At 53.5% G+C, this 43,567-nt stretch carries 38 protein-coding genes and 1 pseudogene; 18 read left to right on the top strand and 21 right to left on the bottom strand.

The features are described from left to right. On the bottom strand, positions 1 to 906 hold a 906-nt coding region (locus CUC53_RS08005; protein ID WP_167386717.1), incomplete at its 3' end, for a TolC family protein. A 486-nt stretch (positions 907 to 1,392) separates the two neighbouring features. Here CUC53_RS08005 and CUC53_RS08000 point away from each other — a divergent pair. Further along, positions 1,393 to 2,757 carry an SEL1-like repeat protein gene (locus CUC53_RS08000; protein WP_100293667.1) on the top strand — a complete coding sequence of 455 codons (1,365 nt, stop codon included), beginning with the start codon at positions 1,393 to 1,395 and terminating at the stop codon, positions 2,755 to 2,757. 188 nt (positions 2,758 to 2,945) lie between these two features. Here CUC53_RS08000 and CUC53_RS07995 read toward each other — a convergent pair whose 3' ends face one another. The 9 genes from CUC53_RS07995 to tsaE form a co-directional block, all read right to left on the bottom strand. Continuing rightward, positions 2,946 to 3,272 carry a hypothetical protein gene (locus tag CUC53_RS07995; protein ID WP_167386716.1) on the bottom strand — a complete coding sequence of 109 codons (327 nt, stop codon included), beginning with the start codon at positions 3,270 to 3,272 and terminating at the stop codon, positions 2,946 to 2,948. 523 nt (positions 3,273 to 3,795) lie between these two features. Beyond that, a complete protein-coding gene (gene hflC / locus CUC53_RS07990) occupies positions 3,796 to 4,680 on the bottom strand; it encodes a protease modulator HflC (protein WP_100293665.1) in 885 nt (294 codons plus the stop codon). A 3-nt stretch (positions 4,681 to 4,683) separates the two neighbouring features. Further along, the gene (gene hflK, locus CUC53_RS07985; RefSeq protein WP_100293664.1) at positions 4,684 to 5,832 is read right to left on the bottom strand and encodes an FtsH protease activity modulator HflK; all 1,149 of its coding nucleotides are present in this window, start codon (positions 5,830 to 5,832) and stop codon (positions 4,684 to 4,686) included. 48 nt (positions 5,833 to 5,880) lie between these two features. Then, positions 5,881 to 7,167 carry a ribosome rescue GTPase HflX gene (gene hflX, locus CUC53_RS07980; RefSeq protein WP_100293663.1) on the bottom strand — a complete coding sequence of 429 codons (1,287 nt, stop codon included), beginning with the start codon at positions 7,165 to 7,167 and terminating at the stop codon, positions 5,881 to 5,883. A 66-nt stretch (positions 7,168 to 7,233) separates the two neighbouring features. Beyond that, positions 7,234 to 7,497: an RNA chaperone Hfq gene (hfq, locus tag CUC53_RS07975; RefSeq protein ID WP_100293662.1), complete on the bottom strand. Its 264-nt coding sequence runs from the start codon at positions 7,495 to 7,497 to the stop codon at positions 7,234 to 7,236. 72 nt (positions 7,498 to 7,569) lie between these two features. Beyond that, entirely contained in the window at positions 7,570 to 8,487 is a 918-nt protein-coding gene (gene miaA, locus CUC53_RS07970; RefSeq protein ID WP_100293668.1) for a tRNA (adenosine(37)-N6)-dimethylallyltransferase MiaA, read from the bottom strand. An 11-nt stretch (positions 8,488 to 8,498) separates the two neighbouring features. Further along, the gene (mutL, locus tag CUC53_RS07965; protein ID WP_100293661.1) at positions 8,499 to 10,394 is read right to left on the bottom strand and encodes a DNA mismatch repair endonuclease MutL; all 1,896 of its coding nucleotides are present in this window, start codon (positions 10,392 to 10,394) and stop codon (positions 8,499 to 8,501) included. A 16-nt stretch (positions 10,395 to 10,410) separates the two neighbouring features. Continuing rightward, on the bottom strand, positions 10,411 to 11,796 hold the full coding sequence (locus CUC53_RS07960) for an N-acetylmuramoyl-L-alanine amidase (protein ID WP_420808051.1): 1,386 nt from the start codon (positions 11,794 to 11,796) through the stop codon (positions 10,411 to 10,413). A 104-nt stretch (positions 11,797 to 11,900) separates the two neighbouring features. Beyond that, complete coding sequence (gene tsaE, locus CUC53_RS07955) at positions 11,901 to 12,374, bottom strand: tRNA (adenosine(37)-N6)-threonylcarbamoyltransferase complex ATPase subunit type 1 TsaE (RefSeq protein ID WP_100293659.1); 474 nt, start codon at positions 12,372 to 12,374, stop codon at positions 11,901 to 11,903. A gap of 443 nt (positions 12,375 to 12,817) precedes the next feature. Between tsaE and queG the strand changes: the two genes are divergently transcribed. The 6 genes from queG to rfaH all read left to right on the top strand — a co-directional run bounded on the left by queG (position 12,818) and on the right by rfaH (position 18,225). Next, a complete protein-coding gene (gene queG / locus CUC53_RS07950; RefSeq protein WP_100293658.1) occupies positions 12,818 to 13,972 on the top strand; it encodes a tRNA epoxyqueuosine(34) reductase QueG in 1,155 nt (384 codons plus the stop codon). A 113-nt stretch (positions 13,973 to 14,085) separates the two neighbouring features. Next, complete coding sequence (ppgK, locus tag CUC53_RS07945) at positions 14,086 to 14,835, top strand: polyphosphate--glucose phosphotransferase (protein ID WP_100293657.1); 750 nt, start codon at positions 14,086 to 14,088, stop codon at positions 14,833 to 14,835. Between the two features lie 288 nt (positions 14,836 to 15,123). Beyond that, positions 15,124 to 16,167 (top strand): methionine ABC transporter ATP-binding protein MetN, encoded by a 1,044-nt coding sequence (metN, locus tag CUC53_RS07940; RefSeq protein WP_100293656.1) that lies wholly within the window; start codon positions 15,124 to 15,126, stop codon positions 16,165 to 16,167. Beyond that, positions 16,148 to 16,801 carry a methionine ABC transporter permease gene (locus CUC53_RS07935; RefSeq protein WP_100293655.1) on the top strand — a complete coding sequence of 218 codons (654 nt, stop codon included), beginning with the start codon at positions 16,148 to 16,150 and terminating at the stop codon, positions 16,799 to 16,801. Before metN ends, CUC53_RS07935 begins: the two co-directional genes overlap by 20 nt. 25 nt (positions 16,802 to 16,826) lie before the next feature. After that, a complete protein-coding gene (gene metQ, locus CUC53_RS07930; protein ID WP_100293654.1) occupies positions 16,827 to 17,630 on the top strand; it encodes a methionine ABC transporter substrate-binding lipoprotein MetQ in 804 nt (267 codons plus the stop codon). A 94-nt stretch (positions 17,631 to 17,724) separates the two neighbouring features. Further along, the gene (gene rfaH, locus CUC53_RS07925; protein ID WP_100293653.1) at positions 17,725 to 18,225 is read left to right on the top strand and encodes a transcription/translation regulatory transformer protein RfaH; all 501 of its coding nucleotides are present in this window, start codon (positions 17,725 to 17,727) and stop codon (positions 18,223 to 18,225) included. Between the two features lie 138 nt (positions 18,226 to 18,363). Here the strand turns inward: rfaH and CUC53_RS07920 are convergent, their stop codons facing one another. From CUC53_RS07920 to arcB, 4 genes are all read right to left on the bottom strand, one after another. Beyond that, positions 18,364 to 19,596 (bottom strand): EAL domain-containing response regulator, encoded by a 1,233-nt coding sequence (locus CUC53_RS07920; protein WP_100293652.1) that lies wholly within the window; start codon positions 19,594 to 19,596, stop codon positions 18,364 to 18,366. Next, complete coding sequence (locus tag CUC53_RS07915; protein WP_100293651.1) at positions 19,577 to 23,833, bottom strand: ATP-binding protein; 4,257 nt, start codon at positions 23,831 to 23,833, stop codon at positions 19,577 to 19,579. The genes CUC53_RS07920 and CUC53_RS07915 overlap by 20 nt, the downstream gene beginning before the upstream one ends. A gap of 550 nt (positions 23,834 to 24,383) precedes the next feature. Further along, positions 24,384 to 25,748 carry a dGTPase gene (gene dgt, locus CUC53_RS07910; RefSeq protein ID WP_100293650.1) on the bottom strand — a complete coding sequence of 455 codons (1,365 nt, stop codon included), beginning with the start codon at positions 25,746 to 25,748 and terminating at the stop codon, positions 24,384 to 24,386. Between the two features lie 41 nt (positions 25,749 to 25,789). Next, positions 25,790 to 28,102 (bottom strand): aerobic respiration two-component sensor histidine kinase ArcB, encoded by a 2,313-nt coding sequence (gene arcB / locus CUC53_RS07905; protein WP_100293649.1) that lies wholly within the window; start codon positions 28,100 to 28,102, stop codon positions 25,790 to 25,792. A gap of 205 nt (positions 28,103 to 28,307) precedes the next feature. Between arcB and CUC53_RS07900 the strand changes: the two genes are divergently transcribed. The 3 genes from CUC53_RS07900 to erpA all read left to right on the top strand — a co-directional run bounded on the left by CUC53_RS07900 (position 28,308) and on the right by erpA (position 30,575). Then, positions 28,308 to 29,288: a DUF2860 family protein gene (locus CUC53_RS07900; protein WP_100293648.1), complete on the top strand. Its 981-nt coding sequence runs from the start codon at positions 28,308 to 28,310 to the stop codon at positions 29,286 to 29,288. A 165-nt stretch (positions 29,289 to 29,453) separates the two neighbouring features. Next, on the top strand, positions 29,454 to 30,149 hold the full coding sequence (locus CUC53_RS07895) for a DUF6776 family protein (protein WP_100293647.1): 696 nt from the start codon (positions 29,454 to 29,456) through the stop codon (positions 30,147 to 30,149). A gap of 75 nt (positions 30,150 to 30,224) precedes the next feature. Continuing rightward, positions 30,225 to 30,575 (top strand): iron-sulfur cluster insertion protein ErpA, encoded by a 351-nt coding sequence (gene erpA, locus CUC53_RS07890; RefSeq protein ID WP_100293646.1) that lies wholly within the window; start codon positions 30,225 to 30,227, stop codon positions 30,573 to 30,575. Positions 30,576 to 30,837: 262 nt separating this feature from the next. Here the strand turns inward: erpA and pta are convergent, their stop codons facing one another. After that, the gene (gene pta, locus CUC53_RS07885) at positions 30,838 to 32,991 is read right to left on the bottom strand and encodes a phosphate acetyltransferase (protein WP_100293645.1); all 2,154 of its coding nucleotides are present in this window, start codon (positions 32,989 to 32,991) and stop codon (positions 30,838 to 30,840) included. Positions 32,992 to 33,058: 67 nt separating this feature from the next. Then, positions 33,059 to 34,261: an acetate kinase gene (locus CUC53_RS07880; protein ID WP_100293644.1), complete on the bottom strand. Its 1,203-nt coding sequence runs from the start codon at positions 34,259 to 34,261 to the stop codon at positions 33,059 to 33,061. A 300-nt stretch (positions 34,262 to 34,561) separates the two neighbouring features. On the opposite strand from CUC53_RS07880, the gene yfbV reads away from it, so the two are divergent. Continuing rightward, entirely contained in the window at positions 34,562 to 35,002 is a 441-nt protein-coding gene (yfbV, locus tag CUC53_RS07875; protein WP_100293643.1) for a terminus macrodomain insulation protein YfbV, read from the top strand. 48 nt (positions 35,003 to 35,050) lie between these two features. On the opposite strand, the gene CUC53_RS07870 is transcribed toward yfbV, so the two are convergent. From CUC53_RS07870 to CUC53_RS07860, 3 genes are all read right to left on the bottom strand, one after another. Then, positions 35,051 to 35,551 (bottom strand): YfbU family protein, encoded by a 501-nt coding sequence (locus CUC53_RS07870; protein WP_100293642.1) that lies wholly within the window; start codon positions 35,549 to 35,551, stop codon positions 35,051 to 35,053. 158 nt (positions 35,552 to 35,709) lie between these two features. Beyond that, positions 35,710 to 36,174 carry a thioredoxin-dependent thiol peroxidase gene (gene bcp, locus CUC53_RS07865; protein WP_100293641.1) on the bottom strand — a complete coding sequence of 155 codons (465 nt, stop codon included), beginning with the start codon at positions 36,172 to 36,174 and terminating at the stop codon, positions 35,710 to 35,712. A gap of 21 nt (positions 36,175 to 36,195) precedes the next feature. Further along, positions 36,196 to 36,729, bottom strand: a complete 534-nt coding sequence (locus CUC53_RS07860; protein ID WP_100293640.1) for a glycine cleavage system transcriptional repressor — start codon at positions 36,727 to 36,729, stop codon at positions 36,196 to 36,198. Positions 36,730 to 36,939: 210 nt separating this feature from the next. Here CUC53_RS07860 and dapA point away from each other — a divergent pair, with 210 nt between their 5' ends. From dapA to CUC53_RS07845, 3 genes are all read left to right on the top strand, one after another. After that, positions 36,940 to 37,827 (top strand): 4-hydroxy-tetrahydrodipicolinate synthase, encoded by an 888-nt coding sequence (dapA, locus tag CUC53_RS07855; protein WP_100293639.1) that lies wholly within the window; start codon positions 36,940 to 36,942, stop codon positions 37,825 to 37,827. Beyond that, positions 37,820 to 38,932: an outer membrane protein assembly factor BamC gene (bamC, locus tag CUC53_RS07850; protein ID WP_100293638.1), complete on the top strand. Its 1,113-nt coding sequence runs from the start codon at positions 37,820 to 37,822 to the stop codon at positions 38,930 to 38,932. The genes dapA and bamC overlap by 8 nt, the downstream gene beginning before the upstream one ends. A gap of 70 nt (positions 38,933 to 39,002) precedes the next feature. Further along, a complete protein-coding gene (locus CUC53_RS07845) occupies positions 39,003 to 40,106 on the top strand; it encodes a phosphoribosylaminoimidazolesuccinocarboxamide synthase (protein ID WP_167386715.1) in 1,104 nt (367 codons plus the stop codon). A gap of 122 nt (positions 40,107 to 40,228) precedes the next feature. Here CUC53_RS07845 and CUC53_RS07840 read toward each other — a convergent pair whose 3' ends face one another. After that, positions 40,229 to 40,783, bottom strand: coding sequence for a short chain dehydrogenase (locus tag CUC53_RS07840; RefSeq protein WP_420808050.1), 555 nt, complete (start codon positions 40,781 to 40,783; stop codon positions 40,229 to 40,231). A 1-nt stretch (position 40,784) separates the two neighbouring features. Between CUC53_RS07840 and CUC53_RS19205 the strand changes: the two are divergent. From CUC53_RS19205 to CUC53_RS07820, 4 genes and pseudogenes are all read left to right on the top strand, one after another. Continuing rightward, a pseudogene (locus CUC53_RS19205) lies at positions 40,785 to 40,952 on the top strand (LysR family transcriptional regulator); the annotation flags it as partial. 85 nt (positions 40,953 to 41,037) lie between these two features. Then, positions 41,038 to 41,655, top strand: coding sequence for a DUF2057 domain-containing protein (locus tag CUC53_RS07830; protein ID WP_100293635.1), 618 nt, complete (start codon positions 41,038 to 41,040; stop codon positions 41,653 to 41,655). A gap of 69 nt (positions 41,656 to 41,724) precedes the next feature. Continuing rightward, positions 41,725 to 42,177 (top strand): HIT domain-containing protein, encoded by a 453-nt coding sequence (locus CUC53_RS07825; RefSeq protein WP_100293634.1) that lies wholly within the window; start codon positions 41,725 to 41,727, stop codon positions 42,175 to 42,177. Positions 42,178 to 42,254: 77 nt separating this feature from the next. Continuing rightward, on the top strand, positions 42,255 to 42,959 hold the full coding sequence (locus CUC53_RS07820) for a DUF3334 family protein (protein WP_100293633.1): 705 nt from the start codon (positions 42,255 to 42,257) through the stop codon (positions 42,957 to 42,959). 244 nt (positions 42,960 to 43,203) lie between these two features. Here the strand turns inward: CUC53_RS07820 and CUC53_RS07815 are convergent. Continuing rightward, a partial coding sequence (locus tag CUC53_RS07815; protein WP_157798227.1) for an RHS repeat domain-containing protein occupies positions 43,204 to 43,567 on the bottom strand: 364 nt, incomplete at its 5' end.

The following is a 43,567-nucleotide window of genomic DNA, read 5'->3' as shown; positions in this document are numbered from 1 at the left end:
AAACATGAACAGCTCAGGGGCATACTTACCGCGTTCAGCCTGAATCAGCGCCTTCGCTTGCTCACGTTTTGCTAATAACATCTTGAGCCCCGGATGCACCGCCAGCGTGTCATCTATCAAGCCCTGCGGTTGTGGCATCTGTGGATTAATAAACAGCGGTGTTAACGCTACAGCTCCCTTCAGCTTCACCATCTGATCTAAGGCTAACTGGGTGATGTCGAGACGACGGCGAGAAGTTTGCGTATCAACCCGAGCCCGATCATAAGCAGCTTCAGCGGAAAGCCGCTCAACTTGAGCAATCTGCCCCTGTGCTTCCAGCTTGCGGGCATGATCAAGATGGCGCGCCAGCCCCTGTTCAATCTCTTGTTTGGTCTGAACCAGTTGCGTCGCAAGCACCACCCCAAAATAGGTCTGGGAGAGGCTTTCAAAACTCGCCTGCTGTTTCAAGGCCAGCAACTCCCGCGCCTCCTCAACCTGTGCTGCCCGGACCTGTTGCGCGGCATCAATTCGCCCCCCAACAAACAGCGGCCAGAGCATTCTTACAGAGCTGGTGACACGGTTCTGTTCGGTCAGCGAAGCGGCCAACCATTTCGAGTCGATGCCCATCGAGCCAAGCGTCTCTCCCACCACGGCAGAATGTTCCAGCTGGTTATCCAATCCCATTAGGTCGGGTTTGGCAATCCGCGCATAATCGGCAGACAAGGTGATATCGGGCAAATACATGGCCTTAGCAGCCTCACGCAGCAAGGTGGCACGATCTACGCTTGCTTGCTCAGCAGCCAAGCCATCATCTTGCTGCATGACTCGGGTCCATGCCTCACTAAAGCTGAGCGACTGCGCCTGAGCTGAGCTAATAAACACGCCTAGCAGACACGGTAAAAGCAATTTGATGTGCGTTGACGTCATACATCCCCGACCGATGTTGTAACAAATATGTTTGGATTTTTTACTCTATTCATAGGCGGCAAATCATACCCGATTTAAATCTGCCGTCATTGACCGCGCGCCACAGATCTTGGATTTACCCACCTGCAGGCCATCGCAGCGACCACCATACTGCACCGCGACAGCGCACCGACCGCCAGCACTGAACCTAACAAACGACACCAAAATTGGACACAATTAAACCCAACCAACAGGGGGTATCCACGTAGCGGGAGGGCAAAAAAACACCATGGCGTCCATCAACATGCCAACTAGGGGAGTCGATGTCAGAAAGCACCGACTGACAACCAAGGGGGAAAACATATAAGCTGCTGTCAGGATTGGCATGATGTCACTCTCTATGCACTAATGGTCACTCACTGTGGCACCTCTTGGATCTAGCCTAGCGTGACCATCGCACCACCGATGACGGCACCTATTTCACCTATCAACGTAAGCACACTTTTTATGAATGTTCGCATACTCAGTCTGATTCTGGCGACCAGCGGGTTAGTCGCTTGCTCCACCACACCGCCGACCGATACCGAGCTTGCCCAAGGCGCAGCACAAGGTAATGGCAACGCACAATATGAGCTGGCCAAACGGCTAGCCGCTAAACCTGATTACCCTAACGCCATGCATTGGATGCAGCAGGCGGCTCAATCTTCCGGCCCAGAGGCGGCGGGTCAGTCAGTACGCGCTAACGCCGCATGGCAGGTCGGGGAGTGGTATCGCAGCGGACTTGGCGAGCCCAAAAATCCGGCCCTTGCCGAGCAATGGTGGCAACGCGCAGCCCGCCTTGGCAACAGCCAAGCCAGCTACCAACTGGGCCTGAACTGTCAGCAACGCTACCAAGGCAAACTGGCCAGTGAGTGTCTCGACTGGTTTGAGCAAGGGGCAAGACGGGATCACGCCCCCTCCCAGTTAGTGCTGGGGCAGTGGTATGCCCGCCAACCCGGTGCCGAGGTAGATGCTATCAAGTGGCTGGAAAAAGCCGCCGAGTTAGGGAATGGAGATGCCCAATACCAACTTGGGTTGCGCTATGAGCAGGGCAAAGGGGTCGCCAAACGCCCAGACTTAGCCCAGCGTTGGTATGAAAAAGCCGCCGCCCAGCAGCAGCCAGATGCGCTGCTATGGCTTGCGCGCAAAGCAGCACCGGCAGATGAATTGGTGGCCTACCAACGGGCGGCTAACGCTGGCTCCGCCGGTGCACAGCTCTGGCTCGGCATGGCCTATCTGGCAGGGGAAAAGGTGACGGTTGACCCAGCCCTAGGTCGCTACTGGCTTGAACTAGCGGCGGGCCATGGCTCCCATGAGGCGGAATACCAACTGAGCTTGCAAGAGCGCGACTATGATACCCGGGTCCACTGGCTAACCTTGGCGGCACAAGGTGGGATCAGCAAAGCCTACTTCGAGTTGGGCCAACTGCAACAAGAGCAAGATGACTTGGAACAAGCCAGGGTCAACTACGGCAAAGCCGCTGCGCAGGGTCACCGCCAAGCGCAGTACGCTTACGGTGAGATGCTGCGGCTGGGGCTGGGGGGGAAAGAAGATTACGCCCTCGCCCTGCAGCAGTATCAACTAGCGGCCCACCGAGGCGATCGAATGGCGCAATATCGCATGGGCACCCTACGTGAAGGTGGCCTTGGTGCCCCCCGCAACCGAATCCACGCCTACGCGTGGCTATCATTGGCGGCCACCGAAGGCATGCCAGAAGCCGTGCAAGCCCGTAATGAGTTAGAAGAGGTGATGTCAACGCCTGAAATCAAGCAGGCGCAGCAACTATCAGAACATTGGTTTGGCAAAATCGAGGCCCCTAGCCAAAAAAGCTGAGCCCCTGTTCCCCCCAGCTGCAAGCTAGCCCAAGCAGGAGAGGCCTCTCGCTCCTGCTTGTGACTAGCCTTATCAGATGTGGCGCCGACCGCCATCCTCACCGCAGACATCACCACCCATAATAAAATAGGGAGGCGACATGCCTCCCTATTGACTGGCTGCGCCAGCATATCATCTGAGATCAGCGGTTAGCGCTGACTACCGCTACCGATACCAAATGGAATACGGTATTGGCTGCGCTGTGCCCCTAAGCTCACCGTCAGATTGCCCTGAGCACGGCTCGGGATTTTTACCTGCTGGGTCCCCAACAGATTAGCGTGTACCGATGCCAGCACATCACCTGATTCATCCCGCACTTCTAACATCGGCTGGCTGTTTCCCTCTACCGCGGCTGTCGCATGCCAGTTAACAAACAGCACACCTGGAGCGGCGTTAAAATCAGCCGGTATAGCAGCGTTGGCAACACCGGTGGTCATCAGGCCTGCAATGGCCAGCATTTTGATTAGCTTGTTCATGTTTTTCTCGCTCATTTGGTTATGTCATTGAAGGCCGGTGTGGCCATCCTCAATGCATCCATGCAAGAGGTCATTCAAATAGTATGTTGCTCTTTAGGTGGCACCAGACACGGATTAGTAGGTGGTGATGCGCCAGAATGACCTGTTGTTGCACTACTTGGCTCTCCTGCCTAAGCGTTGAGTAAATATTAACCGCCATTATCTTGGGTTGTTAGCGAGATAAACTGCCTTAGTGATTCAAAAAAATTGAATCACCTGTAAAGCTGGGGTTCATAAAGCTCCAGTGAAGGTCGCTGACGCGGACCGTAAACCATATCAACAAGGGGATTCGCTAAGAGCGAGTACGCAGGAGCTAGACATCGAGCGACCAGCCAAAAAGGGACAAACCCAAGAGCCAAGAGCCAAGAGGACATTCATCCATGATGGCATCAATCGATGCACAGTGCAGAGGCAGGTGTCGAGCCTATAGCAGCAACAAAAAAGGCCTGATTTCTCAGGCCCTTGCTCCATCACCAGTACGGTGCTACTGCTTGGTCCCTTGGGGGGACTTGAGGTAGCGGAAGAACTCGCTATCCGGTTTCAGTACCATCAAATCACCACCAGCGGCAAAGCTCTTGCGGTAGGCCTCCATACTACGCACGAAGCTGAAAAACTCAGGATCTTGCTTGTAGCTGTCGGCGTAGATTTTGGCGGCTTCCGCGTCACCCTCACCTCGAAGCTGACGCGCATTACTCTCCACATCGGCAATCATGACGGTGACTTTACGGTCAATGTCTGCTCGCAAAATCTCAGCCTGCTCACGCCCCTGCGAACGATGTTCACGGGCAACCGCAGTCCGTTCGGCACGCATCCGCTGATAGATAGAGCTGGAAACTTCAACCGGTAGGTTGATCTGTTTGATCCGCACATCGACTACCTTGATACCGAGCTCGGAGGAGCGCGCCATCTTCATCAAGGCATCTTCCATCACGGTACTGCGCTCGCCAGAGACGATATCTTTGATGGTGCGGTTACCGATCTCGGAGCGCAAACCGTTATTGATCTTGCGCTTGAGCAGATCCTCCGCCTGCATTTTATTACCGCCACCAGTTGCCAAGTAGTATTTGGAGAAATCCTCGATCTTCCACTTCACGTAGGAATCGATGATCAGATCCTTCTTCTCGGAGGTCACAAAACGATCCGCCTGCCCCTCAAGCGTTTGAATGCGGGAATCCAACTTACGCACTTGATCAATCATCGGCACTTTAAAGTGCAGACCAGGCTCGTAGAGCCGCGGTTCGCCGGAGTCGACTCGTTTCACCTTACCAAACTGCACCACAATCCCCTTCTGCCCTTCATCAATGATGAAAATGGAAGAAAAGCAGACCATGACTGCCACGGCGATTGCACCAATAGCTAGCTTTTTCATCTATTAGTTTCTCCCCGAGCTGAAACGATCACCACTGCGCAGTGGCGTTGGTGTGGAGTTAGCACCCTCATTGGTAGGGGCAGAGACCTCATTCACTGGGGCACTCGCCGGCCGAGCGGGCTGCACCGCATTCGCTTTACCTGATAACTTATCAAGCGGCAGATAGATCATGCTGTTGTTGCCAGCTGGCATGTCGACCACGACCTTGTTGGTTTGCTGATAGAGGTCTTCCATTGTTTCCAGATAGATACGCTCACGAGTCAATTCGGGCGCAGCTTGATACTGGGGCAACAGCTCATTAAAACGGGCCACTTCCCCCTTCGCTTTTAAGACGATCTGGGATTTGTAAGCCTCTGCTTCTTGCTCCAAGCGCTTGACCTGACCACGCGCTTTTGGCTCTACTTCACGGGCATAGGCTTCCGCTTCACGAATAAAGCGCTGCTCATCTTCTTGGGCTGATATGGCGTCATCAAAGGCGTCTTTCACCTCTTCAGGCGGACGTGCGGGCAAGAAGTTCACATCGACAATTTGCAAGCCCATTTGATAGGGCTCAATGATGCCATCGACGACTTGCCACGTCTCTTGACGCACTTTTTCCCGTCCAGTGGTCAACACATCATCCATCTTGGTGTGGCCAACAACATAGCGCAGGGCACTATCTGTCGCCTGACTCAGGCTCTCATCGGCATTGGTCACACTAAACAGATACTGCTCGGGATTGACTACGCGGTATTGCACGTCCATCTCAACCCGTACCACGTTTTCATCTTGAGTCAGCATGAAACCTGACGCAGGAAGAGAGCGCACGGACTCCACATCCACTGGAAGCACGCGGTCAATAAAGGTCGGTTTCCAACGCAAGCCGGGTTCGACGATATGGGAAAACTCCCCAAACCGCAGCACGACGCCTCGCTCAGCTTCGCGGATGGTATAAAAACCGCTCACGACCCATACCACCACGGCGATAATCAGGGCAATGGACAGGCCAAAACGGCCCACATCACCACCGGATTTGCCCTCCCCAAACAAGCCGCCAAACCGGCGACTCACCTTACGCAGCAGTTCATCCAAATCAGGGGGGCCCTGATTCTTACCGTTGTTCCCCCAAGGGTCACGGTCTTTGCCGTTGTTTCCAGGCTCATTCCAAGCCATCAGCGTCTCCATTAATACAAGCGGATGGATATCATCTCTATCTGACCATTAATGTCTGATAAAGCGTTGTAAACTCTCACCTTCCTGTTTCACGAGGCGATTCCAGTCGGCTGCCTGCAGGCGCACCTCCAGCACGAAATCTCCCTCCTCGCTAAACTCTTCCTGCTCAATTCCTTTCAGCCGATAAAGCGCACTGCGCAACTTTGCTGCTGAGGGAGGAAGTTGCAGAGTGTGGTGCACCATGGTCGTGGCCAATAACTCGGCCAGCGCTTGAAACAGGTATGCACACCCTTCGCCAGTCTGAGCCGACAACCAGACGCGCACAGGGCGCCCCTCATCATCCCGCTCTAACCCAGCTGGACGCTCCGCTAATTTATCGATCTTGTTACAGACCATCAGCTGAGGTCGATCATCGGCTTCAATTTCTGCCAACACCTGTTGCACTGACTCGATATTCTCTTGCATCTGCTCATCAGCACAGTCCACCACATGCAGTAGCAGATCCGCTTCGCGGGTCTCCTGCAAGGTTGCTTTGAAGGCGGCGACCAGATCATGGGGCAAGTGTCGAATAAATCCAACTGTATCTGCCAAAATTACATCACCAACATCTCGGATCTCTATTTTGCGCAATGTAGGATCAAGGGTCGCGAATAGCTGATCGGCAGCATACACGCTGGCAGCTGTAAGTTGGTTGAACAGGGTGGACTTTCCGGCATTGGTGTAGCCCACCAGTGACACGGTCGGCACCTCATTGCGATTACGGGCTCGGCGTCCCTGCTCGCGCTGCTTAGCGACCTTATCGAGTCGACGCAAGATGGCTTTGATCCGTTCGCGCAACAAACGACGGTCAGTCTCTAGTTGCGTCTCACCTGGCCCACGTAAACCGATCCCGCCCTTTTGCCGCTCTAGGTGGGTCCAACCTCGCACCAATCGTGTCGAAAGGTGGCGTAATTGGGCTAACTCAACTTGTAACTTACCTTCGTGAGTTCGTGCACGTTGAGCAAAAATATCGAGAATCAAGCCAGTCCTATCTACAACGCGACACTGGAATAAACGCTCTAGGTTACGTTCTTGGGCTGGCGTGAGAGCATGGTTGAAGATCACCACATCGGCTCCCAGCATCTGAACGTGGGATGCGATCTCTTCAGCCTTACCACTGCCGACAAAAAATTTGGCGCTGGGAGCATGACGGCTAGTGGTGAGCACACCTAACGAATTTACTCCAGCAGAGCTCACCAACATTTTGAGCTCTTCCAGATCCTCTCGTTCTCCTTCATCACTGAAGTTCACGTGCACCAGAACGGCCTGTTCACCAGCTTCGTAACGGTCAAACAAGCACTTGCTCCTTAACGGGTATCATATCAACAACTCTGAATTGGCGAGCGAACCCGCCTTGATTTATCACGATTCGGTATGACCCTCGTCATCAGCCCCACTGCCAGGCACCGGCTGGTGATGATTAACCGCACGGGCAGGAACCACAGTAGAAATGGCGTGCTTATATACCATCTGGCTCACGGTGTTTTTCAGCAAAATAACAAACTGATCAAAGGATTCGATCTGACCTTGAAGTTTGATGCCGTTCACCAAATAAATAGAAACAGGAATCCGCTCACGGCGCAGCGCATTCAAAAACGGGTCTTGGAGAGATTGCCCCTTAGCCATTTTTCTTTTCCTTATAGTTTGTTGTTTTTAAACACCGAATATTTATATAACAACCTGATTATACAGAGAGTGTCAAGCCGCACCAGCGCGAGCGAGTATCCGTTCAAGATTGTCTGCATCGCCAGATTCTAACCACGTCAGATCAGGCCAACTGCGCAACCACGTCATCTGTCGTTTTGCTAATTGACGAGTAGCCACAATGCCACGATAACGCATCTCATCATACCCGACCTCATCGTTTAGATAGTCCCACATCTGGCGGTAACCGACACAACGAATGGAGGGCAAGTCTGGGGTCAAATCCCCCCGCGCCATGAGCATGCGTACCTCTTGTTCAAAACCACCAAGTAACATCTTGTCAAAGCGCTGCTCAATACGCTGATGCAGCACACTGCGCTCGCTAGGAGCAATTGCAAATTGCGCGACGTGATAAGGCAGCCCCGCCCCCTGAACTTGGGTCAACTCCGTCAATGTTTTACCACTGATGCGGTAGACCTCGAGCGCTCGGCTGAGCCGCTGCGGATCGTTAGGGTGAATACGCGCTCCCGCCACCGGATCAATCCGCACCAGCTCGGCATGCAGGGTCTGCCAACCCAGTCTTGCTGCTTCGTCTTCAAGTTTGGCACGAATAACAGGGTCGGCGGCCGGTAGCGGTGAGAGTCCTTCCAGCAGGGCTTTGAAATAGAGCATCGTACCGCCTACCAGCAGGGGAATACGCCCACGCCCACTGATATCGCTCATCTCTTGCAAAGCATCACGACAAAAATCAGCCGCCGAATAGCTCATGGCCGGATCAAGAATATCGATAAGACGATGGGGAGCCTGCGCCAACTCATCAGCGCTAGGTTTGGCGGTGCCGATATCCATGCCATGGTAAATCAGCGCGGAATCGACGCTGATAATGTCACATGGCAGCGCCTGACAGAGGGCAATGGCGAGATCCGTCTTGCCAGACGCCGTCGGCCCCATCAGAAAAATGGCGGTCGGCAAGTGAGCCACGTTTAGTCTCCTTCTACGTCAGCAGAGCATGCAAACTCCGCTAACACCTGTGCTAATGAGAGTGGGCGAACCATCTGTTTATTACTGAGCGGGTCACTCACCTCGCTCACCAGTTCGCTCAGCAAGCGACTGGCGGCGGCAAAATCGTACACTTTTTCATGACTTACCCCCTGATCCACCAACCACTGGCAAAGCACTTGTGCTTGCTGATCTGGGGCGATATGAAGACCGCTTTCGATAAGCTGCAACAGTTCAGGCAACAAGCTCACCAAGTCAGTCTGACGCAATAGAGCAGGCACCCGCGTCAAGATCATGGTGTCGCGCCCCCCACTTTTCAACTCCAGCCCCATCCGTTTGAGCAAACGCTCTTGCTCCGCGACTAGGGTTATCAACGGCTTAGGCAGCTTAAAAGAGACCGGCAATAACAGTGGCTGCGCCGCAAATCCTTGGCCCCACGCCCCCAACAACCAATGACGCAGTAACACCCGCTCTGCCTGCACTAACGACAGCAAGGCTAACGCCTGCTCGCGCTCAATGAGCAAATAGGTTTGCGCTACCAAGGTCAGTGGACGCCATCCTCCTGAGGCCGGTGCCACGGATGCCGCCGCCGGTATGGTCTTAGGAGCATCCATGGCGGCAACGGCGGGCTCATTGATGGGCAAGGTGGTGAGTAATTCCCCCATCCCACGAATCGCCGCTCGGCTAGGGGCTTCCGGTGGCAAGTAGTGGCTACCACGCCCTGCGTTGACCTGCTCTTGCACCTGTGGCGGTGCACGATACTGGTGCTCAGCGCCATACCACTCGGGGCGTGGGGCCTGACCGGGATAGTCGATAGTGGCGCCACTTGGCAGCTCAACCAGCGTCTCGGCCAGCGGGGCAGACTGCGGGCTGGGTGCTTGGCCCCCTTGACGCAATGCCGTAAACAACGCTTGAAAAATGAAGTCGTGAACGAGCCGAGCCTGATGAAACCGCACTTCGTGCTTGGCTGGGTGGACATTCACATCGACCTGACGAGGATCGAGCTCGATATAGAGTACATAAGCCGCAAACCGGTCGGCGGGTAGCAACTCGTCGTAGGCTTGGCGGATGGCGTGGTTGATAAGCTTATCGCGCATCATCCGACCGTTGACATAGGTGTATTGCAGGTCGTTCTGTGGCCGTGCCCCCTCCGGCGTCGCCAGCCAGCCCCACAGCCGCACGTCGCTGTGCTCGCTCTCTACCGCCAGCGCATGGTGCATAAAGGGAGTACCGCACACCGCCGCCAGCCGCCGTTCCTGCTCAGGTACTGTGGTGGCGCCCTTATATTGGCGTACCACCTTGCCGTTGTGGCGTAGGATCAGGGTCGCATCAAAGCGAGAGAGCGCGATGCGGCGCACCAACTCGTCGATATGGGCAAACTCGGTCTTTTCGCTGCGCATAAACTTGCGCCGCGCTGGGGTATTGAAGAAGAGATCCACTACCTCCACCGTAGTACCCACCGGATGGGCCGCCGGCTTGATGGTGACGTTCATCTCGCGCCCTTCCGCCTGCGCCTGCCACGCTTCTGCCTGTTCGGCGGTGCGGGAGGTAAAGGTCAACCGAGCAACCGAGCTGATGGAGGCGAGCGCCTCACCGCGAAAACCGAGGCTGTTGATCCCTTCCAGATCGTCCAGCGTGGCAACCTTGGAAGTAGCATGACGGGACAGCGCCAGCACCAGTTCGTCTTTAGCGACGCCACAGCCGTTGTCACGAATGCGGATCAGCTTGGAGCCCCCCTTATCGATGTCGATCTCAACCCGGTCGGCCCCCGCATCCAGGCTGTTTTCCACCAGCTCTTTCACCACAGAAGAGGGCCGCTCCACCACCTCACCCGCCGCAATCTGGTTGGCTAAGATTGGCGGTAAAATACGGATCGGCATTGCATCATCCTGAACGTTATTGTTGCGGAATATAGAGCACTTGCCCTATCTGAATATCGCGTGACTTGAGCTTGTTGATGTCGACCAACTGCGCTTGGGTTACTCGGTGTTTCTCTGCCAGTCGAGAGAGACTCTCACCCCGTTTCACCACATGGCGGATCATCTGCGATTTATCGTGCGCTGCACCACTGGTGACCACCGAGTAGGGTTTGATCACCCCAGCCCCTGATGCACTGCTAACACTGCTCACCGGGGCCCCGGTATCACGCACGGTTGCGGGCACCTTATTGGTCACTTGCTGCGTTGCGCGCTGACTGTTCACTGCCGCGCGCGGCGGCTGCCCCTTGCTCTGGCTTGCGCTTCTCTGACCCGTCAGCATGGCGCCTTTGGTCGGATGCGCCCGATAGTAATTGCGGATCCCCTCGAAAATGGCGCGCGCCAACTGGTCTTGATAACTAGAGGTAGCCAGTAATTTCTCTTCTGCATGGTTGGAGATAAACCCGGTTTCCACCAGCACCGAGGGAATATCTGGCGCTTTGAGCACTGCCAGACTGGCGTGTTCCGGCGCCTTTTTGTGCAACCGCGCAACCCTGCCCATGGCGCGCAGGATCTGGCGGCTAACCTCGTAGCCTTCAGCCCGCGATTTATCCATCGAGAGATCGAGGAAGGTCTGCGCCAAATAGGGGTTAGGGTCAGATTCAGCTAAGACTTTGCCCACTCCGCCTAACAGTTCGCCCTGTTTCTCCTGCTTCTCCAACCAGCCCCCCATCTCACGGTTAGCACGGTTAGTCGAGAGCACCCACACCGAGGCACCACGCGGGGTGGCATTATGAAAGCTGTCGGCATGCACCGAGACGAGTAGATCCGCCTTGGCTTTGCGGGCAATTTCCGACCGTTTGTTCAGATCAACAAAGTAGTCGCCACGGCGGGTCAGCACCGCACGCATCCCCGGCTCACGGTCGATCAGCGCTGCCAGCTTCTGGGAGACCGCCAGCGTTACCCGCTTCTCATAGGTACGACGCGGACCGATGGAGCCTGGGTCTTCCCCGCCATGGCCTGGGTCGATGGCAATCACCACCCCCTTGCCTTGGCCACCAACGGGAGCCGAGCGAACAGCCGCTGCTGAGCGCTTTTCCTCATAGGGCAGATCAATGACCAAGCGATGGCCATAAGGGCCTGCTGGCGCTAAGGGAAAAACGATAGGCTTGATTGCCGAGCTGAGATCCAGCACGAGGCGCAAGCCCCCTTTTTCTAGGGGCGAGCTCTGCCGAATTTTGCGCACCAGTTCACTGTTATTTTCGATGCGATCCAAATTCGCCGCGTTAGTGGCGTTGTTAAGATCGATCACCAGACGACTGGGCCCGTTGAGGGTGAAATAGTTAAAATTGGGGGCACTGCTCATATCGAGCACCACCCTAGTGTTATCGGGTGATGGCCAGATGCGCACACTTTTGAGCTGGTTCGCCCAGGCAGGTAGCGCGGCCAAAAGAAGAACCGTAATAAAGATTAAGCGCACGTAGATGACAACCGTTGCAAAATGGCTTCGCCAATGGCGGAACGCGCGTCCAGTAACGCCTCGCGCTGCTCGCCGACATAAGTCAGGGTCAGTTCTAAATCCGGTGCAGGCAGCCAGCCCTCACCTTTCTCTGGCCACTCGACTAAGCAGAGGGTATTCGCCGCGAAGTAATCGCGGATCCCCATAAATTCCAGCTCTTCAGGATCTGCCAAGCGATAGAGATCAAAGTGATACACCTGCCAATCGGCCAGCTCATAAGGTTCAACCAGGGTGTACGTTGGGCTTTTGACCTTGCCCTGATGGCCAAGACCCTGTACCCAACCTCGGGTTAAGGTCGTTTTACCAGCCCCCAGCGCGCCATGCAAAAATACGGTGGTGGCCTGCTGGCAGGCCTGGGCCAAGCGCCCACCAAGGGCGACGGTGGCTGCCTCATCCGGCAATATCATCATCAATTGTTTTGCCATGTTTTTCTTTATCAGCTTGTTTTAGCGTGTCAATCGTATCGGGTTTCGCGCCGATGAAGAAACATCAGCCCGACTATTGGCGAGGTAAAATACCACGGGGAGTGTGGCTTGCTAACCACCCATCGCCCACCTCATTTGATGCCTAATGTGGGCCACTAATTATCCTGATGATGGGGGGATTACGCCAGCCAATTCAATCGACTATCGCCTAAAACCGAGGGGGACTGGCTACAATGCCCCCAGCGAGGAATCCCCTAGACATCGTGATCTGCGTACCTCGCAGCCCCCATGGATAGCTCACATCGGCAGCAACCCGCACCGCCGTGTGATAAACTCCGCAGTCTTTGATTTGCCATCTATCCGTTCACATACCCTTGCAACAAGAGACACACAGTGGCCAGCACGCGATTACCGCCCAATGTTACTGGTGAGATGGACCATCTATGACTCCCCCTGACCTTCAGCAACTGGCTCAAGAGATCAAGCAATGGGCACGAGAGCTAGGATTTGACCAAGCAGGTATCACGGATACCGATCTGGCGATTGAGGAGCCCAGATTGCAGGCCTGGCTGGATGCAGGCCATCACGGCAGCATGGATTATATGGCGCGCCACGGCATGATGCGGGCCCGCCCTCACGAGCTGCTGCCGGGCACGGTGCGGGTCTTATCGGTGCGGATGAACTACCTGCCGTTCGAGGCGGGCTTCGCCGCTACCCTGCGCGATCCGACCCTCGGCTATATCAGCCGCTATGCCCTCGGCCGTGACTACCACAAACTGCTGCGTCATCGCCTCAAACAGCTAGGCGAACGGATCGATGTGCGCTGCGCCGAGTTATGTGCCGACCGGGCCCATCCTATCGCAGAGTGGCGTCCTTTCGTCGACTCGGCCCCGATTTTGGAACGACCACTGGCGGCGAAAGCGGGGCTCGGCTGGGTGGGCAAACACTCACTGTTGCTTAACGAGTCGGCTGGTTCCTTCTTTTTTCTAGGAGAGCTGCTGGTCAGTCTGCCGCTGCCCATCGACGCGCCGGTGGCAAAAGAGCAGTGCGGCAAATGCGTTGCCTGCATCAACATCTGCCCCACCGGCGCCATTGTCGCCCCCTACGTGGTGGATGCGCGCCGCTGTATCTCCTATCTCACCATCGAAAACGACGGCCCGATTCCGGAAGAGTTCAGGCCCTTGATGGGCAACCGCATCTACGGCTGCGACGACTGCCAGCTGATTTGCCCTTGGAACCGCTACGCTGGTGCCAGCGCTGAGCCGGATTTCAAAGCGCGCCCCAGCCTGCACCGCCCACCGCTGCTTGAGCTGTGGGGCTGGAGCGAGAACGATTTTCTCAAGCAGACCGAAGGGAGCGCCATCCGCCGCATTGGCTACCAACGCTGGCGCCGCAATCTGGCGGTCGCCCTTGGCAATGGCCCGGCAACGCCCGAGGTGTTCGCCGCCCTGAAAATGGGGCTGACCACCGCCGAGCACATGGTGGCGGAACATATCGAATGGGCCCTGACCACCTTGGCCCGGCGTCAAACGGAAGAGAACAAAAAGACCCGTTTGCTGATCCGCTGCATCGAAAAAGGGTTGTCGGATCACGCCTAGCTGATCTGCCCCTTGCCGGATGGCAGTGCTTTTTTCATGCTCTGTCGACCTGTAGTGACCAGCACAACGCTACCGCTGCCACTGGGTCGACAAACAATGTAAGGACAATACAGATGCAAATTTTAGGCGTGGATATTGGCGGCTCAGGGATCAAGGGCTGTGTGGTGGACACCGAAACCGGCCAACTGATCGGCGAACGCCATCGCATTGCGACCCCGCAACCCGCTACCCCAGCAGCGATTGCCCATACCCTTAAAGCGTTAGTGGAACACTTTAATTGGCAAGGGCCAATAGGTTGCGGTTTTCCCGCCACCATCCAGCACGGTATTGCGAAAAATGCCTCCAATATTGATAAGAGCTGGATTGAAACCGATGCCGAACATCTGTTTGCCGATGTCACCGGCCAGCCCTGCCACGTATTGAATGATGCCGATGCGGCTGGCATGGCCGAAATGCGTTTCGGCACTGGCAAGGATCGCAAGGGCGTCATTATCCTCATCACCGTCGGCACTGGGATTGGCACCGCAGTGTTCGTCAACGGCCAGCTGCTGCCCAACACTGAGCTGGGCCACTTGATGCTAGAGGGGATGGTGGCTGAGCATTACTGCTCCGATGCGGTACGCAAGCGCGAGGATCTCTCTTGGGGGCGTTGGGGTAAGCGCTTCAACAAGTATCTGGCTCGCCTTGAATTCCTGTTTTCCCCCGACCTGTTCATTCTGGGTGGGGGCAGCGCAGCCAAACTCGATAAATTTGTCGACCGCCTAACCACTCGCGCCCCGCTCATTCCCGCTGCCAGTCTCAATCAGGCCGGTATCATTGGGGCAGCACTGTACGCGGCCAACCGCACTCACGCTGGCCAATAACGGGATGATGGCTGTCTAATCTGCTGGCCACAACGCACTCGGTACCGGTGACGGTGGTCCCGTGGTAGGACGCAACAACCGTGGCCCAAAACAGCCCATTGCTTGGCAAGATTCGAATGGCGGCAACCTTAAGTTTTAGACGTCTAGACGTAGAAACATGCGTTGACATGGCCATCCAGACATCTTAGCATCATCGTCCATTATGGCAGAGCCACATAGTTGGAACCTCTGCCCAATTTCTCTGCCTATAGCGCCATGTGCTGTAAGGCTGTAAGCACGGAAACGTTCATGATTAAGCTGGTCGGTCTCAATAAAGTCTACGGGCAAGGCAGTTCTGCCGTCCACGCACTGCGTGACGTCAGCCTGGACGTGCCCCAAGGCAAAATTTTCGGCGTGATCGGTGCCTCTGGTGCCGGCAAGAGCACCCTCATTCGTTGTGTGAACTTATTAGAGCGCCCAACCGAGGGGCAGGTCATCGTTGATGACCAGGATCTCGTCACATTATCCGAACGAGACCTAACCCAAGCTCGCCGGCAGATTGGCATGATTTTTCAGCACTTTAATCTGCTTGCCTCTCGCACCGTGTTTGCCAATATCGCCTTTCCGCTGGAGCTGGCAGGCTGGAGCAAAGAGAAGATCCAGCAACGGGTTGCAGAGCTGCTGGCGCTGGTCGGGCTGGAAGCCCGTGCCCACGCCTATCCCTCCGAGCTATCCGGCGGCCAGAAGCAGCGGGTGGCCATTGCGCGGGCGCTAGCCCCAGCCCCCAAGGTGTTGCTGTGTGACGAGGCCACCTCAGCCCTCGACCCGCAGACTACCCGCTCGATCCTGACTCTGCTCAAAGAGATCAATGTCAAACTGGGGCTCACTATTTTGCTCATCACTCACGAGATGGACGTGGTGAAAGGAATTTGTGACGAGGTTGCCATCATCAGTGACGGCCGTTTGATTGAGCAAGGTGAAGTTGCTTGGTTCTTTACTCACGCCAAAACCCAGCTGGCCCGTGATTTTATCCACTCCACCATCCATCTTGAAGTTCCGAAGGAGTATCAAGAGCGGATGAGCAAAGAGCGGTTAGTAGGCAGTTACCCCTTATTGAAGCTCGGTTTTACCGGAAGCACGGTCGATACGCCGCTCATTTCCGAAGCAAGCCGCCGTTTCAATATCGACATCAGCATTTTAAGCGCCGACATCGAGTATGCCGGTGGCGTCAAGTTCGGTTTCCTGCTGGCCGAACTGTTCGGGGATCAAGCCCAGTGCGAGGCGACCCAGCAGTTCCTGATCGACAACCATATTCAGCTGGAGGTAATGGGCTATGTCCGCAGCCATGATTAATCTGCTCATCACCGCCCTCGGCGATACCTTGGTCATGGTATTTGCCTCAGCCTTGTTTGGTTGCCTGCTCGGTTTACCACTGGGTGTTGCGCTGCATGTTACCAAAGCGGGTCAGATTCTGGCCAACCCGCTGCTCAACCGTAGCTTGGGCATGGTGGTCAATATTGGTCGTTCTGTACCCTTTATCATTTTATTGGTCGCGATTATTCCATTAACCCGCTTGCTCGTCGGCACCAGTATCGGCACCATAGCTGCCATCGTGCCACTCACCATCGGTGCCGTACCTTTTATCGCTCGTTTGATAGAAGGCGCGCTGATGGAAGTGCCGGACGGCCTGCTCGAAGCAGCCAAGGCCATGGGCGCGAAACCGTTGCAGATCATCGCCAAGGTGCTATTGCCCGAAGCGCTACCTGGCATCCTCAATAGCGTCATCATTACCTTAGTCACGCTGGTGAACTACTCCGCTATGGCTGGTGCCATCGGTGGTGGTGGGTTGGGAGATGTCGGTATTCGATATGGTTACCAGCGTTTTGACCCCACCGTGATGTTAGTCACCGTCGCGATTTTGGTCGTGCTGGTTCAGCTCATTCAAAGCGTGGGTGAGCGCTTGGTGAAGAAATATGATCATCGTTAATCGTCAATTTCTAACAGGAGGTTTTATGAAATTAGGCATCAAATCTGTTGCTGCTGCTCTGCTAGCTGGCTTGGTACTGACTGGTTGTGGTGAGAAAGAGAGCGAGGGGAAAACCCTGAAAGTGGGCGCGATTGCAGGCCCCGAAATTCAGCTGGTTGAAACCGCAGCCAAAGTGGCTAAAGAGAAATATGGCCTGACCGTCGAGATCGTGAATTTCTCCGACTATGTCACCCCTAACGTAGCGTTGAATGATGGTAGCGTCGATGTGAACGCGTTCCAGCACAAGCCCTATCTGGATGCACAAATTCGTGACCGTGGCTTTAAGCTAGTGCCCGTGGGCAATACGTTTGTCTATCCGATTGCTGCTTACTCGAAAAAAATCAAGTCGTTAAGTGAACTCAAAGATGGTGCCCAGATTGCCGTCCCCAACGATCCCACTAACTTGGGTCGCTCGTTGATCCTGCTGGCCAAACAGGGCTTAATCACCCTGAAAGAGGGGGTAGGTCTGGAAGCGACTGTACTGGATATCGCCAGTAACCCACGTAACTTCAAAATTGTTGAGTTGGAAGCAGCACAACTGCCACGCTCGCTAGAAGATGTTGATCTCTCTGTGATCAACAACACGTTTGCAGGGCAAATCGGGCTCACCCCGACTGAAAACGGTCTATTTGTGGAAGACAAAGAGTCCCCCTACGTTAACCTGATCGTCGCACGGGAAGAGAATAAAGATGACGAGCGCGTCCAGCAGTTTGTCAAGGCTTACCAGACTGACGAAGTCTACCAAAAAGGCATGGAGCTGTTCAAAGGCGGCTTAGTAAAAGGCTGGTAATGGTAGATTCGCTAAAAAGGCCACGCAATGCGTGGCCTTTTTGATTGAGGCCGCTATCATACCGAGCAGCACGGCAACACGAACGACGCATCACATGAAGAAATGGTATCTGGCTTACTGTAAGCCAAAAGAAGAGCCGCGCGCCCGCGCCCACCTCGATGCCCAAGGCATTGAATCCTATTACCCCATGGTCGAAATCGAGAAATTACGTCGGGGTAAACGGGTGCCCGTCAAAGAGCCGATGTTTCCCAACTATCTCTTCATCTTTGTCGATCTGGAAGAGGTCACGCCAGTGACCCTGAAATCGACACGCGGCATCAGCCGGATCATTCACTTCGGCAAAGAGTGGACCCCCATCAGCAATAAACTGATTTATCAACTGATGAGCCGAGATGACAGTGATGAAGCACGCGCCAGCTATGCCAAATTACCAAGCAGTGGTGACAAGGTCTTGATTGAAGAGGGACCACTGGCAGGCTTTGAGGCCATTTATATGGAGCCGGACGGCGAAAAACGCGCCATTTTGCTGGTGAACCTGCTCAACCAAGAGACAACTAGCAGCTTCGACAACCACAGTTTTCGTCGGGTGGAGTGAACCTGGCGAGAGCACACCGCTATCCATACCCGCGCCCCAAAACCATGTCAGCTCTACATATCCAGTTCGATGAACTGACGGCGTTCAAACTGTGCACACATGCTATCCCCCTCATCCCTGACTCACACCCAATGCGTATCATTTGGCATGAACGGTGATAGCGGTGCCCCCTAACTTATGAAAGCTCTCTTTCCATGCGGCGTGCCAACGTTTCAACTCGCAGGGGGGCATCGGGCGGGCCGAGAAGAAACCTTGGCATACGTCGCATCCCAATTCGGTAAGAAAGCGCCAAGTCATCTCATCCTCGACTCCTTCGGCAACTGACTTCAAACCCAATTTACGCGCTAGTTCAATGCTCGATTCTATGATGGCTTGGCGAGAAGGGTCGGCATAGCAATGATCAACAAAAGATCGGTCTAGCTTTAACTCGGTGAAAGGTAATAGTGCTAACTGCTGCATCGAGGAGTAACCGGTCCCAAAATCATCGATAGACAAGCCAAAACCATGCATCCGCAAGCGGGTCAACACCTCCAAGGACTTACCAACATCCTGCACAAACGAGCTTTCGGTCACTTCCAGCGTGATAAGCTCTGGATTAATTCCCCAGCGCTGGCACTGGTCGAGCAGAGAGTTACACAAATCCCCCTCGATCAAGGAGGTGGTCGAGAGATTCATCGACAGATTTAATGACAGCCCTGTCTCCTCCCATAGATGGCCATCTCGTAGTGATTTACTGATGATCACTTCGGTTAACTGATCGATCAGACCATTATGTTCAGCCAAAGGGATAAACCGCCCCGGCGGGATCAAACCATATTGAGGATGCTGCCAACGTGCCAGCGCCTCCATCCCCACCCATTTCCCCGAAGAGAAGCTGACCTTAGGCTGATACCAAGGCAGCAGCTGGTCCTGCTCAAGGGCGCGGCGAAGTTCATCGAGACTAAGCCGATGCCCCTCTTCTTTCTTAGCCAGCTCTTGTTGTGGAGACCATGACTCAATCAGTTGTTTCAGCTGCTGCTGAGTTGAGGGTTTTTCGATACGTCCTAACACTTGTAGGCCATAGGCCGTACTCATTCGCAAGACGGCCTCCACTACATCATTTTCCAAGGCACTGGAAAGAATGATCCCACCGTGGAATCCCCCCATCGAGAGGCGGCGTAATAGCGCCATCCCATCCATGCCGGGCATGCGCAAATCACAAAAAAGAATATCAACGGGGTGACACTGGCATAGCGTCAACGCCTCCAGACCATCTTGGGCTTCTAACAGGTTTTGATAACCCAAGCCCCGGATCAGATGCAGTAGCGCCTTACGCTGGAACGCATGGTCTTCAACCACCATGATAACTAACTCATGTTGTGCTTTTTTCATCTAGCCATAGTCCAATTTCGTGGGTGATTGCATTGATCAGTTGCTGTACCGCAAAAGCCAATTCATCGAGCTTATCCATTTGCTTTAACCGAGCGGCCGATTCCAGTTTGGCAGCGTGAGTCGCCAACTCATCCAACCCCACCATGCGCGCGGCCCCTTTGATCCGATGCGCGGTTTCCACTAACGCAAGGGCATCACGGCTTGCTAGCGACTGCGCCATCTCTTCACCATCTTGTCGGTTAGAATCAAGGTATTCTGCGGCCATCAGACGAGCGGTCTGTTCGTCACCAAAGATTGACAACCAGCGCTCTGCTTGCTCGGCAATGCCCTCTTCATTATTTACCTCGGACTCGTTACTGGTGGTCACATTCCCAGACAGCCAATGCGCAAGCAGTTGGCGCAGTGTCTCTAACGGATAAGGCTTAAACAACATACCACTCATACCGGCCGCAACCATCCGGGCACCGGCCTCCTCAGAGGTATCCGCGGTGACCCCGATAATCGGTGCCGTTTCACCTTGGGCGCGCAGTGCCTGGGTTAAGGTGTAGCCATCCATCACTGGCATGTGGCAATCCGTCAGCAACAGCGAAAAGTCTTGTCCCTGCCAAGCCCGCAATGCTTTTTCCCCGTCTTCCACCACCTGGGCTTCGACCCCTAAAATCGCAAGCTGCCTGGCGAGTAACGCACGATTAATAGGGTGATCATCCGCAACCAGCACCTTACCCCCTAACTTTTCAACCACCGTTGTGTGCGCCTGTACTGAACGTTTACAGGTTAATTCAAGGCAGCTCTCTAATAACAAGTCGGGATAAAGGGGGGACAATCCCAAACGCCACCAGTTACTCGAGCCTACCTTGCCGCGCAGCGCTTCATGATGCGACACAACAAGGCCTTTCAGGGCGCTTTGCTGCAGCCACCCTTGCCACTTCTCACCAAGAGCATGTTCGAGCCATTGCTCATCGGCCAATAACAAACCCTGCAAACCGTCATTCAACTGGGAGGCATCGAGGGGTTTCATTTTGGCGCCCAATCGTTGCATTGCAGCACTGAGGGCGGGGTTATCACTGAAATACCACCACTCACTGTCCGCTAACGCCGGTGAATCCCATTGTGGGTGTTGTAGGGGGACAGTGAAACGAAAACGCGATCCTTCGCCAGCCTTACTTTTTAATGTCAGCGTGCCCCCCATCTTGTGGGCTAACTGAGCACAGATGGCTAGGCCAAGACCCGTGCCGCCAAAACGACGATTAATATCTGATTCCACCTGCTGGAAGGGGGTAAATAGCAGCGCTTGCTTCTCTTGCGCAATCCCAATGCCTGTATCTGAGACCCTAATTGCCAGCTGTTCATGGTGATAACTGACGCGAATGGTGATGCAGCCCTGAACCGTGAATTTCACCGCATTATTGAGCAAGTTAGAGATGACCTGCCCAACACGTACCACATCTATATCGGCTTGATCAGGCACACCACGAGCCCACTCGAGAACGACGTTGAGGCCTTTACTGTAAGCCAGGGTTGCATGTCCCCTGATCACATCGCAGATCACCGACTGCAAGCGACTGTTTTGATAATGAAGTTGTAACTGCCCCGCTTCCATCTTAGAAAAATCAAGGATGTCATTGACCAGATAGAGCAAACTGTTGGTCGAGGTCACCACGTTACGCAGAATGTAACGCTGGTCATCATTTAGCTCGCTGCCTTGCAGCAATTCCAACATGCCGTGCATACCCGAAATAGGCGTTCTCAGTTCATGGCTCATGGTCGCTAAAAAGCGGCTACGAGCCTGCATTGCCTGCTCCGCCAAGGCCTGGGCCTGACGTAACTCATACTCCTGCTGCTTGAGCACGGTAATATCTTGGATCACGCCATTTAAAATCAGCTCTTGCTGGCCATGGTGGACAAAACTGCCACGCACCTGTAGGTAGCGATCTCCCTCTGGCCGTTCAACTTTGACCTCTAAGTCAAGAGGTGCCAGCGTCTCATCATGATGGGCAACCTTACTGACAACATCTTGCAACGCATCTTCGGTAAAACCGAATATGTCGCCTGCTGATTCAGAGGTCGTTAATTCCTGTTTATCAACCCCTAATATTTCTTTAACGCCTTGTGAGGTATATAAAAAACGCCCCTGGCCAGGTCCTTGCCATAAATATTGATATACAATACCCGGCATACTATCAGTGATATGAGTCAGTCGAGTTTCTGCTTGGCGAGCGCGCTCCTCAGCCTCTTTTATTCTGCTCACATCCGTTAATACGGTTAACACGCCGAGCATACTGCCATCAGGTGAGCGATAGGGTAATTTGGCATAAATAACATGAAAGGGTGTTCCATCTCGGCGTAAGCTGCTATTTGTCCCCTCCACTTCCAACCCTGTATTCCATACGTAGCGCTCCTCATTGATAATTTGGCTCCGCAGTGTTTCTGACATATGGTCTAAATCATCTGCGGCATCACCTGTAATCGAATTTAAATAAGTATCTCGATACGCATGATTACATAAGGTAATACGCTGCTGATGGTCTCTTAACACCACCATGGTCGGTAAATAATTTAATAAGGTTTGCACAAACAACAGCTGTTCATTAAGTTGGCGTTCCGCTTTCTTACGTTGCTCAATTTGACGACTTAGGCTTCTTGCCCAGAGAAAGACCAGTAACGCCAATACCGAAAATATCGCCATGGCCATGGCCAACCAGCGATAAAAACGGGAGTTATCGGTTTCTATACTGACCGAGGTGTTGAGCCAACGCCGTTCTAACAAGTCCCACTCTTCATCTGTTACGGTGAGCAGCAGTTTATCCATGATACTTTTTAATTCAGGCACCAAGGGATTGACAGCCATACTCATCGGCGAGGCCAGCTCTGGGCTGTTATACGCGATTTGATATTTTTCGTTAAACCCTCTAATCGCCTCTTGGCTTAAATTGGGAATGGTGAATAAGATGTAATCAACTGAACCAGCATCCAATAAAGCGAATAACTCTGCATCACTTTCTCGCTCTACCACTCGCGCGTTATATTTTTTCATTAATGGTATTTCATAGGTTTTCTTGATAACACCCACTGCACGTTCGGTTAAATCCTTTAAGGACTTCAAATTATTACCACCACGTCTGGTCACCACATAGCTATGAAATTTCATATAAGAAGAGGTAAATAAAAAACGTTCTCTTCGTTCTGCTAACGGCGCCATAAATGGAATGAAATCCACTTTGTTTTGTTGAATGAAATTGACTGACTCAACCCACGTTTTCGTCGGTACTAACTCAAACTTAATACCTGAACGCGCAGTAATAATGGTCATTAAATCTGCGACATAGCCATGCAAGTCACCGCGATCATCCATCTCACTAATGCCCGTGAAGGATGGCGAGACGGCAAATTTAATGACTTTCTTTTTTTTCAACCATGCAATTTCTTCCGACTCAAGTAGCAGCTTATTATCAAATGAATCATCGCCTTCTATGATTTTCAGCCTTACATCGGCCACCGAGATTCGTTGATACGCCTGCCAAAGCCGTTCTGTTAGTTTCGGTCGCTGCTCACTGGTTGCAATCGTCAACGAACTGCTGTGTACCCACTGAGGGGTCACGATCCCCATCGAGGGGGGTAACCGCTGCAGCTCTAGCTCTACCGCAGGTCTCAGCGCGAGGTAAGCATCCGCAACACCTAGTTTCACACTGTAAGTGGCCTCATCACGGCTATTGACTTCCACCCTGTTGGTGATGCCTAACCTTGCTAGTTCACCACAACTACCAAATCCTCGGATACATACCCAGCGCATCTGCTTTGCTTGAGCCAACGTCAGGTCGGGATTGGGGCTTCGCATCAGTGCTGCACGAGGGTAAGCGCCAAGATGGCCAATCTGGCTCATGGTCGCTGTATCGAGCGTGTCTTGGTCGACCCCAACCAGCACATCGACCTCCCCCTGTTGTAGTGCTTGCCTCGCCTCAACATAAGACTCATAGGAAACATATCGCAATGATACATCCATTTCAGCCGCAATCTTGGAGGCCAGCACTTTTAAGGGGCCAATATAGTGCTGATTGGTCACTTCGTAGATAAAAGGGGGATAACCTTCGCGGGGAACGCCGACGATTAATTCAGGGAGATCGCCGTGTTCTACTGCACTGACACCGCTATCTCCTCGCATCTGTAAGCCAACCATGGCGTAGCCATTAGGTAAGAGCAAAAGGAGTAAAGCAAACAGCATACAACGACCGAGTAACATGAACTTTTTATCCTGATAACTAAGCATTGATGACGACCACGCTTGCACTGACAGATGTTGGCGTAGCCAGATCAAAAGATAAGATTTACCCGCAGAGATAGGGCCACAAAGGCGAATACGCTGCACGAATGCGCTGCAAGGGTGGTGAAGCAAACGCGGTATAGAGGCGCCGAGTGTGCGAGGATTGTCAACTCGGGCCGTTCGCAGTTGAACAAGTGACGCGATACTCCGTCGTCACCCTTATGCCATTTGACCTACCACTCCCCTGCTACACATGCCGCTCTCCGGCGGGCTGCGCCATCACACGCGCTACACAGCGGGTGATGCACAAACGCCACACGAGCAAGGAGCATTGCCTCACGCACCGTGATGACCAACGCAACCCAATGCAACATTGAGCACCACATGTTGCATTTTCGTCCTCTTCCCACAGGAAAAGTGAATAGGATGCCGCAGTCTAGAAAATATCCGAATTTAAAACAAGCCTCCTACGAATCCACAAAAAACGTTTGCGAACTGAGTCGCCTGAACCTGGTTTAGCCCCGCTACCTCAAATCCCTGAGAGTAAACGGAACTCCTCTAACACATAGGTATCCGTCATCCCGCTCACGTAATCGAGCAACAGCCGCACTCGGTAATACCACTCCTGCTCTTGCTGGCAGGCAAAACGGGGATCTGGGTGCGCCACCGCCAGCTGATAAGCGTTGAGATGGCGGGTCGATAGTCGATGATAAAGCCGCCGAGCAAAAAACAGCTCATGGTTCCCTTCTCCTGCCAGCAGGCGAGCAAAGGTCGGGGCTGGTATTGCCAGTAAACAGGAGTAGGTAGATAGCACCCCACGTAATGCGGCATACCCCTCTAGCTCCAGGGCTTCGACTTCAGGCCGCATAAAGACCAGCTGACGCGCCACCTGTTTGAGGATCTCCAATACCCGCGCTGCGGGCGCTTGGTTATGCAGTAGCGCGTGCGGATATGAGCCCAGCAATATAGCCTGATGCTCACGAACATAAGTGTCAGCCGCGAGAGTGACGAGATCTCGGGTTAACTGCTGGCGAAAATGGGGGAAAAATCCACGGTCAGATCCTAATCCTTGATCCAGCAGCGCCCCCATATAGTCACTCTCATCCGCGCCACGCAGCGCGGTAATTAGCTCGCTGAGGGTCAGGATACGTCTATCGACGGCATCTTCGAGATCGGCAATACAATATGAGATGTCATCCGCTGCCTCCATGATATAGACCAATGGATGACGGCAACCGGGCGCCAAACCCAGCCGTTGGCCAAGGGCGCGGTAAAGCGGTTGCTCACTAAAAAAGATACCCCGTTTACTCCCCCAACCATGATGCTGGCCATAACGCCCGCCCACTTGGAGCTGCTGCGGGTATTTACACAGCGCCGCCAACTGCCCCAAGGTAAGATTGAGCCCGTGCAAGCTATGCACGAGTCGCAGGCTCTGGGCATTGCCATCAAATAACAACAGATCTTGCCGTAACTGCGCCCATTGGCTTGACGGCGTGCTTCCCAAGGCTTGCTGATAAAGCGGATCGATCATCTCACTGAGCCACTGGCTCATCACCTGCTCACCAAAGTGGCCAAATGGTGGATTGCCCACATCATGAAGCAGACAAGCCATCTCAACCAGATTGATGAACGCCCCTTCACAGGCGCAACCGGCGGGTAGCGCGGCTAAAATGCGACGACTAATTTGACGACCAGTCTCTTGCACTTCCAGCGAATGGGTCAGTCGGCTACGCACCGAGGCTTTGACATCAAGCGGAAACACTTGGGTTTTCTGCTGCAAGCGGCGCACCGGAGCCGCTTGGACAATCCGAGCCCGGTCCTGTTCTGTTGCTTCTAACAGATTGTCATCTGGCCAAGGGGTAATCCGCTGTGCAGTGATCAACTGACTATACATATGGCAACTCCTTACCCGTCGTAATGGTGCGATCCAAGGGCTTAAGCACCTAACCAGCGTCGTAAACGGGCAACATCCCCAGGGCACTCTCGGCGAAGTGTCTCAATCCAATCTTCTACATTTTCCCACCACGCTGGGTGATCTGGGCTCTGGATCAGCTGTGCGGTCTGCTGCAAACGGCGTAGGCCAATAGAGCCCACCGCACCTTTGATCTTATGAGCTTCTTCAACGACCCCCGCTTGGTCCTTCGCCATCATGTTGGAATCAAGCACCGCCATGTAATCAGGGATCATTTTCTCGAACAGATCGACACTCGATAACAAGGTCGACTTACCAACGGTTGCGGCATAATCGGTCAGGAAAGGTAAATCGAGCCACTCATCTTGACCCGCCTCATCAGCGTACTCAGCAGCGTGATCAGTGGCCAAATCGGCAAACAGATGGCCAATCACCTCACGCACCGCTTTCGATCCGAGTGGCTTGTTGATCACATCTTGCATCCCGCGGTCTCGATAATACTGACGATCGCCGGTGGCATTAGCGGTGAGCGCCACCATCGGTGGCAGGCTGTCGCCGTAGCGCGCCAACAGCGCTGTCGCGACATCAAACCCCGTCATGTCTGGCAGCTGGATATCGAGCAAAATGAGATCAAAATCATCTGGGTTAGCCATGGCTAACGCTTGGGTGCCATCACGGGCGACTTGCACGTGGTGGCCAAGCTTGTTGAGCAACGCACAAGCAACCGTTACGTTGAGCTCTACGTCCTCCACTAGCAAGATATCAAGCGGTGACATCACCTCATCCTGCTCTGGCGGGAGCGGCTCGGCATAGGCGACGTCCAGCTCAGTGGTAAAACAAGCGCCCTCCCCGACATCGCTATCCACATACAGTTGTCCCCCCATCGCTTGCACTAACTGACGAGCAACCGCCAGCCCAATCCCAGTCCCTGTTGCATGGGTTTTGCCGGGCACTTGGTAGTACATCGCGAAGATTTTCTCCTGCTGCGCAGGTGGAATCCCCATTCCGGTATCTTCCACCTCAAAGTGCAGCGCTAATTTGCCAGGGGTATCACTTGGATGAGCCAAGCAGCGCACCGTGACGCCCCCCTCATCGGTGAATTTGACGGCGTTACCCACCAAATTCCACAGCACTTGCCGTAAACGAGTGCCATCTGCAATCACCCATTGCGGCATGTCGCCATCTCTATCGAAATGAAGATACAGCCCTTTTTGCTGCGCCTGAATGCGCGACAGGGTTTCTAACTCATCGAGAAACGCAGGTAGGTCCATTGGCGTGGTCGCAATTTCCAATCTGCGGCGGTCGAGTTTGTCCAGATCGATGATGTCATTAAAAATATTACCCAAGGTCACCGCACTCAGGTGGATGGTGGTGAGTTGCTGCCGCTGGGTAGGATCAAGCTGGGTATCCATCAGCATCCGACTTAAGCCAACAATTCCGTTGAGTGGCGTGCGCAGCTCGTGGCTTATCGTTGAGATAAACGTGGTTTTATCACGACTCGCTTTCTCTAACTTATCTTGGTATTGCTTGCGCTCGGTAATATCGCGGCCAAATCCAAGCAAGCCGAGTCGCTTACCAAAGCGATCAAAGAAGGGGACTTTACGCAATTCAAAGTAAGCCTTGCGCCCGTCGGGATACTCTAACCACTGCTCGTAGGTAAGGGACTCATTGCTGCTAAAAACCTGCTTATCCGTCTCTACGACTTTATTTGCAATATCTTGTTTGTAGACATCAAACGGAGTTAACCCGATAAGCTCTGCTTCCGTCTTACCGGTCAACGCCTCCATGGCCCGATTACAACCTGAGAACTGCTCAGCTTCATTGCGGTAATAAACCAGATCCGGTGAGCAATCGATAAAAGAACGGAGTAATGCGGTGCGTTCCCCCAAATGCAGCTGGGCTTTTTCTCGCTGAAACACCTCATTTTCGAGGTCTTCAATCGCTTGCAACCGTAAGCTCTCAGCCCGATTGGTTTCAGCAATCTGGGCATTGAGGCGACTGACATTTTCTTGCAACTGGCTATTAAGCTCCAAGTCTCGCTCCCGCATATCTTGTAACTTGCGCACCATGCGGCTAAGCCGCTGACGAGAATCCTCTAGCTGGTCCACCACAATAGAGAGAAAATAGACAGCCCAAGGCGTCACTAATAGTCCAAAAAATACCGAGCGCACAAAATCGATAATATCGACGTTACCGCGTAGAAAAAGGGTCACCCCCATCTGAATAGCGACCGCTAGGATGATAATTGCCGCCGCGAGGAGCATGCTAAAACGCACCAAGCCAAGCTTGGTCATGAGGTCGACGTAATATTGTGCCCAAGACTTAATCTGTTTCATCTTGTTATTTTCTCCCGATATCCGCACGACAGAATACCAGTACCACACCATGAATTCGCGTTCCTCGGCCCGACTTAATTTATTAATGTTTAGAAAAAGCATATGAAATGAGTAAGATAGCGTATGGAACTTCAGTCAGTTGCCATTAAGGCTTGCCACCTATAATTTCGGCCACATTCACCCCCGTTTAATTAGGAGCTATCTGATGCGTCACATTACCCTGCTTGGTGTGGGATTACTGATTGCTAATAGTGCTTATGCTGACTTAGGCCAGATCCCCAAAACGTCAGGCTGGTCTGGTTCTCTGCTTGGCGGCGTCAACGTCATCAATTACGAATCCAATTTTTACAGTGGTGATGATAAAAATGCCCGCATCAATGACTTAGGTAATGCGGATAGCACCTCCAGCGTGAGCCCCCTGATTAATGCGGACATTCGTTACACCTTTGCCGATACCCGCACTCAGGTGTTCCTCGGCAACCTCATTCAGGACGCCATTCGCTTCGATTTTACCCAACAGCTCGGGATCCGGCAGGAAATGAGCGACAAGGGCATCGTCGCTGGCTCTTTTGTATTTAGCGCCCTGCCTATCGAAGGGTGGAGCAACCCATTTGATCGAATGAACGAGCGCCAAGCGACAGACATCAAGTCGACAGGGGTTCGTTTTTCTTGGGATGGCATCTGGGGTAGCAACTTCTTTACCAGTCTCACCACCCGCAACATTGAAGTCGATGAAGAGCGCAGCGGCCAAGGCACTGGTTATGAAGCACTCCTGGATCGTAACGGTAAAATGCACGCGTTTGACCTCTCCTACAAATGGGACATTGCACCCAGCCAAACACTGGTGCCAGCCTTTATCTACCGCGAAGCCGACCTAGATGGCCGCGCCCAGAGCTACAAAAGCAACGGCGTGCAGTTGACGTATGCCAAACGTGCCTCCCAATGGTCGTTTGTCAGTAACGTTTACCTCGGCCAGACCAAATATGATGAAGCCAACCCATTATTCAGTCAGAAAGCTGACTCTGATGAGTTTGCCTTGGGTGGCACCTTCTTCTGGCACCGATTGTTCGGTGTAGAGCCCCTTTCTGCCACCTTCACTGCTGGCTACACCAAATCTGATTCAGACATCGGCTTCTACGACACAGAGGCTACGCTGTTCAGCACTGGGCTGCTGTACGCCTTCTAATGCGCCACCGCACCATCCTGATACCAACAGGCCACCAACATGGTGGCCTGTTTGCTAACCACCTCTCCCACTCATTAGCAACAAGTCGCCATCTTTTAAGCTAGGCGGGTATAGTGAACATAACGGCGTTGCCTGTGCTTAGGGCCAAGGGATAAGAGAGGGGCTATGTCCAATTCATTGAAGTTATTGGCGATGTTAGCTATCGGTGGACTACTGGGTTACTTTGCCGGTAATCGACAAGAACTGGCTCACAGTAGTTTGCTGGTAGTACAACAAGAAGCGTTGGAGCGCCAAAGCAAGGCGATTGGCCAGCTCAAAACCGATCTTGGTGTCAAAGAGACTCAAGTCACCACCCAACAAGCCGCATTTGAGCAGCTACAACAAACCCTAAAAAGCCAAGAATCTCAAGTTCAAGAGCTCAAGCGCCAGCTCGCTTTTTTCGAACGGATTATGCGGCCAACCAGTCAACAGGTCGGGGTTGTCATCGATAACCTTACTCTTCAAGAGACCAGCATTCCCGGACGCTTTCACTATCGTCTCTCGCTGACACAGCCGGCTAAACAGCGCGAACTGTTTCGTGGCCAAGTCCAGATCCGCGTGGAAGGCAGCCTAGAAAACCAGGCTAAAACCCTGAGTGGACGGGACCTAGGGATGACGGTTGGCGATTGGCGTTATGCCTTGCGCTACTTTCAACTGCTGGAAGGAAACTGGCAATTACCGCCTGGTTTTGTGCCTGACCGAGTTCGCATCACTATTAACAAAGAGGGCCGCCAACCCGCCCAGGAATTAATGGCTGAATGGGGTGACTTACTCAAGCCATCGATGGCGACGCCTGCCGCTGTCACAGCCGCAGAAGAGTGAGCGCCTAGGTGAATACTTGAACTAAATGGTCAGGTATTGGATAATTTCGCAGTTTCAATGGTCATGAGGTCCGTGATGAGCGCAGTAGCAGAAGCCCCCTTGCCAATCCAGATGACGGATGCAGCAGCTAATAAGGTGAAGACCCTGATCACCGAAGAAGATAATCCCCAGCTCAAGCTGCGGGTTTACATTACCGGTGGGGGCTGCTCCGGTTTCCAATACGGCTTTACCTTTGATGAAAAAATCAACGATGGTGACACCGTAGTCGAGAAAAATGGGGTGACCATGGTCGTTGATCCGATGAGCCTGCAGTATCTGGTCGGTGGTAACGTCGATTATACCGAAGGGCTAGAAGGTTCCCGTTTCACAGTCACCAACCCCAATGCCACGACCACCTGTGGCTGCGGCTCTAGCTTTTCAATCTAAACTAGCCCCTGCCCTACCATAAAACATGCCGTTTAGTACCCTGAACGGCATGTTGTTTTTGAACACTTCTATCGGCCTCAACAGCTCGTCGTTGTTGCCACAGCCACATAGACTAAGTGGCCCAATATCTCGCTTCCTTAATCAAACAATAAACCCGTGCTGATGGAGCAGCACCGCTATCGCTGATGGTTGTCCCACCAAACAGGTAATAAAAAAGCAGCTCACCCATGGTGAACTGCTTAAGGTCTATTGCGTGGGCAAATTACTCCGCTTGCGCGGCCTGAATCCCTGTCAGCGCAATGGTATAGACGATGTCATCGACCAACGCCCCACGGGAAAGATCGTTAACCGGCTTACGCATCCCTTGCAGCATTGGACCGATAGAGACCAACTCCGCAGAACGTTGCACCGCTTTATAGGTGGTGTTGCCGGTGTTCAGGTCGGGGAACACAAACACCGTCGCTTTACCCGCCACAGGGGAGTTCGGCGCCTTCGACTTGGCCACGTTCTCCATAATGGCCGCATCGTACTGCAGCGGGCCATCAATGATGAGGTCCGGACGCTTAGCTTTGGCCAGCGCAGTGGCTTCACGCACCTTATCCACATCCGCACCGGCGCCAGAGGTGCCAGTGGAGTAAGAGATCATCGCCACCCGAGGCTCGATACCAAACGCAGTCGCCGAATCAGCGGATTGAATGGCGATCTCGGCCAACTGCTCGGCAGTGGGATCGGGGTTGATGGCGCAGTCGCCATAGACCAGCACTTGGTCTGGCAACAGCATGAAGAAAATCGACGAAATCAAGGAAGAGCCCGGCGCCGTCTTGATGATCTGCATCGGCGGACGGATGGTGTTGGCCGTGGTGTGCACCGCCCCAGAGACCAAGCCATCGACCTCGTTACGTTCCAGCATCATGGTGCCCAACACCACGTTGTCTTCCAGCTGCTCGCGGGCGACCACTTCGGTCATCCCCTTGCTCTTACGCAGCTCGACCAGACGTGGTACATAACGCTCACGTACCGCCACGGGATCGATGATCTCGACGCGGTCCGTCAACATGACCCCCTGCTGCTCTGCTACTCGGCGAATCTCATCTGGGTTACCCAACAAAACCGGGCGAGCAATGCCGCGCTCAGCACAGATAGCGGCTGCTTTGATGGTCCGTGGCTCTTCCCCTTCCGGCAGCACCACCCGCTTGTTGGCCTGGCGAGCCAACTCGGTCAGCTGATAACGGAATGCGGGCGGGCTCAAGCGACGGGAACGGGTCGAGCTAACAGTCAGGGACTCAATCCAGTGCTTATCAACATGGCCCGCGACATAGTCCTGCACCAACTCAATTCGCTCCCGATCATCTTCTGGGATATCGACGTTGAAATTTTGCAGGCTAACCGCAGTTTGCCAGGTATTGGTACCCGTGATCATGATCGGCAGACCGGTGGCCATCGCCTGCTGACACAAGGCCATCACCTGAGGCTCTGGGTGGTAGTTGCCGGTCAGCAGCAGAGCCCCTAACTTGACGCCATTCATGGCAGAGAGGCACGCTGAAACGATGACATCGGAGCGATCACCAGAGGTCACCAGCAAACTGCCGGGGCGGAAGTGCTCGATCATGTTGTGGATGGAGCGAGCACAGAAGGTCACGGTTTGCAGGCGGCGGCTATCGAGTTCGCCTTTGTGCAGGATCTTGGCGGCCAGATGCTTGGCCAGATCCTTGGCGCGCGGGGCGATCAGCTGGGTATTCCAAGGAATGCAGCCGAGAATGCGCAGTGGGCTCTTACCAAATACTTGCAGCACTTCCAGATTGTGGGCGGCATCAGAGGCATGGTGATGCGCTTCGAACATTTCCGTCAGATCAGGGCGAGTCACGCCATGTTCGTCAACCGGCGCACCCACCTTATTGATGACACATCCGACGATACGGGGATTATTGACCCCCCCAAAGTTGGAGCACGCCAGCTCGATACGCTCTTTGAGCTTCTGGCTAGAGTCGTGGCCAGGATGGGTCACGAATACCATATCGGCGTCCAGCGCCTTGGCAACGTCATAGTTCAGTTTGTTAGCAAAGGGCTGCTTATCCGTCGGCACCATCCCTTCGATAACCAGCACTTCAGCGCTGCTCGCTTTCACATGCTCTTCAAAGCGCGCCACGATCTCTTCCAGCAAGATATCGATGTTGCTGGCACTGATCATGTTCTCAGCGTAAGAGAGGGTAAATGGCTCAGGAGGGTTAATATTACCTGCCGCGCGGATCACCGCTGTGGAGCGTTCAGCGCCATTTTCACCGGGACGCGGTTGGGCCACCGGTTTGAAAAAACTGACATTGACACCGTGACGTTCCATGGCGCGAACCACACCAAGGCTGACGGAGGTTACGCCGACACCGGTGCCGACTGGGATAAGCATTATCGTGCGTGCCACTTTCTACCCCTTATTCATTTTTAAGATCAGGAAAAGGCCGCCCAAAGGCGGCCCTGTGCCAATTTAATTAAGCGCCGATCAGTGCCAGCGCATCGTGGGCAATGACCCACTCCTCGTTAGTTGGGATAACCAACGCTTTGGTAGAACCCGCTTTGGAGATCTCGCCCCCTTTGCCAAAACGCGCAGCCAAGTTGGCCGCGTGGTCGACATCAAAGCCCAGCAGCGCCAACTTGTTCAGTGTCATTTCACGGATCGGGGCAGAGTTTTCACCAATACCACCGGTGAAGACCACCGCATCCAGGCGACCATCCATCGCCGCCGCATAGGCACCGATGTACTTGGCCAGACGGTAGCAGTAAACGTCCATCGCGCGCTTGGCTTCTTCTTTGCTGTCGTAGTTATCTTCTACAAAACGGCAATCTGAGGTCACTTCGGTCAAGCCTTGCAGGCCGGACTCTTTGGTCAACATGGTGTTGATCTCAGCCACGCTCATGCCCAAATTGTCGTGCAAATGGAAAATAATGGCCGGGTCGATGTCACCGCAACGCGTGCCCATCACCAAGCCTTCTAGCGGGGTCAGCCCCATGGAGGTATCAACGGATTGGCCATTTTTGATGGCGCAGACGGAGCCGCCGTTACCCAGATGGCAGTTGATGATGTTCAGCTCAGAGACCGGTTTATTCAGCTGCTTAGCGGCTTCCAAGCTGATGTAGTAGTGGCTGGTGCCGTGCATACCGTAGCGACGAATACCATTCTCTTGGTAAAGCTTGTACGGCAGGGCGTACAGGAAGGCTTCCTGCGGCATGGTCTGGTGGAAAGCCGTATCGAATACTGCAACGTTTTTGTCAGCCAGCTGCGGGAAGACCTTCATCGCGGCACGGATACCGATCAGGTGTGCTGGATTATGCAGCGGAGCCAAGGTGGCACAATCTTCGATGCCCTTAATCACTTCACTGGTGATCACCACAGAGGAGGTGAACTTCTCGCCACCGTGCACCACACGGTGACCGATGGCAAACAGGTTGGCAGCTAACTCTGGGTTGAGTGGCAGGATCTTGTTGACGATATAGTCCAGCGCCTCTTGGTGAGCGGCACCAGCGCCCAGATCGGCACTGCCTTTCTCGCCGTTGAGCTTCCACTTGATGCGAGCATCATCGAGGTTGAAGCATTCGGCCAGGCCGGACAGCAGGTCATCACCAGTGGTTGCGTCAATGACGGCAAATTTCAGGGAAGAGCTGCCACAGTTAAGAACAAGAACCAGCTTACTCATGAATGAATCCTATCGCAGATTGGGTTGTGTAAACGGATGCACTAGATAAAGCGCAGCCAAAAACGTTCAGCTTATCCTTACGAGGGTTGGCAAATAGTTGATCGCCCCTTGTATAGTGATACAAGGCCCTACATTCAGACGTCCTCGACAGCGTAACGGCACACCATTGACGTAAAAATGGGCGGACAAAGGATAACCGATTGTTGAAAAATAACAAAGTTACGCTCAACTTTTGTTACTATAAATCAAATTAACGCTGGGTTTTGCTATTTATTCGTTCATAAAACGCTCGGAGGTGGTATGAGCATGAACATTTTTGGAACTAAATTACAGCAAGGCCGCCATTATATGACGCTTTGGCCACGCCGTCCCGAGCTCAATGCGCTGTTTCCGGAAAATCGGGTGATCAAAGCAACCGAATTTTCCCTCAAAGCCATCCCTGCCCTGGCAGTGCTCAGCGTCATGCTGCAGTTCCAATTTGGCGAGCATCATTATTGGCCCTCCGTGATCACCTCTGTACTGTTTTTACTGAGCTTACCGTTGCAAGGTTACTATTGGCTTGGCCAGCGGGCCGACACCCGCCTGCCCCCCTCTCTTGCTAAGTGGTACCGAGAAATCAACGGCAAAATGAACAAACAAGGCGGCCAACGCCAGCTCGTCACCCAACCCCGCTATGAAGAGCTAGCTGACACCTTAAAAGCGGCGTTCCAGCAACTCGATAAATCGTTTCTTTATGAATGATATCGACCACGCGGGATAACAACCCAGCGTTCACCGATGGCAACTGGTTCAGGCGGCAAGTATATTGCGGATCTCCTGAATAGAGAGCTTGTACTGACGCGGACACTGGCGCCATACCATTAACATACGCTGATATTTATCACGCATGGCGATATCGCTAGAGAGCTCATCACACGGGCATTTCAGCTCAGGGAAGCGTTTGTCGACTTCCAGCAAAAAGCAGACATAGTCAGCCAATTCACTTTCTTGGCTGCGGCTATAGCCGTTAAACGTCAATCGACTCGCATTAATCTCTTGCTGAGTAACCAGATCCAAGTTACCCCATGAAATCGCCAGCGCGTGATGCAGCTCCAGCGTGGCAATCACCTCTTGGCATGTTGTAAGGTCCAGATGGCCAAAACTTTTTTCCAGTTCGAGAATTTGCAAACAGTAACCGCGCTCGATGATGGCGCTGGCCCGTTGGTAAACCGCCGCCTGCTCAGGATTTAACTTGGCCAGAATGTCGTACTGATTACTCAGGATCAAACGCTCGGTGTTGCTCATGTTCATAGGCTGTCTCACAGCAAAAGAAAACTACAGCCACGTTATCTGATATGAGCGATGACTTTTTTGATCTAAGCGGGGGGGAGGGCAAGAAAAATCGGTGACAACAGCGGGGAACAGCAATCCCCCAGCGCGGTATGACAACGCTGGGGGAGGAGCGATCATTACCCCTGCAGGTAACGCAACACCACCTGATGATGATCGCTGGTCTTGAAGGTGTCGAAGCAGTGAACGATGCGGCCCTCTTCGTCAATCAGAAAGCTCACCCGATGGATGCCGTCATACTCCTTACCCATAAATTTCTTTGGCCCCCACACGCCAAAAGCATCGGCCACCGCGTGATCCTCATCGGCCAACAGGGTGAAGTTGAGTTGATCACGCTCCTCGAATTTCTTCAGTCGCTTACTGGCATCTGGGCTGATCCCCAGCACGACCACATTCAACGCGGCCAACTCGGCATTGACATCACGCAGGCTACAAGCCTGAGTCGTACACCCTGGCGTCATCGCTTTGGGGTAAAAATAGACCAGCACTTTTTTGCCGCGCAACGAGGCAAGTTGCAACGGATGACCATGTTGGTCTGGCAGGGTAAAATCTGGGGCTTGACTGCCGGCTTGCAGTGGTGACATGGGCTCTCCTTGAGGTGCGTGTTAGGTAGGTTTGCGATTAACAATAAACTCAAATGAGGTAGCACCCAGCCCTTGGCAAAAGGTCGTAAAGGCCATTTGTGACCGCTCGATCGCACCGTCTTGCGCCAAATTGAGCTGGAAACTCATTTTAAGTAGGTTGAATGGCTGCTTCTCTAGCGTCATGGATTGCATCGCTTGGATATTCCAACCATTAGCGCTAAAAAACTGCGTGCATTGGCTGACAATGCCAGGCTCATCACGGATCAGGATTTCAGCGCTCGCGCTGATGTCATAGTGCAGGGATTGGTGGCGTTCGGTGCGCTTCATCATGGTAATGAGATCCCACTCCTGGCTGCGCAGGGGCAAACTGATCTCAAGCTGCATCAAGCTATTCCAATCGCCAGAGAGCAGCATAATAAAGGTAAATTCATTACCAAAAATCCCAAGTCGGCTATCGACAATATTGCAACCACAAGCACTGACATGCCGAGTCACCTCATTGACGATGCCGGGCCTATCGGTACCGATGGCCGTGACGACCAGATAGTGAGTCATAAATCTTCTCTATTTCCGTTGTCATGTCGCGCAAATCAGCAATGAAACAAGGCGGTTAACTTAGCAAGGCTGCCCACCCATAGCGGCATCCGACCTAGCTTTGCGCACGCTTTTTGGTAACGGATGGTAGCACGGCTTGTGCCCTGCCTCCCTTGTTTTTCCAAGGGGTCAGCTTTACCATGGCGGCCCTAAAAATTGGGAGAAACAGCCATGTTACGCGGTAGTATTGTTGCACTTGTTACCCCGATGTTGGCCTCAGGCGAGGTAGATTGGACCAGTCTGGCAAACTTGGTTAATTACCATGTTAACGCGGGTACGACCGCGATCGTCGCGGTCGGCACCTCGGGGGAATCAGTCACTCTTAATGAAGAGGAACATATTGCTGTCGTTGAGCAAGCGGTCGCCTATGCAGCGGGACGTATTCCCGTCATCGCCGGATGTGGGTCCAATAACACGGCCCACGCCATTGCCCTGACGCGTCGTTTAGCCAAAACAGGGGTAGTGGCAGGTCTCTCAGTGACCCCCTATTACAACAAACCCACCCAAGAAGGCCTCTATCGTCACTATTGTGCGATCGCCGAGGCTAGTGGTCTGCCCCAAATTCTTTATAATGTGCCAGGCCGAACCTGCTGCGACCTCAAACCTGAGACCGTGGTTCGCTTGGCCAACGTAGCAGGTATTATTGGCCTGAAAGAGGCAACGGGAGATATTAGCCGTGTCTCACTGCTGCGCCAGCTGTGCGGTCCCGAGTTTGCCCTTTATAGTGGGGACGATGCCACTGGCTGTGATTTCATGCTGCAAGGCGGTGATGGCGTTATTTCGGTCACCACTAATATTGCAGCGGCCCAAATGGCCGACATGTGTCGTGCTGCTCTGACCGGTGCTGCCGAGCAGGCACATGACCTCAACAATCGATTGATGCCGTTGCATCACGCTCTGTTCTGCGAACCTAGCCCGACCCCAGTGAAGTGGGCCTGTGCCACACTGGGGTTGATTGCAACGACAACCTTGCGCTTGCCGCTGGTTGACCTCACTGCAGAGGGCAAGCAGACCATGATGCAAGCACTGACCACTGCGGAGTTGATGGCGAGTGTGTAAATCAAATGGAAAGGGAAATAGCGCCCGTCTGGTGCTAAGTATCGCAACCGTTGCCGTATTAGCAGCGTGTAGTTCACCGCAAGATCGCAAAATCGCCAATCGTGACTTCAACTATGAAGATGCCAAATTAGAGGGCAAAGCATTCTTGATCCCTGCGGGGTTAACCCCCCCCACTTTTAACAGTGATTTCGATATTCCCGCTCTGCCAGACAGTAGCCGTGAGGGGCCAGTCGGTGCCAAGGTTGATGTGCGTCCGCCGGCCCAGCTGCTGACCATCGTGCCAGGAAGCAAAATTGTTGCTGATGCCAGTGAACCCACCATCACCTTCTATTCCCTGACCACACAGCAGAGCGTAGAGCGGGATACCTGGGATTTCTTGATGAACTTCCTCGCCAAGTACAAGGTCACCACCGATAAGCTGGATCGGCAGGCTGGCGTGCTACAAACTGGCTGGTTTGATAACACCAGAGCACTTGATGGCTGGGGGGAAGACCATGACGAATACCAGATTCGTCAGCGCTATCAGTTTACCGTGCGCCATGATGAACAACGCCACGCGACGCAATTTTCCGTCCGCGTGTTAGATCATGAAGAGACGCTGGATGATGAAACCAGTAAGGAATTAACCCCATCCGATGCGCAGCGTTACGCCATCCGCGTACTCAATCAATTCTCTCTCTACTATGACCAGCAGGTACAAGCCCGAGAGCTGAAAATAGCGAACAACGCGATGGGCTTAGAGCTGGGGCTAGATAACAATGAGCTGAGCGCTTGGATAGCAGAAGGCTCTTTTGATCAAGTATGGCGTCGCCTCAATAACGTGTTACCAGCATATGGTTTTACGATCAAAGATACCCAGCAGTCCTTAGGCTGGATCGATGCCGAGTACGAAGCGCCCGCTCAGGTCAAAGGCAGTGAGCCATTCAAACTGGAGGAGGAAAAATATCGCTTCCAACTTGGTGAAATGGCCGGAGGAAGAACCTCTATCACGCTGTTCGACAAGGATAAAAAACCGATGTCGTCTGCGGTGATCTCGCAGATGTACATCAGTCTATCCGAGGCGTTTGCCAAAGAGCAGGCCGCGCGAGCAGAGCCAACAGAATAACAAAACAGGGGCCGTGTGCCCCTGTTTTGTTATGTACATACAACCCCACAAATAGGAAGTGTTATTAGCCATGAGTCTTGCAGATCAAGTATTGGCGGTGAATGACGATTTACCGATCCGTACCGATAAACCCGTCCACTCCGGCAAAGTGCGCAGCGTCTACTGGCTGACCGCCGCAGACAGTGCCCGCCTGATCCAAGAGAAGGGCTACGATGTGCCAGCCGATGCACCGCTCGCCATCATGGTGATCAGTGATCGCATCTCAGCCTTCGACTGCATCTGGCAAGGTGTGGATGGCCTGAACGGCGTACCAGGCAAAGGAGCTGCACTCAACGCCATCTCCAGCCACTGGTTCAAGCTGTTCAAGGAGAAGGGACTGGCCGACAGCCACATTCTGGATATTCCACACCCCTTCGTCTGGATCGTGCAAAAAGCCCGCCCAGTGATGATCGAGGCCATTGCCCGCCAGTACATCACCGGCTCCATGTGGCGTGCCTATAAAGATGGCGAGCGGGCATTCTGTGGTATCACCCTGCCAGAAGGGCTTAAAAAGGATCAAAAACTGCCGGAAATCCTCATCACCCCGTCCACCAAGGGGGTGCTGACAGGGCTAGATGGCGTACCGGAAGCCGATGACGTCAACGTCTCCCGTGCCGATATCGAGCGCCACTACCAAGGCTTTAACTTCAGCAAACTGGCCGATATCGACCGCTACGAAGTGCTGCTCAAAGAGGGCTTCAACGTCATCAGCGACGCGCTAGCCGGGCTGGATCAGATCTTCGTCGATACCAAGTTCGAGTTTGGTTACGTCAATGACGCCGCTGGCAACGAGAAGCTGATCTACATGGACGAAGTGGGTACTCCCGACAGCTCCCGCATCTGGGACGGCGCAGCCCTGCGCGATGGCCAGATTATCGAGAAGTCCAAAGAGGGGTTTCGTCAGTGGCTACTCAACCACTTCCCAGATCCAGACATCCTGCTCAACAAGAACCGGATGCCGGAGCGTTTTGCCTTAGCGCGGGACAACAAGCTGCCGACCGCAGTGATGATGGATATCTCCAACACCTACGTCGGGATCGCCGAAAAAATCATTGGCCATCCATTGGTCCGCTCTGCCAACCCGAAGCAAGAGATCATCACCATCTTGCGTGAGCAATATGATCTGATCGACTAAACGCACGCTTTGTTGGCTACCACAAACAAACGTTTGCCAACCTTAAATAGCGATGCTTGCTCAGATCAGCAACCAGCCACGGGCCCAGTTATCGGGCCCGTGGCTTGCCAGCTATTTCTGAGTTAACCGAAGACCTTGAAAATCTGCCCTGTTTGTACCCCTTGCACCGATTTCTTATAGGCTTGCGCCACTGTAGCACCGGGCACAGGGACGAAACCGGGGAAGAACACACCATATTTGGGTACGGACTCTTCCAGCAAGGTTGGGCTCACGACGTTGATCCGCAGACCCTTTGGCAATTCGCAAGCGGCGGCTTTGACAAAGTGCTCGACCGCACCATTGATGGTGCTGGCACTGGTTCCCCAGTTGATCGATTCATCACTCAAGATACCGCTGGTCAGGGTTATCGATCCCTTTTCATTCAGATAGGGAATGGCGGCACGAGTCAGATTGATTTGGCCCATCAACTTACTATTAAGGCCAACTTGCCACCCCTCATCACTCATCTGCGTCACGCTGTTAAATGCGACGTTGCCTGTCGCGACCACCAACGCATCAATCTTGGCAAAAAGCACCTCAATAGAGGCCTTGTCGTGAATATCCACGGTAGCATCACCCTGGGTGTGGCCGACGCGAATAACATCATGATCTTGTGCGAGCAGCTCGCTAACTGCCAACGCGTTAATCAACCGTGGCGAGCTGGTCACCGTGTTGGACGACTGGCGTACTGGCCTGCATGTTTTTCATATATTGCACGCCCAGCAGCGGCGGGTGCCACGTAAAATTCGAGTGTTTAAACAAGTGCTTGCTCAATGGTTTAATGAACATCCTCACTTTTTACTGTGAGTCGATGAGAGGGAGATGACGGTTATTTTCTGTAATCAACGTCTGCTACTATGCCCTCACTACCAAGATGCTTGAGGAGATAAAAATGAAACCGATTAGGGGTGCACTGACACTGCTATGTACTGTTCTTTTCGGCGGAGCCGCACAGGCCGAGGTCACCATTGAGGTCCCCGCCCAGTTCCACATTCTCGCGGTTAGCAAGGGGACGCGACTGAGTGAACAGCGGGCCATGATGGCGGATGGAGAACAGCAACTATTAGTGCGTTTTGTCGGCACCATCCCCAGTCGTAGCAGCAGTGAAAACGACAGGCAAATCAACTCCGAACCTCAAGTGCTGCGCTATCAAGCCCAAGGGCAAACCTTGACCTTGGTAGCCGATGTGCCCGCAGATGAACGCGGCATGACTCAGTACGCTCGTTCTCCCACCCTCCGACTGCAAAACGGACCAAACCCATTACCAGTGACTCAAGATGTGCTGCGAGTGAATGGGTTACAGCTAGGTATCGATTGGCAGGCAAAACTTGATGAATACAATCGTGATGGAGGTAAAGCTTCACTTGCAACCCAAATACAACCGACCACCGTCACGGCGGCACCGATAGCGTCAAATAGCCCGCTTGAAGCTCAACTACAACAGCTTTTTTTGCAGGCTGACCCTGCGCTTCGTAAGCGTTTCGTCAGCTGGGCGGTGCCTCAACTTTAAGTTTTTTGCTCGTTGCAGTAACGTGACCACTCGTTTCAGTTATCACGTCTCTTGCCCAACGAGGTCTTCATGTTTGAGTTACACCCCCGCCTAGCGGCAGACACCAAAACCCTTGGCGATCTGCCTCTTTGTCGGGTGTTGCTGTCTAAAGACAGCCAATATCCTTGGCTTATTCTGGTGCCCCGCGTGGCTAATTTACGGGAGATCCACCACCTTTCACCAGCACAACAGCAGCAGCTCATCCACGAGTCTTGTGCGCTAGCAAGCTTGATGGAACACGCCGTTAGCCCTGACAAAATCAATGTGGCTGCGCTGGGTAATCTGGTGCCACAACTGCATATTCACCACGTAGCACGCTTTGGCCATGACATCGCATGGCCAGGCCCCATCTGGGGTGCCCACCCCTGCGTACCCTATACCCCGCAAGTTTTACAAGAACAGGCCGATATATGGTGTGCCAGCTTGGGTAAGCTACCGGATTTCATACCCCACGCTATCAATAATAAACTCAGCAATAAGTAATTCGCTCACCATCAACCACCCGCTCACACTATGAGCAATGGCCAGATGCACGGTAACTCGATATTTAGGAAGGTCCCATGACAGTGACAAAATCCGATGATCACACCGTATTCACCACAGAGGATGTGCTACTGAGTCTGTGCCACTCGGTCACCAACGTATTGAGTGCTGCCTCGCAAAGCGATGTGCGTTTTTCCGGCATCGTACAGCGGATCACCAAGACCTGCCTTAAACCTGATATCGGTTGCTTTGTGTTATTTGATGGCGGCTTTTCCGGCCTCGTCGTGATCAATTTTTCTGCAGCGGCGGCGATGGAGTTGTACGAAAACTACATGCTTAACATGGGATTAACCAAGGATGACCTGGCCATTTCCCATACCTCAGACGAAGTCAGCAACGTCATGGGGGAGTTAATGAATCAGATCGTCGGCAGCTTTACGGTAAACGTGGGGCGAGAGCTACAAACTCACATCAACCAAAACCAGCCCAAGATGCTCGTGCTCAACAAGCAAGTCATGCTGAGTGTCGACACTAATCTGGACAACCCTGAATCACGGCGAGTCACCTTCTTTACCGCCCGCAACAATATTTTCTATTTGGAGCTGGCGATGGATAAAACCGAGTTTATTCGGATTCATCACGATGACATTGCTCAGGAAGAACTCGACCCTGATGCCTTGATCGCCCAGACAAGAGAGCACGCAGCCCAACCCGCTACGACTCCACCTGCTGCTGCGGCTAAAGATGACCATGATGATTTATTAGACTCACTGGGCATTTAACTAGCTAGGTAAAACCACTATTGAATCCCGTGGGTTTATTCACTAGTAAATTCCCCTACTGACTCTCTACAACGGACTGCGGAACCGACCGGCTCGCAGTCTTTTACCAGCAAACCTTGCGAACAGATATGTGGGGCGCTGTTGAACAAACGCATATCTGCGCAGTTTCAATCATTGAAATCAGCAGAACTTTCTGTGCACCACCATAGCCGTGACACAGGAGTGCGGCTTCCAAGTGCGACATTTAGGTTCGTGTCGCTTTTAGCCAGTGGAAAATTCTTTTATTCAACAACGCCCCGTGGCGGTAGTGGTAAGCCAGCTGGTTGCCGTCCGGCAGTTGCCAGTGGGCCAACTGGCCCAGCGCGTTGTAGCCAAAGTAGCTGCTCGCCCAGCCTTGGTGCTCAGCAATCAGTTGGCCTGCGCGGTCGTACTCAAAGTGCAGCGGCCACTGGCCATCGTCCACCTCGCTCAGCTGGCCGTGGCCGTCGTAGCGATACGCAATCTGTTGGCCATCGGGCAGGGTCTTGTGGATAAGCCGCCCCATGGCGTCCCGTTGGTAGCGGGTTATCAGCTCACCGCCCTGCTCCCCCAACTCGCTCTTTTCCAGC

This window comes from Aeromonas cavernicola (assembly GCF_002795305.1).
In the GTDB taxonomy this organism is placed as follows: Bacteria; Pseudomonadota; Gammaproteobacteria; order Enterobacterales; family Aeromonadaceae; genus Aeromonas; species Aeromonas cavernicola.
Note: the sequence above shows the minus strand (reverse complement) of the source record. Positions and strands in the feature narration are given on the sequence as shown.

Coding starts and splice junctions, on each gene's coding strand:
- CUC53_RS08000 (WP_100293667.1), top strand. CDS start 1,393: ATGAATGTTCGCATACTCAGTCTGATTCTGGCGACCAGCGGGTTAGTC.
- CUC53_RS07995 (WP_167386716.1), bottom strand. CDS start 3,272: ATGAACAAGCTAATCAAAATGCTGGCCATTGCAGGCCTGATGACCACC.
- hflC (WP_100293665.1), bottom strand. CDS start 4,680: ATGAAAAAGCTAGCTATTGGTGCAATCGCCGTGGCAGTCATGGTCTGC.
- hflK (WP_100293664.1), bottom strand. CDS start 5,832: ATGGCTTGGAATGAGCCTGGAAACAACGGCAAAGACCGTGACCCTTGG.
- hfq (WP_100293662.1), bottom strand. CDS start 7,497: ATGGCTAAGGGGCAATCTCTCCAAGACCCGTTTTTGAATGCGCTGCGC.
- mutL (WP_100293661.1), bottom strand. CDS start 10,394: ATGCCGATCCGTATTTTACCGCCAATCTTAGCCAACCAGATTGCGGCG.
- CUC53_RS07960 (WP_420808051.1), bottom strand. CDS start 11,796: ATGAGCAGTGCCCCCAATTTTAACTATTTCACCCTCAACGGGCCCAGT.
- tsaE (WP_100293659.1), bottom strand. CDS start 12,374: ATGGCAAAACAATTGATGATGATATTGCCGGATGAGGCAGCCACCGTC.
- queG (WP_100293658.1), top strand. CDS start 12,818: ATGACTCCCCCTGACCTTCAGCAACTGGCTCAAGAGATCAAGCAATGG.
- ppgK (WP_100293657.1), top strand. CDS start 14,086: ATGCAAATTTTAGGCGTGGATATTGGCGGCTCAGGGATCAAGGGCTGT.
- metN (WP_100293656.1), top strand. CDS start 15,124: ATGATTAAGCTGGTCGGTCTCAATAAAGTCTACGGGCAAGGCAGTTCT.
- CUC53_RS07935 (WP_100293655.1), top strand. CDS start 16,148: ATGTCCGCAGCCATGATTAATCTGCTCATCACCGCCCTCGGCGATACC.
- metQ (WP_100293654.1), top strand. CDS start 16,827: ATGAAATTAGGCATCAAATCTGTTGCTGCTGCTCTGCTAGCTGGCTTG.
- rfaH (WP_100293653.1), top strand. CDS start 17,725: ATGAAGAAATGGTATCTGGCTTACTGTAAGCCAAAAGAAGAGCCGCGC.
- CUC53_RS07920 (WP_100293652.1), bottom strand. CDS start 19,596: ATGAAAAAAGCACAACATGAGTTAGTTATCATGGTGGTTGAAGACCAT.
- CUC53_RS07915 (WP_100293651.1), bottom strand. CDS start 23,833: ATGTTACTCGGTCGTTGTATGCTGTTTGCTTTACTCCTTTTGCTCTTA.
- dgt (WP_100293650.1), bottom strand. CDS start 25,748: ATGTATAGTCAGTTGATCACTGCACAGCGGATTACCCCTTGGCCAGAT.
- arcB (WP_100293649.1), bottom strand. CDS start 28,102: ATGAAACAGATTAAGTCTTGGGCACAATATTACGTCGACCTCATGACC.
- CUC53_RS07900 (WP_100293648.1), top strand. CDS start 28,308: ATGCGTCACATTACCCTGCTTGGTGTGGGATTACTGATTGCTAATAGT.
- CUC53_RS07895 (WP_100293647.1), top strand. CDS start 29,454: ATGTCCAATTCATTGAAGTTATTGGCGATGTTAGCTATCGGTGGACTA.
- erpA (WP_100293646.1), top strand. CDS start 30,225: ATGAGCGCAGTAGCAGAAGCCCCCTTGCCAATCCAGATGACGGATGCA.
- CUC53_RS07880 (WP_100293644.1), bottom strand. CDS start 34,261: ATGAGTAAGCTGGTTCTTGTTCTTAACTGTGGCAGCTCTTCCCTGAAA.
- yfbV (WP_100293643.1), top strand. CDS start 34,562: ATGAGCATGAACATTTTTGGAACTAAATTACAGCAAGGCCGCCATTAT.
- CUC53_RS07870 (WP_100293642.1), bottom strand. CDS start 35,551: ATGAACATGAGCAACACCGAGCGTTTGATCCTGAGTAATCAGTACGAC.
- bcp (WP_100293641.1), bottom strand. CDS start 36,174: ATGTCACCACTGCAAGCCGGCAGTCAAGCCCCAGATTTTACCCTGCCA.
- CUC53_RS07860 (WP_100293640.1), bottom strand. CDS start 36,729: ATGACTCACTATCTGGTCGTCACGGCCATCGGTACCGATAGGCCCGGC.
- dapA (WP_100293639.1), top strand. CDS start 36,940: ATGTTACGCGGTAGTATTGTTGCACTTGTTACCCCGATGTTGGCCTCA.
- CUC53_RS07845 (WP_167386715.1), top strand. CDS start 39,003: ATGAGTCTTGCAGATCAAGTATTGGCGGTGAATGACGATTTACCGATC.
- CUC53_RS07830 (WP_100293635.1), top strand. CDS start 41,038: ATGAAACCGATTAGGGGTGCACTGACACTGCTATGTACTGTTCTTTTC.
- CUC53_RS07825 (WP_100293634.1), top strand. CDS start 41,725: ATGTTTGAGTTACACCCCCGCCTAGCGGCAGACACCAAAACCCTTGGC.
- CUC53_RS07820 (WP_100293633.1), top strand. CDS start 42,255: ATGACAGTGACAAAATCCGATGATCACACCGTATTCACCACAGAGGAT.